Origin of the sequence: Halomonas sp. QHL1, from assembly GCF_001882345.1 — a bacterium.
Taxonomy (GTDB): Bacteria; Pseudomonadota; Gammaproteobacteria; order Pseudomonadales; family Halomonadaceae; genus Vreelandella.
Map to the genome: position 1 here is coordinate 3,233,852 of NZ_MINL01000001.1, position 57,671 is coordinate 3,291,522.

The following is a 57,671-nucleotide window of genomic DNA, read 5'->3' on the forward strand; positions in this document are numbered from 1 at the left end:
GAAGGGCTGCTCCTAGTACGAGAGGACCGGAGTGGACGACCCTCTGGTGTTCCGGTTGTCACGCCAGTGGCATTGCCGGGTAGCTATGGTCGGACGGGATAACCGCTGAAAGCATCTAAGCGGGAAGCCCCCTTCAAGATGAGACATCCCTGAGGCCTAGAGCCTCCTGAAGGGCCCAGCGAGACCAGCTGGTTGATAGGCACGGTGTGGAAGCGCTGCAAGGCGTTGAGCTAACGTGTACTAATGGCCCGTGAGGCTTGACCCTATAACACCCAAGGGGTCTGGTCGTGATGATGACGTCAATGAACACCGGATACGCAGCGTGTGGCCCAGGCAACAGCGAGGGCGGCACGATGAGACGCACACAATTGAGCAAGCAGCGATAGAAAGCTCGCTCGTCAGCATGATATACCACCCGTTACGCCTGACGACCATAGCACGCGTGAACCACCTGATCCCTTGCCGAACTCAGCAGTGAAACCGCTTAGCGCCGATGGTAGTGTGGGGTCTCCCCATGCGAGAGTAGGTCATCGTCAGGCACCTATAGCGCAGAAAACCCAGCCACCCGGCTGGGTTTTTTGTGTGCGTGGAAGAAAAGTCATGTCATGGCGAGGAGCGCAGCGACGCGGCCATCTCGTCCTGCGGTGGCAAGCCACCTCGAGATCGCCACGCTTCGCTCGCGATGACACGTGGAGAGCCAATGGCTATGGCCCGCGCATGGTCATTGCGAGGAGCTTGCGACGGAGCAATCTCAAGCTCGCGGCAGCCCACCTCAGAGATTGCGTCACTACGTTCGCAAGGACAAAGCTGTCGTTATTTGCAATATTAAAGCAGTTGTTTTAAATATATCTATAACAATAAGTTGCGTATTAGATATGGTATTGTTGCCAAGCAGCATCTAGTATTATGTTGCACGTACCCAGAAGTAAAATCTCAGGAGGAGAAACGGTATGACGACGCAATTAGCCAAGAAGCTAGCCATCGCCCTTTTTATGGCTTTAATGGCAGGTGGTCTTGTCGCTTGTGATGATCAAGGCCCTGCAGAAGAAGCGGGTGAAAATATTGATGACGCTACAGAAGATGCCGGGGAGAGCATGGAAGAGCTCGGCGAAGATATGGAAGAGGCGGCCGAAAACTAGGCCGAGCCTTTGTTTGTTGAGTTAGTCGAAGCAGTCGCTGAAAAGCGGCTGCTTTATTGTTTGTATCGCGTCTATTATGGTTAGCCTATATAACGATAAAACTGAGGTGGCAACGTGCTACTACAACGCGATAAAAGTTTGCTGTTAATGGTCGATTTCCAGGCGGGTCTACTGCCTGTGATCGATGGTGGTCAAGACGCCGTAAACGAAGCTGCTTGGCTAGGTGAGATGGCATGCTTACTTGAGGTACCGGTATGGTTAACAGAGCAAAACCCCGAAAAATTAGGCGGTAGCGCGCCATCGCTACTGGCCGCTCTAAACGACTATCGCCTTTGGCAAAAGCAGCATTTCGGCATCATGGCAGAAGCTGAATTTGGAACAGCATTAAAAGCATCAGGAAAAACACAGATTGTTCTGTGTGGAACAGAAGCGCATATCTGCGTGCTGCAAACAGGGTTAGGGCTATTAGAGGCAGGCTACGAGCTGTACTGGCTTAGCGAAGCCTCTGCCAGTCGCCGCCCGCAAGAGGCTGCGCTTGCCCGTGAGCGCGCCTGCGCAAGCGGTGCTGTGGCGGTGACGGCAGACATGGTGGCTTATGAGTGGCTACACCGCTGCGACACAGCGCAGTTTAAAGAGGCGCACCAGCGATTTCTAAAGCCGCGTTCTTCACGCCCCGTACGTTTTTTCTAGATTGTACCAGTCCGGCCATTCGCTTTAGCGATCGGCTTCGTTACGAGTGAAAACGAAGGTATCACTTTGGGATGCCGCTGCATCGAAGCGATAGCCAGCAACATCAAATGCCTTGAGTTCATCTGGATCGTTAACCTGCTGCTGAATCATCCAGGCGCTCATCAGCCCGCGTGCTTTTTTGGCATAGAAGCTGATGATTTTAAAGGTGTCGTTTTTCTCATCTTTAAACACCGGCGTAATGATCCGCGCATTGAGTTGCTTGGTATCTACCGCTTTGAAGTACTCATTCGAGGCGAGATTCACCAGCACGTTGGAGCCGCTTTCTGCAATGGCCTCGTTGAGTGCAGGCGTCAGAATGGGCTTCCAGTAGGCATACAGATCCTTACCGGCGCTGTTAGGCAGCTTGGTGCCCATCTCCAGGCGATAGGCCTGAATCAAATCCAGGGGCCGTAGCAGGCCATATAGGCCAGAAAGTATGCGCAGATGCGTCTGTGCGTAACGGTTCTCCGCTTCGCTGAAGTTTTCTGCTTGCAGGCCGGTATAAACGTCGCCCTGAAAAGCCTGTGCAGCGGGTTTGGCATTGCTCAGTGTGAAAGGAGGGCGCCACTCCTCAAACCGCGCCGCATTCAGGCCCGCCAATTTATCGCTGATCCCCATGAGTTCGCTGATTTGCTGCGGCGAGTAGTCCCGCAAAATAGTGATAAGCGCTTTGCTCTGTTTCAGAAAATCGGGCTGTGACACTTGCTCAGTGGTCGGTGGGGTTTCAAAATCCAGCGTTTTGGCGGGAGAGATAATGCTCAGCATCGCATGCTCCTGGTCGTACTCTGGTAAATGGAAGCTTGATATAAGTGGGCTCATTATACCAAGCCTCGGCGAAGGCCGAGGCTATAGTGGTGATAGCTTGGTGAGAGTCGACTGTTTTTAAGGGCTGTTTAATAGCTGTCTTTACGGACAGGGGTTCGGCATGCGGCGGTGAATATCTTCGATGGCCTCAAGCACTTCGTTGTCCAGCTTGAGGCTCTCGCTGGCAAGATTGCTTTCCAACTGCTCCATGGTGGTCGCACCAATGATATTGCTGGTCAAGAAGCTGCGCGAGTTAACAAACGCCAGCGCCATCTGGGCAGGATCCAGCTCGTGCTTTTCAGCAAGCGCAACGTAAGCCTGGGTGGCCGCTTCGGCTTCGGGCGAAGTGTAACGCTTGAAGCGCTCATACAGCGTCAAACGACCTTTGGGTGGCTGCGCGCCGTTCAGGTATTTACCTGAGAGGACCCCAAACCCTAGCGGTGAATAGGCAAGTAGGCCGACATCTTCACGGTGGGCAATTTCCGCCAAGCCAACTTCAAAGGAACGGTTAAGAAGGTTGTAGGGGTTTTGAATAGACGCCACGCGCGGTAAATCCAGCTTATCGGCAAGCTGCAGTGAGCGCATGGTGCCCCAGGGCGTTTCATTAGAAAGCCCAATGGCTCGTACCTTGCCTGCATCAACCAGCTCTTTAAGAGCCGAGAGCGTTTCTTCTAACGGCGTCGCATCTTCGTCTTCGCTATGTACGTAGCCTAGCTTGCCAAAGAAATTGGTTTGACGATCGGGCCAGTGCAGTTGGTAAAGGTCAACGTAATCGGTGTTCAAGCGCTCCAGGCTTGTGTCGATGGCCTGATGAATATGCTTACGAGTAAGACGCGGCCCACCCCGTATATGGTCAAGCCCTGGGCCAGCTGCTTTGGTGGCTATGATTAGATCATCACGAGCACCACGCTGTTTTAGCCAACTGCCGATATAACGTTCCGTTAAGCCCTGGGTTTCGGCCATGGGCGGAACGGGGTACATTTCTGCGGTATCAATAAAATTGATGCCAAACGCCACGGCTCGATCAAGCTGTTCGTGGGCTTCAGCTTCGCTGTTTTGCTCGCCAAACGTCATCGTGCCTAAACAGAGTCGACTTACCTCCATGCCGGTTCTGCCAAGTGGGCGCGTTTGCATTTTTATCTCCTTACTAAGGCGGAATTGCCACAAGATAAGCCGCCATTACCAGGCTGGTAAACGGCGTATGAATGGCATGTTAGCGAGGCTCATTGCAAGCAGCAAATTAATGGGGTTGAGTCGTCGCAAAGGCAGGCGTATGCTTGCCAGCCCATCGACCGGCTAAAGGCCGGTTTCTCGTGTGGTTGGCAGCTATTTTTGTGACTGCTAGCCCAAGGTTCCAACAGACAGGCAGGGTGGTTTGCCATGCTGCAGGCATCAACGTTGTTTACTCGGCTAGAATTTCGCCTAGCTGAACGGCTGTTTCATAATCACTGGTTGTTGCCGCGTTCACCGCGCACCCAGCGTTTAACGATGCGCTTGTTTAAGCGCTGTGCGGAAGCGGGTCACCCTGACGCGCTCTCCGTTTACGGCCATATGCTGTTTCATCGCAGTCAGACGCCCCAAGACAAGGCTCGCGGAGCGCGTTACGTTCTGGAAGCTGCGCATGCCGGGGATGTAAAGTCACAGTACCAGGTGGCACAAATCCACGAGCACGGCTGTGCTCAGTACCCGCGCCGTGAAGATTACGCGGTGACCTGGTACGCCCGCGCCGCCCAGTCTGGGCATTACCTAGCTGCGGAGCGGCTTGCCCGCGCTTATCGCCTGGGTGAATTAGGCTTGGCGGTAGATGGCGAGCGTGCGGCTTACTGGCAGCGACAGGCGGATCAGCCGACACTAAATAACGTGGCCGCTGCGTGAAGCGTTACCGCGTTTTGATTGAGTGAGGAAGGTTGTGTCCGAGACGCTACCCACAGTATTAGATATTGAAGCGTCCGGATTTGGGCGTGGCAGCTACCCCATCGAAGTAGGCATCGCCCGTGCCGATGGAAGCTGCTGTGCTTTTCTCATTCAACCGCTGGAAGAGTGGACGCACTGGGATCCCAAGGCTGAACTGCTGCATGGCATCTCCCGTGATCGCCTTATTCAGGAGGGCTATCCGGTACGCCAGGTCGCCCACTGGCTGAACGATGAACTGCGCGAGCTGGGTAAGGCGTACAGCGATAGTTGGGGATACGACAACACCTGGCTGTCGCTGCTCTTCCATCACGCGGGCATGCTGCCGCGTTTTCGCCTTGAGGCGCTAAGGATTCTGCTTAGCGAAGAGCAGCAGGCGCTGTGGAGCGATACCAAAGAAGCGTTGATCGCCGAACAGGGTATTCACCGCCACCGGGCAGGTGAAGATGCCCGCTTACTCCAGCTTACCTATCAGCATACCCGCAAGCTCACCGAGCACCCGGGACGCTAGTGACGCTTCCCTCTAAAGCGCTACAACAGCGCTTCTAGCGCATCAAGCAACTCATGAGGTGACGGTGCGTCAAGCAGCATTTCGCGGGTGGGAGACGCCAAAAAGCCATGGTTGACCGTGCTGTCTAAAAAAGTCAGCAGCGGCGAATAGAACTCGTCGATGTTAAGCAATCCCATCGGTTTTTCATGTAGTCCTAGATAGCCCCACGTCCATATTTCAAACAGCTCTTCTAAGGTGCCTATCCCGCCGGGTAAGGCAATAAAAGCGTCGGCGTTGGCCGCCATAGTGGCTTTGCGTTCGTGCATATTGCGCACCCGAATCAGTTCGCTTAAGCCAAAGTGGGCCTGTTCGCGCTCCACCAGGTGGTCGGGCATGACACCAATGACTTCACCACCGGCCTCAAGTGCTGCGTTAGCCAGCTCGCCCATCAGGCCAACGCGTGCCCCGCCATACACCAGCTTGTGGCCGCGTTCAGCGAGCGTGCGTCCCAGTTTATTGGTCGCCTGGCGGAAGGTAGGGCTGTTACCATCACGGGAGCCAAGATAAACGCAAATTCGAGCCATTCGTTTATTCCCTGTCGTTAAAAAATGAACGTAACTAAAACCGTAGCCAAAAAGAAAACGAGATTACTACGAGGCTTAGGGTAAAGGGGGCTTAGGGTAAGCAGCGGTCTACCTGATAGTGCTCATCCATCCACTGCCCAATCACATTGTCACCGCAAAGGTGATGGGCGTACTGGGTATGCAGGCAGCGTATCTGGTGCCAGTTGCTAATGCCGCCAATGCCGCGTTCGGTCATCACATTGGTGTAACCCAGCGTAGCGACTTCTTCACGCTGAGCATCGCTCATAGCGTCCCAGCGGGCGGTTACATAGTCGCGATGACTCTGTTGGTAAGCCTCAAGAAATTCTGGTTCTTCCTGCAAGCGTTGTTCGAGCGCTTTGATAACCCCAACGGCTTCGATGCGGGAAATCTCAACTTTTAGCACATCGGAACAGAGCCAATACAGGGTGGGGAAGGGTTTGCCGTCGACAATCGGCGCCATACGCAGTACTAGCGGTGTGCCTTCACCGTCGGTGGCGGCTACCGCTTCGATACCACGCGGCGCGCGGCCAAGCTGCTGGGCAATAATGGCGAGCTGACGTTCGTCAGGCGCTTGGTTGGTGCGTATCACCATTGGGTTGGTCTCTCACGAACGGTCGTCTTGAACAAATTTAGTAGAGCGGCCAACGGCACGGAAAAAGCAGCGATTGAGCTGTTCAGGCGACGCGACATAGCACCACGTCCGCTCACAGTATTCAGCGGCTCGTGCCATTAGCACGTCGTAAAGGCGATTGAAGGGGGCATCATAATCGTAGGGGTCGGCCCCAAACAAGCGGATATGCGGATAGTCGGCAAAGCGCTCGATGAAGTAGCGCTCAAGGTCTGCCTCCACGGCACGATGCTGGGCGACGTTATCAGGGTCTATCCAGAGATTGTAGCGGATTGCCATTATAAGGCTCCTGTTGCCCCGGCAGCGCGGGGCAGCGTCAATCAGGCGGGCTCAGGCGCGTCTTGAAGGTGCGACGTTAGCGCCTCGCGCAGGTCACCCTCTATGGGCATGGCGCACTTGGCCTGGTGGTCATACTGCACCATAACGGTATGCCCCAGGTTAGTGAGCTTGCCGTGCTGCCGCGCCTCTTGGGTCACTGTAAACGAGCTATTGCCTAACCGCGTTAAGTAAGTGCGTATTTCGATATCGTGACCGTAAAACAGTTCAGCCCGGTAGTCGACTTCCATGCGCGCCATAATCAAGCGCCACTGCTTGGGGTTTAAATCAGGGGTAAAGAGTTTGAACAAGTCATTACGGGCGAGCTCAAACCACGCCGGCAGGCGGGTGTTGTTAATGTGCCCTAAGGCGTCGGTATCGTAAAAGGCGGGCTCAATGGTACGGGTAAACATGGCTTGTCCTTGTTATTAAAAAACAGGTTATTAGTAGGGGTAATCGCAACGGCAACGTTTAGGATTAACCCAAGCAAGCGCTTGGTCAAGAGGTCTTGGTCAAGCGGTGCGGCGTTGATACCACGCAGTGAGTCGCATCCACCCCATCAGCCATAGCGTGGCAGCAGCAAAGCCAGCCAATGTTCCCCATAGCAACCCCAGCGTGCTGTAAGTATAGGAGACACATAGCGTATAACTCAGTAGCGAACCAAGTCCCATCGGGTAGTGCTTGATGACCGTGGCCACCGGCGCTGCCCCATGGTTCAGGTGTAGGATCAGCAAAAAAGGCAGCATCGTGACGGGAAAGGCGGCCAACGTTCCCGCCCAGGCGGGCGGCAGCCAGTGGGCTAGGCTAGTAATGGTAAATATGATGACGGTGGCGAGTGCGGCGCGGGCGGCAAGCGCCGGTAACGAAAACGTTCGGCTGGCGGGTATCCTGACATCAGCAATGTTGCGAAATAAGCTGCTGAACAGAGCAATGGCGCATAGCGTCACCAGCGTGCCGCTCAGGCGCGTGAAGTTAAACTGAGCGAGCAGCGTGCTAACGGCGAGCCAAGCGACTAAGCCGCCCGCCACGCCGCCAATGACACCTTTAACGCCCGGCTGGCGTCCTGCCACCCAATAACCGGCCCCTAGCGCCATTGTGGCCGTAAAGCCCGCCAGGGTATGCACCGCACTTTGGGTCGCAAACTGAGGGGAAATTTCCAAGCCGATAAAAAATAGCGCCAACGCCGTGCCTAAAGGGTAACCCGCCAGCAGGCCCGCCATGCGCGGGCTAGCACGCACCGCAACCGCGCCTAGCCCCAGCACCATGCTGATCGAGAGCCCTAATTTCGCTAGCTGCCAAGTGAGAGGGACTTCAATCATGCGGCGTTTTCCTTGCTGTTATTGTTTGGGTACTGTCAGCGTGCGAGCTCGTTAATTAAACCAAACGCAGGCCTTGTTGGTCGCGCCAGGCGGCTTCAAGGGCATCTTGCAGGGGCGCTTTCAAGTGCGCGGGGAGCGCCTCCTGCGCCGCTTGCAGTGAATCAAACGAGCGGTTGCGCAGCCAGCAGTACGCCCAGGCGCAGGCTTCGGCGTCGCTATCGGGGGTAGGGCGAGCGGGCATTTGATTGAGCAGAAAGACCGCAGTGCGCGGCGCCCATAGCGGCATTTCACCTAGCTCATCTTGGCTCCACTGCTCCAGGGTTTCGCCGCTGGGCGTAGCGTCGGGTGTGCCTAATTTAGCTACCCGTGCTGTTTCGGCCAAAATGAGCGCTAGCTGATCCGTATTCGCTTGCCCAAGCGAGCGCCATTGCCGCAACAGCGCCGATAGCCCCGCCCGCATCTTGGTATAAAAGTCATCTTGCGGCATGCTTGGCACAGCCCCTATTGAATGAGTGAGATTTTTCATGGCCTACGATTTTGCCACGCCTGTGGAGCGACGCCACCCAGAAGGTGGCTGGGCATCGCAAAAATGGCACCGCTACGGCGACGACATATTGCCTCTTTGGGTCGCCGATATGGATTTTCGCTCCCCGCCTGCGGTCATTGATGCGCTGCAGGCGCGCGTGGCCCACGGTGTATATGGCTATGGCGAAGTGCCCACTACGTTAACAGAAACCCTATGCCAGTGGAGCGTCCATCACTACGACTGGCCGATTCAGCCGGAGTGGCAGCAGTGGCTGCCGGGCGTAGTGCCAGCTTTGCATCTAGCTGCGTTAGCGCTGACCGAGCCAGGCGACGGTGTATTGACGGTAGCGCCGATCTACCCGCCATTTTTAGAGGTTGCAAAGCGCACCGGCCGACTACCCCAGCAGGCGATGCTGGCAGCGCCTTCAGCACCCAATGAGCCTTGGCAACTCGATATTGCCGCCTTGGAGGCCGCTATTACGCCACGTACGCGCTTGCTGCTGTGGTGCCAGCCCCACAACCCTACGGGGCGAGTGTGGCGCCATGAAGAGCTCGCGGCGCTGGCTGAGTTAGTGGAGCGTCACGACCTGTGGGTGGTCTCCGATGAGCTGCACTGTGACCTGTTATTAGACGAAGGCGCCCAGCACCGCCCGTTAGCCGCGGCATTTCCTCAATTAGCGAAGCGCACCGTTACGCTGTGGGCACCGTCGAAAACCTTTAACCTGGCGGGCTTAACCAGCGCCTGCGCGGTGATTCCCGACCCCGCACTGCGTGAGCGCTTTGCGGCGGCTACCAAAGGGTTACTGCCCGATGGCAACGTGCTCGGCTTGGTCGCGGCGGAAGCAGCGTATCGACATGGCGAGCCGTGGCGGCAGGAGTTGTTAAGCATATTGCGTGAGCATCGCTCGACGCTGCAAGCGCGCGTGGCGACTTGGCCGGGCGTTCACTTAAGCGCGCCGGAGTCGACCTATCTAGCCTGGCTGGATATGCGCGAGGCAGGGTTAGGTGATGCGCCCTGCAAGACGCTGCTGAAAAAGGCGGGGGTAGCGCTATCGGACGGAGCTGCCTTTGGCTGCCCCGGCTTTGTACGGCTTAACTTTGGTACCACCGCTTCACAACTGGAAGCGGGGCTGTCTCGTATGGATTCCCTGCTGAAGCGGGATTGAAAGCCTTCAGAAGACTCTAGTACAGCATCGCAAAGAGTTTACGGCGGTAAGCAACGGTCAGCGGGTGGTCGGCGCCCAGGGCGTCGAACACCTGCAGCAGCGTTTTACGCGCTGCGTCATCGTTATAGGCGCGATCCTGCTTCATCAGCGCCAGCAGCGCTTCTAGCCCTTCATCGTAATGACCGTCAGCCACTTGGCGCAGGGCGCGCTGGTACTGCGCTTCGCTATCGGTGCGATCGCCCAGTGCCGCAATCTCCTCGGCTGAGAGTGCCTGCTCGCTAAACTCAATGCTGGCGCGTACGCCACGAGCGGGAGCCGCATCGCGCTCTTCGGGGGGCAGGTTATCGAGTACTTCACGGGCTTCGCTGCCGCGCCCTTCAGCCACCAATACCCTAGCGAAGGCTATTTGGTAAGCGTAGTGTTCGGGGTACTGGCCCATCAGGGTTTGATATATCTCGCGGGCAGCGGCGGTGTCACCGGCTTTAAGCGCTTCTTCCGCCTGCTCTTCAGGTGTGGGTGGCGCTTCGCCGGGGGCTGGGAAGTAGCGATTGAGCCACTCGCGCACCTCTTTCTCCGGCAGCGCACCCTGGAATCCATCTACCAAGCCGCCCTGGCTAATCAGCTTCACATCGGGCACTGAACGCACGCCCAGTTGGCCGCCGATTTCGGGGTTTGCTTCAATATCGAGCTTGCCGAGCAGGAAAGCGCCCGCGTACTCAACCACCAGCTTATCCAGCACCGCGAGGAGAGTGCTGCTGCCTGCGTTGGAAGGCGAGTAGCAGCCCAATAGCACCGGCACCTGCATGGACGCTTCCAGCACCTGCTGAATATTGCCAGCATTGAGCTCGATAATGACATCTTCAGGGCGCACCGCCGCCTGTTCAGCGTTAGGCGCGGTAGCGTCAGCACTTCCGGTATCCGCCGTAAGCGGCTTACCTGAGCGGGGATCAATAATCTGCATGGGTAGACTCGGCATCAAAAAATGAACAATAGTTCCCCATGATATGCAGGCATGTGCCGGTGGATTCAAGGAAAAGGAGGGAAATAAAACTCACTGCTAGTGGGTTTCAAGCTACGTGAACCTGGTAAAGCAGCAACAGGGCGCGGTTAGGCGCCCTGTTGGAGCTACTGTTTCTGGCATCGTTTCTGAAATTGCTTAAGGAATGATGCGCTCCGCGCGTAGGCGGGCGAACAGATCGAAAAACGCTGCGCGTGTTTCGCGGAAGTGATCAAAGCCGAAGTCACGGGACTTGGTGACGTCGTTGACGCACTCAAGCTCGCGCCCCAGGTCGGCATCGGTGTGCCACCAGGAGGCTAGCTTGCTGACATCGGCTTCCACTAGCTCGTTCTGTTCGGCAATCTCGGCCCAGGTAGGCGCAATGTTGGCCATTTGCGTTTCTAGCGGCTGCGGCGTTTCCGGGCAGTCCGCTACTTCGAGCTCGAAGAATTCGCCAATTTCATGCCATAGTCGACGCCAGCGGAACACGTCGCCATTGACCGTGTTAAAGGCTTCATTGTGAGCACCTGGCGTTGTGGCTGCCCACTCCATCTGCCGCGCCAACACGAGAGAATCAGTTAGATCGGTCAAGGCGTTCCACTGCACCTGCGAGCCAGGGAACGTGAACGGCTTGCCCGTTGCTTTGCAGATAGAGGCGTAAACCGCCAACGTTACGCCCATGTTCATGGCGTTACCGCGGGCATAGCCGATGACCGTGTGCGGACGATGCACGTTCCAGCTGAAGTCGTCCCGCTCCGCCGTCGCGAACATGATGTCTTCGAGGGTGTAGTAAAAGTTCTCGCCAGGTACGCGGGGCGCTGATTCACGAAACGGCGTCTCGGTCTTGCCGCTACCGTAGTTTTCGAAGGCACCCAGGTACTGCTTGGTGCCGGTCACCAACGAGACATGCGCCAAGCTTGCGCTCTGCAGGGCGTCGAGGAGGTTGTGCATCATCGCGCCGTTGGCCTCGACGTTAGCCTTTTCATTTTCGCGCCGCACCCAAGTGCAATAAAACACGTGGGTGATGGGTAGCCCTGCCAATGCTTCAGCGGTGGCCTCGCGATCTAACAGATCGGCAGCGACGGGAATAACCCCTGCTTGATCAGAGGGGCGACGAGATAATCCATAGACACTCCACCCGCTAGCGGTGAGATAGCTTGCTAAGTTGCCGCCGGTAATACCGGTAGCGCCGACGACTAATGCGGTGCCTTTGCGCATGAATAACTCCTTTTTGCAGACAAGATTTTCGGAACGGGCAGTGGAAATGTGCTTTGTGCCCGATGAAAAGCAGTCTGGTCGCCAAAGATCATTGCTACAATTGGAAAAATCGCAAATCTTTATTGCGCTAGGAGCAACGTGATGGATCTCAATGCGCTACGCATCTTTGAACGCGTCGCCGCGACAGGAAGTTTTACCTCCACCGCACGCCATTTTCATCGCGCCGTGTCCTCTGTCTCGCGTCAGATTGCCTCTTTAGAAGAGTCGTTGGGCCAGCAGCTGTTCTATCGCCACACCCGCGCCGTGACGTTGACCGAAGCGGGCTGGCGCTACTATCAGGAAGTTCGCGAGATACTTGAACGGCTAGACCTGGCGACAGAAGCGCTAACGGCCCCCAATACAGCGCCTAGCGGCGTGCTGCGCCTCAACGCCCCCGTGGCTTTCGGCCAGCGCCAAATCGTGCCGATTCTGCATCACTTCCAGCGCCGCTACCCGGCGATCAAAGCCGAACTGAAGCTGACCGATCAACTGACCGACCCGGTGCGCGAGGGTATTGATATCACCTTTCGTGTTGGCGAGCTGGCCGATTCCACGCTGGTCGCGCGCCGCCTAGCGTCAATGAACTACGTGGTGGCCGCCGCCCCTGCTTATTTGCAGCGTTGCGGTAGGCCCAACACCCCGGATGATTTGGAGCGCCACGATTGCCTGCTCTACCAGGGCGAAATGGGCCGTCAGCGCTGGTACTTCCACCATGCTGAGCAGCCGCAAGCCTTTGCTTACAAAGTCGACGGCAGCCTGTATAGCAACGATGCCGAGAGTCTGGTGCGTGCCGCGCTATTGGGACAGGGACTGGTGATGTTTCCCACCTGGCTGATCGCTGATGAGCTGGCCTCGGGCACACTGCTGCCCCTGCTCGAAGCATGGCGTTGTGAAGTCGTGCCAGGCAGGCGCGATATCCACGTGCTCTACGCCCAGCGCCGTCTGCACACCCGCAAGGTAAGCGCTTTTCTGGATCACCTCTTTGAAATGGTTGGGCCTACACCAGATTGGGATCGCTGGCGGGAGCAGCTGGATTAAAGCCGATGACCTTCTGGGATGGTAAGGCGGTGAACCCGACAGCCGCTGCTGTGGTGCCATCCACTTTCGCCAGGATCACCAGAGCATAGATCGCTCTACCAACGTACCGACGGCAGAGCGGTTGCTGGCACCAAAGATGAAATCACCCTCCCAATTGTCAGGTATAAGGCGGTCTTCGATCTCTGGAGACTGCAGATGGATGCTGACCAAGTCTGGAATCTGTTTGAGAGGTTAGGTGCTGCATTTGGTTATTGAGACTACCAGTGATCGTTATGTTTATAACGGGCCTGCGTGATGTCCTCATCCAGTAACGCCAGTAAAACATTACCGGATTAACTTACCAGACGCTTTTGAAGCGACCTCCAGTGTTGCATTTGCGACGGAGCGCCAAGTTTGCGCAATAGTTTTGTCGCTATCCGCCCTATTCGTGCCAATATACGACCAAAGAGCAATACAACCCCTGCACTAGTGAGTATTCACGCCAGTAAAGGGAAACTAAAAGACGCCAGCGACACCTACATACTAATAAGAAAAAAAGTGATGATTAAAAGGTGACGGAGGGTAAAACCATGACATCAAATCAAGCAAAAGACCCGGCAGCAAATACCAACCGTGCGGGCGAACCGCAAACCCTTGGCTTTCTACTGTTAGATAATTTCACACTGATTTCTCTGGCATCGGCAATAGACCCTTTGCGGATGGCTAATCAGTTGGCCGGCCGCGAGCTGTATCGCTGGTATACCCTGACACAGGATGGCCTTCCCGTTCGCGCCAGTGATGGATTGCAGGTGACACCTGATGCCTCTATGCAGACCCCGCTATCGCTTGAGTGGGTGGTCGTTTGTGGTGGGGTAGGCCCGCAGCACAGCGTTACCCGTGAACACATTCGTTGGCTTCAGTCGCAGTCACGCCAGCTAAAACGATTAGGCTCGGTATGTACGGGCAGTTGGGCACTAGGGCAGGCGGGATTGCTGGATCACTATGAAACCAGTGTGCACTGGGAGTGTCTGGCATCCATGCAGGAAGCTTTCCCCAGCGTTATTCTGACGCCGCACCTTTTCTCTATTGATCGTGATCGATTCACCGCCTCTGGCGGCACTGCGCCGCTCGATATGATGCTTAATCTGATTGCGCATGACCATGGTCGAGAGCTTTCGGCAGGCATCTCTGAGATGTTTATCTACGAACGTGTACGTAACGAGCAGGATCAGCAGCGAGTTCCTCTTAAGCACGTGTTGGGTACTACCCAGCCCAAGCTATTGGAAATTGTCGCCTTGATGGAATCCAACCTTGAAGAACCGATTGAGCTTGATGAACTGGCAAGCTATGTGGATGTTTCACGACGCCAGTTAGAGCGATTGTTCCAGCGCTATCTGCTCTGCTCGCCGTCTCGTTACTACCTCAAGCTACGCTTAGTACGTGCTCGTCAATTGCTCAAACAAACGCCGCTGTCGATCATCGAAATCGCTTCCGTATGCGGCTTTGTCTCTACGCCCCATTTTTCTAAGTGCTACCGTGAATACTTTGGTGTGCCACCGAGAAGTGAGCGCCTGGGTGGCTTGGATCGTCAGGGAGGTAACAGTAAGTCACCACTGTTAACCAAGCGTTGGGGGGGCGAGCCTTACAAAAGCGAGCCTCTTTCAAGCGCCCAACAGGCGCTAGCCTGTGCTCAGGGTGAACCTACTTTTGCCAGCGTACAGCTATTGAACTGAAACCCCGCTGCGTCACCAAGATTTGAAACGTGCTGCCACTCTTCGGCAGCACGTTTTTTTAAGTGGTCGTGACTCTTTACGCTTATGCACATTTCTGTAAAAACTCCGCTATAAAAGTTAGATGGTGCGCGGGTAGTTGTCGTGTTCACGACACAATGACGCTTTTGGAATTTCCACCGTCGTTTCCAAGAGCAGCTAAACCCAACGTCAGCGCTATGCTCGCTACATTAATCAATGTTGGAGCTTAGCTATGACCCCCTCTGAACTGCACAATGACGCTATCGTCATTGATGGCCTGATCATCGCCAAATGGAATCGTGAGCTGCTTGAGGACATGCGTCGCGGCGGTCTTACCGCTGCCAACTGCACAGTCTCAGTGTGGGAAGGGTTCCAGGCCACGGTCGATAATATCGTCAAGTCCAACCGGTTGATGGCGGAGTGTAGTGACCTGGTGCGCCCTGTTCGCACCACCGCTGACATCACTCGCGCGAAAGAAGAGGGCAAAACCGGCATCATCTTCGGCTTCCAGAATGCCCATGCCTTTGAAGACCAAATTGGCTACGTTGAGATATTCAAGCAGCTGGGCGTGGGTATCGTACAGATGTGCTACAACACCCAGAATCTGGTGGGTACCGGCTGCTACGAGCGTGACGGCGGCCTGTCTGGCTTCGGCCGCGAAATCGTTGCCGAGATGAACCGGGTCGGCATCATGTGTGACCTTTCTCACGTCGGTGCCAAGACCTCCGAAGAGGTCATTCTTGAGTCTAAAAAGCCAGTCTGCTACTCACACTGCCTGCCCTCCGGCCTCAAAGAGCACCCGCGCAATAAATCTGATCAAGAGCTGAAGTTCATTGCCGACCACGGCGGTTTTGTTGGTGTCACCATGTTTGCGCCGTTCCTCAAAAAGGGCATCGACTCAACCATCGAAGACTACTGCGAGGCGATCGAATACGTCATGAATATCGTCGGAGAGGACGCTATCGGCATTGGTACCGATTTCACCCAAGGGCATGGTCAAGAGTTTTTCGAGTGGTTGACCCACGACAAAGGCTACGCCCGTCGCCTCACTGACTTTGGCAAGATCATCAATCCCAAAGGAATACGCACCATTGGCGAGTTCCCCAATCTCACCGAGGCACTTCTCAAGCGCGGTTTAAGTGAGGTCCAGGTGCGCAAGATCATGGGAGAGAACTGGGTGCGCGTGCTAAAGGACGTGTGGGGCGCCTAAGCGCCTGTTCCATAAGATTGATAGGGCGGGATACCCCCCGCTCCTTAGCCAAGAATAATGATGTAGAGGATAACAACCGTGACCAAACTGGCCCCCGCACTGCCCATCGACGTGGATAGCGAAACAGGCGTCTGGACGACTGATGCTCTGCCTATGCTCTATGTGCCGCGGCACTTCTTTATCAATAACCACGTAGCCGTAGAAGAGGCGCTAGGTGCGGAGAAGTATGCCGAAATTCTTTATCACGCAGGTTACAAGAGTGCCTGGCACTGGTGTGAGAAAGAGGCCGAACTACACGGCATTAGCGGAGAGGCGGTATTTGAACACTACATGACGCGCCTTTCCCAGCGCGGTTGGGGGCTATTCATTACTGAGCAGATCGATCTCGACTCGGGTACTGCTCAAGTACGTCTTGAACACAGCGCTTTTGTTTACCAGCTTGGCAAGACCGGGAACAAGGAAGAGTACATGTTCAACGGTTGGTTCGCCGGTGCCATGGATCAAATCCTCGCTGCCCGCGGAAGCTCACTGCGTACCGTTGCTGAGCAGACGCAGAGTGCAGCCGAACCTGGCTGTGATGTAGGCATCTTCGTCGTCCAGCCGCTGACCGACGCTGCCCGCTAACTGGGGTACGAGGAGAGATAACCATGGCATTCGACGCAATTTTCGAGCCGATCGACATCGGCAAGCTGACTATCCGCAACCGTGTGGTCAGTACCGCTCACGCTGAGGTGCATGCCACCGACGGCGGTATGACCACAGAGCGTTACGTCAGGTACTACGAGGAGAAGGCCAAAGGTGGTTGTGGTCTATGTATTTGCGGTGGCTCATCGGTGGTGTCCATCGATAGCCCTCAGGGTTGGTGGAGCTCGGTAAACCTTTCCACCGATCGCATTATTCCGTACTTCCAGAATTTGGCCGAGGCCGTGCATAAGCATGGCGGCAAGATCATGATCCAGATTACCCATATGGGGCGTCGCTCCCGCTGGGACGGTTTCGACTGGTCGACCCTGGTATCACCCTCCGGTATCCGTGAGCCGGTGCACCGCTCTACCTGTAAGACCATTGAGGAAGAGGAGATCTGGCGTATTGTCGGCGACTTTGCCCAGGCCGCGCGCCGGGCAAAGGAAGGTGGCCTCGACGGTGTTGAGCTTTCTGCCGTGCACCAGCATTTGATCGATCAGTTCTGGAGCCCACGGGTCAACAAGCGTGAGGACGAGTGGGGCGGTAGCTTCGAGAACCGTATGCGCTTCGGCATGGAAGTGCTGCAAGCGGTACGTGCTGAAGTGGGTGACGACTTCGTTGTGGGTATGCGTATCTGTGGCGACGAGTTCCACCCGGATGGTCTTTCTCACGACGATATGAAGCAGATCGCCGCCTACTACGATGCCACCGGTATGGTGGATTTCTTCGGCGTTATCGGTTCTGGCTGCGACACTCACAACACCCTCGCCAACGTTATCCCTAATATGTCCTATCCGCCGGAGCCTTTCCTACACCTGGCGGCGGGGATCAAGGAAGTGGTGAACGTGCCGGTGATCCACGCCCAGAACATTAAGGATCCCAATCAGGCCCAGCGTATCCTCGAAGGGGGCTACGTAGACCTGGTGGGTATGACACGGGCACATATTGCCGACCCTCACCTGATCGCCAAGATCAAGATGGGCCAGATCGATCAGATCAAACAGTGTGTGGGCGCTAACTACTGCATCGACCGCCAGTACCAGGGCCTGGACGTACTGTGCATTCAAAACGCCGCAACCTCGCGGGAATACATGGGCCTGCCCCACATCATTGAGAAAACTGAGGGCGCCAAACGCAAAGTTGTCGTGGTAGGCGGCGGCCCCGGCGGTATGGAGGCAGCGCGGGTAGCCGCTGAGCGCGGTCACGATGTCACTCTGTTTGAGGCCGCTGACGCCTTGGGCGGGCAGATCACAATTGCCGCCCAGGCACCCCAGCGCGATCAGATCGCCGGTATCACCCGCTGGTTTCAACTGGAGCTGGCGCGGCTAAAAATCGACCTGCGTCTGGGCACCCGCGCCGATGAGGCGACGCTGCTCGATCTGCGCCCGGATATCGTGGTGCTCGCCACCGGTGGCCAGCCCTTCCTTAGCCAGCACCCCGAGTGGGGTTACTCGGAGAATGCCGAGGAGAGCTTGGTAGTCAGCACCTGGGATATTCTCTCAGGCAAAGTGGCGCCAGGTAAAAACGTGCTGATTTATGACGCCATCTGCGAATTCTCCGGCGTCTCGGCGGCGGATTTTCTCGCCGACAAGGGCGCCAAGGTGGAGATCGTCACCGACGATATTAAACCCGGCGCGGCGGTGGGCGGTACCACCTTCCCCACCTACTACCGCAGCCTCTACGAGAAGGAGGTGATCATGTCCTCCGACCTGATGCTGCATAAGGTTTACCGCGAGGGCGACGGCCTGGTGGCGGTGCTCGAAAATGAGTACACCGGTGCTTTGGAAGAGCGCGTGGTGGATCAGGTAGTGGTCGAGAACGGCGTACGCCCTGACGAAGCGCTCTACTACGCCCTGAAGGAGCAGTCCCGCAACAAAGGGCAGGTCGACCTGGAGGCACTCTATGCCATCAAGCCGCAGCCTTGCCTGATTGAAGAGAGAGTGGATGAGAGAGGCGAGGAAGGAGATGGCTTCCTGCTGTTCCGCCTGGGCGACTGCACGGCACCGCGTAACGCCCATGCGGCCATTTACGACGCCCTGCGAATCTGCAAGGACTTCTGACGGCTTAGGAGGTGAGTACCATGCTCAATACGCTCTTGCCGATACTGATTTTTACTGCCCTGGCCCTGGCAGTAATCGGCGCTGTACGCCGTATACGCCTGTGGCGTCAGGGGCGCCCCTCGCGGGTGAACCTGCTCAAGGGATTGGTTGCCCTGCCGCGCCGCTATTTGGTGGATCTGCACCATGTAGTGGGGCGTGACAAAATGATCTCCAACACCCATGTGGCCACCGCCGGTGGCTTCGTGGCCGCTGCCGTGCTGATGATCCTGGTGCACGGTCTGGGTATCGCCAACCTATTGTTAGGCGGATTACTGCTACTGGCGAGCTCCTCCATGTTCGTCGGTAGCCTCTTCGTGGCGCGGCGGCGGCTTAACCCTCCAGCTCGGCTCTCCAAGGGCCCCTGGATGCGTCTGCCCAAGAGTCTGATGGCGTTCTCGATAGGCGTCTTCCTGATCACGCTGCCCACGGTAGGTCTGCTGCCTGAAGGTTTGCTTGAAGGGGGCAGTAGCTGGCTGCTGGCGCTGGTATTAGCGGGCGTCGTGGCCTGGGGCCTGGGGGAAATGTTTTTCGGCATGACCTGGGGCGGGCCCATGAAGCACGCCTTCGCCGGTGCCCTGCATCTGGCCTTCCACCGTCGCGCCGAGCGCTTCTCCACGAAAAAAGGCGGCGCTGGTCGTTCAACGGGTCTCAAGGCACTCAACCTTGAGGATGAAGCGACGCCTCTGGGGGTGGAAAAGCCGACCGACTTTACCTGGAACCAACTGCTGGGCTTCGACGCTTGCGTGCAGTGCGGTCGCTGCGAGGCGGTGTGCCCTGCCTTTGCCGCCGGTCAGCCGCTGAACCCCAAGAAGCTGATCCAGGACATGGTGGTGGGTATGGCGGGGGGCAGTGATGCCGCCTATGCCGGTTCCCCCTACCCTGGCAAGCCGGTAGGTGAACACGCAGGGTCTCCCCATGGGCCCATCGTGGCGCTGGAAGGAAAAGCGTTGGTCGACGCCGATACGCTCTGGTCGTGTACGACCTGCCGCGCCTGCGTGGAAGAGTGTCCGATGATGATCGAGCACGTGGATGCGATTGTCGATATGCGCCGCCACCTGACCCTGGAACGGGGCAAAACGCCCAACAAAGGCGCCGAGGTGCTCGACAATTTGATCGCCACCGACAATCCCGGCGGTTTCGATCCTGGCTCGCGGCTCAACTGGGCGGCGGATCTTAACCTACCGCTCATGGCAGATCTTAAGCAGGTCGATGTGCTGTTGTGGCTAGGGGATGGCGCCTTTGATATGCGCAACCAGCACACCTTGCGTGCACTGGTCAAAGTGCTGCGCGCTGCTGAAGTCGATTTCGCGGTGTTGGGTGCCGAAGAGCGCGATAGCGGCGACGTGGCCCGGCGTCTAGGCGATGAGGCGACGTTCCAATCCCTGGCGAAGCGCAATATTGCCACCCTGGCTCAGTATCGCTTCTTGCAGATTGTTTCCTGCGATCCCCACAGCTTTCATGTGCTGGGCAATGAGTACGGTGAGCTAGGGGGACATTATGAGGTACGTCACCACAGTACCTTCATTGCCGAGCTGTATGAGGCCGGTCGACTGGCGTTCGCACCCTGGAAAGGCGGCAGCGTCACCTATCACGACCCGTGTTACCTGGGGCGCTATAACGGTGAATACGAGGCACCACGTAACGTGCTTAAGGCGCTGGGCATCGAGGTCAAGGAGATGGAACGCTCCGGCTTCCGCTCGCGCTGCTGCGGCGGCGGTGGCGGGGCACCGATTACCGATATTCCCGGTGAACGGCGGATTCCCGATATGCGCATGAACGATGTCAAGGAGAGCGGTGCCGAGCTGGTGGCGGTGGGCTGCCCGCAGTGTACCGCCATGCTGGAAGGCGTGGTGGATGCCAGCGCCGAAGTGCGCGATATCGCCGAACTGGTGGCCGATGCGCTGGTTGAGCGTTCCGCTGACGATGTGTCCGGCGCATCCCGCCGAACCACTGCATCGACGACTGCTGAAGAGGTGATCGTATGAGTGAGATTATTCGCCGCGACCCACGTCGTGAGTGGATCGCACGAAACCGTCTGCACCCCGACAACGCCGCGGTGCTGGCTGCCCTGGGTGTAAACAGGCGCGGCGGAGCGGTCAGCGAATGGATGGGCCCCAACGGTGTGGTGCGCAAGAATCCTCGTGCCATCGGCTTTATCGGCCCTAATGGCGTCAAACGGATTGATCGTAGTGGCCTCCAGCAAGGGGGGCAGGCCTCCGCGACCACCACGGCGGCGCGCGATAGCCGCCGCACGGTGACCATTGATCAGCCCTCCTTCCTAGTGGCCGTGGTGCCCGACCTGACCGGCGGGCGCCTCTCCGGACATGACAAGGATCTGCTGGGCTTGGCCCGGCGTGTGGCGGATGCCGACGCCGAACAGCCCGGCGCCGTGGTGGCGATCCTGTTTGGTGAGCATAAGGGCGAGGGGGGCGGCGAGCTTAAGGAGCAGGCGCTGGGCGAAGCCGGGATCGATCGCGTCGTGCATCTTGATGATGAGCTTTACACAGGGTTTGCGCCTGAAGCGCGTCTGGCTGCTTTAAGCGCCGTCGAGCGGGAGATGACGCCGCGCTTCTGGCTGTTGCCAGACTCGCCCCTGGGCGGAGCCGATTTGGGGCGGCGGCTTGCATTACACCTGGGTGAACGCGCTGCCACTGGGGTGTGGCAGGTGGAAGCTGATAATGAGGCCTCTTTGGGTTGGCGCTGTACTGCCCGTGGCGCCGCTGGGAGCCTGGATATCCAGCGCCCTCTGCCGCGGGTTGCACTGGCGCTGGCCGAGTGCGCCGAACCGGTGGACGAGACCCGGCATGCGGCCGAGCACCTGACCCTGATAGCGTCAATTCCCACCACTCTATCGCGCATTGAAGACCTGGGGCAGGTGGCGGTTGATCCCGCCGGCGTGGCGCTGGCCGAGGCTGAGTTCATCCTCTCCGGTGGCAACGGCGTCAAGCAGTGGGACGCCTTCCACCATGCCGCGAAAGTCCTCGGCGCTACCGAAGGAGCCTCGCGTGTCGCGGTAGACGACGGCTTTATGGCACGCGATCGTCAGGTGGGCGCCACCGGCACCTGGGTAACCGCCCGAGTCTATATGGCGGTGGGTATTTCAGGCGCTATCCAGCACCTGCAGGGCATTCAGCGCTGCGACAAGGTAGTGGCAATCAATCTCGATCCGGGGTGCGACATCATCAAGCGCGCCGACCTGGCGGTGATTGGCGACAGCACACAAATTCTGGCCGCGCTAGTGGCCATGGTGGAAAAGCAGCGGGGAGGGCAGCGCGATGCAGCCTGATTTACACCAGAAGCAGCAACAAGAGGGAATCGACGTGGCGGTGCTGGTCTCCATCGGCCGTCACCCTGCCACCGGCCGCGCGAGGCGCGCAGAGCAGGATTCCCGGGGCCTGGAGCTTGCGCTGGCCATGGAAGCCGAACTGCCGGGCACTCGGATTAGCGTACTGCATGCTGGTTCACAGGATGTTGACAGCGAGGCAGCCCTGCGCGGCTACTTGGGTATGGCCACAGGCGGCGGCATGGGGCTTGAGTCCATGACTCTGCTAGAGCAGCCTGAAGGCAGTGATGCCATTCAGCCCCTGGTGGAACATTTAGCCGCTACCTCGCCCCAGCTAGTGATCACCGGCGCCCGGGCAGAGCGCGGTGAAGGCTCTGGGCTTTTGCCCTATGCGTTGGCAGAACATCTCGGCTGGCCATTGGTTAATAGCTTGGCGTCGGTAGAGAAGGTGGAAAATGGCGTGGTTACGCTGCTTCAGGCGTTGCCCCGGGGTCAGCGTCGTCGTCTCAAGGTGCGCCTACCCGCCATCATCAGCGTGGACGAAGCGGCGCCGGCGGCGCGTCAGAGCGCCTTCGGCCCGGCGCGTCGAGCCACCTTTGCGATTACGACCACTACCCCTGAAGCCGACAGCGAACTAGCCCAGTGGCATCTGGCCCCTGCACGTAAACGGCCTAAGCGTCTGAAAATCGTTAAAGCTGCGTCAGCCAGGGATCGCTTCAAGGCGGCAGCCTCCAAAGCCGAGGGCAAGGGCGGGCAGGTGCTCACCGACGTTACCCCCGAACAGGGCGCCGAGGCGATCTACAAGCTGCTGAAGGAAGAGGATGTGCTGCGCTGACCCAGCCTGTGCATCACGCCGCTAACCATCACTCAAGCCCGCCTTTTTCAGGCGGGCTTTTCTATTGGCCGATAAAACCCGGATAAAGCTGCAGACGCTGCCTTTCCAGACGCAAGCCTATCCAGGCATGCACTACCAGCACCAGGATCACCACACCACCGCCGAGTAGCGTCGAAGTCGTAGGTGTCTCAGCTAATAACCACCACACCCACAGTGTGCCCAATGCGGTTTCGACCAGATAAAACAGCGCCACCTCAGTAGACGACAGATAGCGGGTGGCGCTGTTGATCAGCACCGTGGCCAAGGGCATCTGCACCAGCCCCATCAGCGCCAGTACGCCATAGCGCTGGGCATCCAGCTCCAGCGGCGAGGCCATGGGCAGGGCAACCGCCGCCGAGAGCAACCCACCACCGGCAATCACCGTCATAGGATCAATCGCTGGATAGCGGCGCAGCAGGGTCAGGTTGCCGCCGATAGCTGCCGAGGCCGCCAAGGCATAAAGATTACCTACCAGCATCCCGATAGCCCCCTCGCCTATGAACACCAAACCCATGCCCAGCATGCAGACAGCAATGGCCACCAGCGTTCGCAGCGCGACTTTTTCACCCAGGAAAATCCGTGAAAACAGCGCGGCAAACAGCGGCGCTGTACTTAGGATTACCACCACATTGGCCACGTTGGCGTTCATGACTGCCAGAACAAACAGGCTGGATATCAGACCCAGCAGCAGCGCCGAGGCCAGTGAGGAGAACGGGTTGCTGCTCAGCGTCGCCAGCCGCTTGCCTGCCCAGCATAAAAGCCCCAGCACGCAGAACATCAATAAACCGCGCCAGAACACGATGGTCCAACCGTCGGTGCGCGCAAGGCGTATAAGCAAACCGTCGAAGCTGAGAAACACCACGCCCAAGACCACCATGAGTAGACCGCGCTGGTAAGGGCTTGACTGCATTGTCTTACTCCCGGTTGGCACAAAAGAAAACCACCCGCCGAATAGGCGGGCGGTTTAGAGTTGATTAGCTAGCGATTTTGGGCACCGCGTTGAGCTGTTGCCACTCCTTGTGAAGCCCCATATAAAGACTAAAACACATCAGCAAGAGAACCAACGTAAAGGGGAGTCCCGTGGCCACCGCGCCCGCCTGCAGTGCGCTGAGTGCCGTGCTTCCGCCGCCGTACAGCAACACACCCGCAATAATGCCTTCCAGCGCTGCCCAGAACACTCGCTGGCCCTTGGGTGCATCGGTTTTGCCGCCAGCGGTGATGCTATCTATCACCAGCGAGCCGGAGTCTGAAGAGGTAATGAAAAATACCAGTACCAGAATAATCCCCAGCGTCGACGTTATGCTGGTCATGGGCAGCTGCTCCAGCATATGGAACATAGCTAGCGAGACGTCACCAATGCCGTTGGCCAGCTCACCCACGCCGTTTGAGGCTTGAAAAAGTGCCGTGCCGCCAAAGGCGCTCATCCATACCAGCGTGACCAGCGTTGGCACCAGCAGTACCGCGATCAGAAATTCACGCACCGTGCGCCCCCGGGATACGCGAGCGATAAACATGCCGACAAACGGAGACCAAGAGATCCACCACGCCCAGTAAAAGATCGTCCAGCCGTGATACCAGGTGTCGTCCTCACGGCCAATCCAGTTCGACAGCGGCAAAAGGTGGCTCACGTAGTCCAGCGCCGTGGTGCCGATGCCTGTCAGAATCATCAGGGTCGGCCCGGCGATAAATACAAACAGCAGCAGCGCCGCCGCAATGACCATGTTGATGTTCGAGAATAGCTTGACGCCACCGTCGAGACCCCGCCATACCGAGATCAGCGCGATCACTGTAACCACCACAATAATTGCCAGTTGCGTTCCGATGGTATTGGGAGTGCCGAACACGTAGGCAAGCCCGCTGGCCGCTTGGGTAGCACCAAAACCGAGCGAGGTGGCCAGGCCAAAAATGGTTGAGAGTACGGCAAGAATATCCATGATATGGCCTGCCCAACCGCGGGTTCGCTCGCCAAGAATGGGGTAAAAGGCGGAGCGCAGTGTTAGTGGCAGGCCCTTGTTATAAGCGAAGAAAGCGAGTGAGAGTGCCACCACGCCATAAATGGCCCAGGGGTGCAGTCCCCAGTGGAACATCGTCGCCCCCATGGCGGCGCTGGCGCCTTCCGGCGTCCCCGCCGGCGCATTCAAGGGCGTTCCGTACCAATCGGTATAATAGGCCACCGGCTCAGCAACGCTCCAGAACATCAAACCAATGCCCATGCCTGCCGCAAACAGCATGGCGAACCAGGAGGTGCGCGAGTATTCCGGCTTGGCATCTTTGCCGCCAAGACGAATCCGACCTAGCGGCAAGCAGATCAGTACGAGGCAGAAAACCACAAAAACGTTACCCGCAATCATGAATAGCCAGTCGAAGTGTTCGATCGACCAGTTCTTGGCAAACCCAAGGTGAGTATTAGCGGCATCTGGGTAAACCAGTGCGTAAAGAATGAACAGCAGAATGGCGAGAGCGGAGAGTGGAAAGACGGGGTTATGAAAATCCAACCCCATTATCTGGGTATTGTCCTGTCCAGGCGACAGAACCGGGTCGTCATTGTTTTTCATTGGGTTTCCTTGGTGGCTCTTGTTAGACGTCGGGGTTGCGTCACATTGCCGACGCTATGAATTGTTGGGCCTGTTGCAAAGGAGGAGTGTCGTGAAAGCGACCTCTATCTATTCATCTTGGCTAGGATGTCTTGAATAGATATGTGAGTGCCTTTTTGGGGTAAGTCCCAATGCGCGGAGGGGATAGGGTGGGATAGCGCAATCAACCATCATGAACAGAACAATAAGCCACAGGAGCCAGCCATGAATGCAGCCAACCGCGGAGTGGTCTACAAGGGGCCGGGAGAGGTCGCCGTTGAGTCCATCGCCTATCCTGAACTCGCCCTCGGCAATCGCAAATGCGAGCACGGCGTGATTCTCAAGGTCGTGACCACCAATATTTGTGGCAGCGACCAGCACATGGTGCGCGGCCGCACTACTGCGCCGTCGGGCCTGGTACTTGGCCACGAGATCACCGGCCTGGTTGTGGAGTGCGGCCGCGACGTTGAGTACATACGTCCGGGCGATCTAGTCTCGGTGCCGTTCAACATTGCCTGTGGTCGCTGCCGCAACTGTAAAGAAGGCCGCACCGGTATCTGCCTCAACGTCAATCCATCTCGTCCTGGCGCCGCCTACGGCTATGTGGATATGGGCGGCTGGGTCGGCGGCCAGACCGAATATGTCATGGTTCCCTATGCTGACTTTAACCTGCTGAAGTTCCCAGATGCCGATCAGGCCATGGAGAAGATCAAGGATCTGACCCTGCTCTCCGATATCTTCCCCACTGGGTTCCACGGCTGCGTTACAGCTGGTGTCGGCCCCGGCAGTACTGTCTATATTGCTGGTGCTGGCCCGGTAGGTCTGGCGGCCGCGGTTTCCGCTCAGCTACTGGGTGCGGCCTGCGTGATCGTCGGCGACATGATCGAAGAGCGTCTGGCCCAGGCCCGCAGCTTTGGCTGCGAGACCATCGATCTGACCCAGGACGGCGATATGGCCGACAAGATTGAGGTGATCCTCGGCGAGCGTGAGGTCGATGCCTTTGTCGACTGCGTCGGCTTCGAAGCTCACGCCTGTGGCTGCAATCACGGCAAAGAAGCGCCCGCCACGGTGCTCAACTCGGCGATGTCGTTGACCCGGGCGGGTGGTCAGATCGGTATTCCGGGTCTATATGTGACTGAAGACCCGGGCGCGGCTGACGACGCTGCCAAGCAGGGCGCTCTGAGCATGCGCTTTGGTCTTGGTTGGGCCAAGTCCCACAGCTTCCATACGGGCCAGTGTCCGGTGATGAAGTACCATCGCCCGTTGATGCAGGCGATCTTGTTTGGCAAGGTCAATATCGCCGATGCGGTGAATGTCCAGATGATCACTTTGGATCAGGCACCCCAGGGCTATGCCGACTTCGATGGCGGCGCTGCTAAGAAATTCGTCATTGACCCCCATAGCAGCGTGGCTTAATAACTCATTTAATAAGTACTGAGTAACAAGCCCTGCCCTTGCCTGAGGGCAGGTTAGTGCGACCCTAGACGGCGCCCCGCGGGGTGCCGTCTTCGTTCATCCGGTATAAAACCGATCAAGATAATAATGGGTATTCAATGACCGTCCAGACCGTGTCCCCCAAGCGCCGCTTCCGCGGTAAACCCCGTGGCCGTGAACTTGATCCCCGCCTTCTTGAGGGGTTGTGTGAACTGCTGGGCGACGAACGACAGAACGCCACGCTGCGCCGCCGCGACCTACTTATTGAACACCTGCATACCATTCAGGACACCCAGGGCCATCTATTGCTGGCGGATTTGCGTGCCTTGGCGGCTTACATGAACCTGCCCATGGCGGCCGTCTACGAGACAGCCACTTTCTATGCGCACTTCGACGTCATCCACGACGATCAGCTGCCGCCGCCGGCAGTGACCATTCGCGTTTGCGATTCCCTAACCTGCCAGCTAGCCGGTGCCGAGGCGCTTAAAGCACAGCTTGAAGCGAACGTGGATATCGAACAGGTGCGGATACTGCGGGCCCCCTGCATGGGACGCTGCGACACGGCGCCAGTAGCCGAAGTAGGCCACCATCATGTGCTGTTCGCCACCCAGGCGCGTATTGCGTCGGTGATCGAAAAGGGCCACTTTCACCCCGCTCCCGTTGACTGGCAGCGACTGGGCGACTATCGCCGCGAGGGCGGTATGGCGTTGCTCCAGGCCTGTCATGACGGCAGCGTTACGGTAGAAGCGCTGATGGAGGCGATGCAGCAGGCCAATCTGCGTGGCTTGGGTGGCGCGGGTTTCCCTACCTTCAAAAAATGGACGTTCGTACGTCAGGAGGCTAGCCCCCGCTACTGCGCCATCAACGCCGACGAGGGCGAGCCCGGTACCTTCAAGGACCGCTATTACCTGGAGCGCTCACCTCATCAATTTCTTGAAGGGGCCTTGGTCAGCGCCTGGGCGGTAGACGCCGAGGCGCTGTATATCTACCTACGCGATGAGTACCCAGCGTTACATAGCGTGGTGCGCGAGGCGATTGGCGAGCTTGAGGCTGCAGGGTGGGTGGCGCCGGGTTACATCGTGCTGCGCCGCGGCGCGGGTGCTTACATCTGCGGCGAAGAGTCGGCGATGATTGAGTCCCTGGAAGGCAAACCGGGCAAGCCCCGCCATCGTCCTCCGTTTGTGGCCCAGAAGGGGCTCTTTGACCGCCCAACGCTGGTCAATAACGTCGAGACCGTCTACTGGATCCCGATGATCTGGCAGCGCGGCGCTGAGGCTTTCTCTAGCCAGGGTCGCCATGGCCGCGTGGGGCTGCGCAGTTTCTCGGTTTCGGGCCGGGTCAAACGCCCAGGCGTCTATTTAGCGCCTGCGGGGATCACCCTTAGCGAATTGGTTGACGAGTATTGTGGCGGCATGGCCGACGGCCACCGACTAACGGCGTACCTGCCCGGCGGTGCCTCGGGTGGCATTCTGCCGGCGTCCAAGGCCGATATCCCCCTCGACTTTGACACCCTTCAGGAGCACGGCTGTTTTATCGGTTCCGCTGCGGTGATCGTGCTTTCCGACCAGGACGATCTGCGCGGGGTGGCGACCAATCTATTGGCCTTCTTTGCCGACGAGTCCTGTGGTCAATGCACCCCCTGCCGGGTGGGTACGGAAAAAATGCTCACCCTGCTCGAACGCAACGAATGGGATGCCGGGCTGATGACGCAGCTTTCCCAGGTAATGATCGATGCCTCCATTTGCGGGCTCGGCCAGGCGGCGCCTAACCCGGTGCTGGGGCTGCTCAAGGATTTTCGCGGTGAACTTGCCGCCCAGAACGTAATTGTCAAGGGGTAGGGGGATGAACATGAGGATGAGCGAACAGAGCCTAGGTACAAGCTTCACGCTGACGCTGGACGGCGTTGACGTCATCGCTTACCCCGGTGAAAGCCTCTGGCAGGTGGCCAAGCGCGCCGGCGAGACCATTCCTCACCTGTGTTTCAAGGACGCCAGCGGCTACCGCGCCGACGGCAACTGCCGCGCCTGTATGGTGGAAATCGAAGGCGAGCGGGCACTGGCCGCCAGCTGTCTGCGCGAAGCGGCCCCCGGTATGGTGGTCAAGAGCGCCAACTCCGAACGAGCCTACACGGCCCGCAAGATGGTCATGGAGATGCTGCTGGTCGACCAGCCTGAGCGGGAAGAGAGCCCCGACAGCTCAAGCCATTTTTGGGCCATGGCCGACCAACTGGCTATTGATGCCACGGCGGTGCGCCGCAAGCTGCCCAGGCGCAACGGGCGCGAGGCGCCCACCGTGCACCATGTGGCGTCCCGGGCGGATAGCCTGGCGCAGGACAGCAGTCACTCGGCCATGCGCGTCAATCTTGACGCCTGCATCGAGTGCAACCTGTGTGTGCGTGCCTGTCGCGAAGTACAGGTTAACGACGTGATCGGACTGGCTCACCGGGGGGCGGCGTCCAAGATCGTGTTTGATTTCGACGACCCTATGGGGGATAGCACCTGCGTGGCGTGTGGCGAGTGTGTTCAAGCCTGCCCCACCGGCGCCCTGATGCCCGCTACCCTGGTCAACGAAGAGGGCCGCGGCGATTCTGCCGTCGCCGACCGTAAGGTGGACTCGGTATGCCCCTACTGCGGGGTGGGTTGCCAGCTCACCTACCATATCAAGGACGATGAGATCCTTTATGTGGAGGGCCGCGACGGCCCCTCTAATGAGAACCGGCTATGTGTTAAAGGCCGCTTCGGCTATGACTATCCGCGCCATCCATCCCGGCTTGTCACCCCGCTGATTCGTCGCGAGGGTGTCGCAAAGGGAATCGACCCAGACTTCGATCCCGCCAAGCCCCTGACGAATTTCCGCGAGGCTAGCTGGGACGAAGCCCTTGAGGTTGCTGCCAGCGGGCTTGTGAACCTTAAAGTGAATCATGGCCCTGATGCCCTGGCGGGATTCGGTAGCGCCAAGTGCTCCAACGAAGAGGCGTGGCTGTTCCAGAAGCTGGTGCGTACCGGCTTTGGCTCCAACCATGTGGATCACTGTACCCGTTTGTGCCACGCCAGCTCCGTGGCGGCACTCATGGAGTGTATTGGTTCAGGCTCGGTAACCGCCTCCTTTATGCAGGCAAGCCAGGCCGACGTGGTGATTCTTACCGGCTGTAATCCTGCGGTGAACCATCCGGTGGCGGCCACCTTCTTTAAACAGGCCGCCAAACGCGGTACTAAGATAGTGATAATCGACCCCCGTGGTCAGTCGCTGGATGCCTACGCCCACCTGAGCGTGCGCTTTTCACCGGGCGCCGACGTGGCCCTGTTTAATGCCATTCTCAATGTGATTATCAGCGAAGAACTTTATGATACGGCTTATATCGCCGCGCATACTGAGGGCTTCGAGGCCCTGAAAATTCATACCGTCGACATGACCCCCGAGGCGATGAGCGGTCTGTGCGGCGTTGAGCCCGAGACCATTCGCGAGGTGGCCAGGCTCTATGCCAACGCCGAACGGGCGATGATTTTCTGGGGCATGGGCATTTCCCAGCACACCCACGGCACCGATAACGCCCGCTGTCTGATCTCGCTGGCGTTGGCCTGCGGCCAGACCGGCCGCCCTGGCACCGGCCTGCACCCTTTGCGGGGGCAGAACAACGTTCAGGGCGCGTCTGATGCCGGTCTGATTCCCATGGTGATGCCGGACTACCAGCCCGTTAGCGATGCCCAGGTACGCAGTGCCTTCGAAGAGCTGTGGAATACCAAGCTGGACCCTACACCCGGCCTCACCGTGGTGGAAATCATGGACGCCATCACCGCGGGCACTATTCGCGGCATGTATATCCAGGGTGAAAACCCGGCGATGTCCGACCCGGATCTGGCCCATGCCCGGGCCGCCCTGGCCAAGCTGGAACATCTGGTGGTGCAGGATCTGTTTGTCACTGAGACTGCCCAGTTTGCCGATGTCATTCTGCCTGCCTCCGCCTGGCCTGAGAAAAACGGCACCGTCACCAACACCAATCGGCAGGTTCAAATGGGGCGTGCGGCGTTGCCGCTACCGGGCCAAGCCAAGCCGGACTGGTGGATTATCCAGGAAATCGCCAAGCGCTTTGGCCTGGACTGGAACTATCAACATCCACGGGACGTTTTCGCCGAGATGAAGCAAGGCATGGCCTCTCTCAACCATATTTCCTGGGAGCGTCTCGAGCGCGAGCAGTCGGTGACCTACCCCTGTCCAGCAGAGGACGCACCGGGGCACGACGTGGTCTTTACTGAGGCCTTCCCAACCGCCAGCGGTCGGGCGAAGTTCGCGCCTACGTGCCCGCTGCCCCCGGGTGAGCCGGTAGATAACGACTACCCGACGGTACTGACCACCGGTCGCCAGTTGGAGCACTGGCATACCGGTTCTATGACCCGCCGGGCCAAAGTGCTCGATGACCTGGAACCGGAAGCTGTGGCGAGCCTGGCACCCGCTGAGTTTATCCGGCTGGGGATGGCGCCGGGCGATGAGCTGACCATCGCCACCCGGCGAGGGGCCATTACCCTCAAGGCGAGGACGGATCCGGGCATGCCAGAGGGTATGGTGTTCGTGCCTTTCTGTTACGGGGAAGCGGCGGCGAATCTATTGACCAATCCGGCGCTAGACCCCTTTGGCAAGATTCCGGAGTTCAAGTATGCGGCCTGCCGTTTGAGCCCTACGGGTGCGGCCTGATTGATGGCGAAGACCTACCGTCCATGGAGTAGCTTCCATGGGCGATGCCACTTTTCGACGTTAAAGGAACCCGTTCGTAGTTGACTTTGCTGTGTCTGTGGCATGTTGATATTCAACGCTAATTGTCCCGACGAAAATTGTCATGCGCTACGAGCAACCCTTATGGTCGTTAGCAAGCATTAAGAAAAAATATAAATCAATCAGGTTCTAGGGGATGCGTGTCGGGGTGTGAGTGCGTTTTAGATTGTGCACTCGCCTTGCCGCAACGGGACTTTTATCGGGGAATGTGCATGAACGAGACCCTTGCAGACGCTGGGGAGGCGAGGGAGGCAACGACGGAAATACCGTCGAATTTCGCCCGCTTCGTCAATGTCCAAAAGAGTTATGACGGTGTCGAACTGGTCGTCAAAGATTTCAACCTTGATATCCGCAAGGGCGAATTCGTCACCCTGCTAGGCCCTTCGGGCTCCGGTAAGACCACCTGCCTGATGATGATGGCAGGCTTCGAAACCCCCACCCATGGTGAGATTCTGCTGAAAGACGAGCCGATCAGTGGCTTGCCGCCGCACAAGCGCGGCATCGGCATGGTGTTCCAGAACTATGCGCTGTTCCCGCACATGACGGTGGCCGAGAATCTTGCTTTCCCGCTTGAGGTGCGCCATCTCAGCAAGGCGGAGATCAAGGAGAAAGTGGCCAAGGCACTGGCCATGGTGCGCCTGGAGGAGTTTGGCGATCGCCGCCCGGCGCAGCTCTCCGGTGGCCAGCAGCAGCGCGTGGCGTTGGCCCGCGCACTGGTATTCGAGCCTGAACTGGTGCTGATGGACGAACCGCTGGGCGCGCTGGATAAGAATCTTCGCGAGGAAATGCAGTACGAGATCAAACGCATTCATGCCAGCCTCGGCGTCACCATGATCTACGTCACCCACGACCAGACCGAAGCATTGACCATGTCTGACCGCATTGCGGTCTTTAATGACGGCATTGTGCAGCAGTTAGCCTCACCGGATGAACTTTACGAACGACCGGAAAATGCCTTTGTGGCGTATTTCATCGGCGAGAACAATCGGTTGGTCGGCGAGGTCAGCGAGCACCTCGGCGATGACTGCAAGGTGCGCCTGGATAGCGGCGACACCGTGATTGCCAAACCGGTGGCGGTGGGGGACGTGGGCTCGCGTACGACGCTGTCGCTGAGACCAGAGCGTGTCAGCATCCTGTCGGGCGACGCCAACGCGCAGTTCGACAACCAGTTCACCGCCACGGTGCAGGAGGTTATCTACCTGGGCGACCATCTGCGCACGCGGGTGTCGGTGTGCGGTAATGATGATTTTATTTTGAAAACGCCCAATGCCCAAGGGGGTGGGGTGATGCGCCCTGGCCAGCAAATTCAGGTCGGCTGGTCGAGCGCCGATTGCCGCGCGCTGGATGCATAAGCAGGACGGCAGTCAAGTGCGCCGTTTCTTGGCATCCCATGGTGCCGGCGGCGATTGCAACAATAAACGGAGAATCCCTATGAAAACCAGTATCAGCAATCGCGTTTTTAAAACAGGTATCGCTGCCGTGGGAGTGTCGGCACTGGCAGTGGCGGTTAGTGCCCATGCCCAGCAGACGTTGAACATTGTTTCCTGGGGCGGTGCTTACAGCATGAGCCAACATGAGGCTTACGATAAGCCTTGGATGGAGAAGACTGGAGACGAGATCGTCAATATCGACCGTAGCGGTAACGCCCTGGCGGGGCTGCGCGCCCAATCCCAGGCAGGCAACGTGACCTGGGACCTGGTCGACATGCTCCCCGCCGATGCCATGATCGCCTGTGATGAAGGGCTAATCGAGCCGCTCGATCACGATGAGCTGCTGGCCGACGCTCCGGATGGCACGCCGCCCAGCGAGGACTTCGTCGACGGTGCCTTGGGTGACTGCTTTGTGGCCTCCATCGTCTATTCTAATATCGTCGCCTACAACAGCGAGATGTTCCCCGAGGACGTCCAGCCCAGCACCATCGAGGATGTCTTCGACCTGGAAAACTATCCCGGCAAGCGGGCCCTGCTACGCAAGCCGATCAACAACATGGAATGGGCTTTGATCGCCGATGGCGTCGATCGTGATGAGGTCTACGCCATGCTCGAGACAGAAGAAGGCGTACAGCGTGCCTTCGACAAGCTGGATACCATCAAGGACGAGGTCATCTGGTGGGAGGAGGGCGCCCAACCGCCTCAGCTGCTGGCCGATCAGGAAGTCGCCTTTGCCTCCGCCTACAATGGCCGGATCTTCAATGCCATGGTCACTGAAGACCAGCCCTTCGAGATCATCTGGGATGCGCAGGTGTTCGAGCTGGACGGCTGGGTTGTGCCCACCGGCAAGCTCGACAAGGTGAAGGACTATCTCTACTTCGCCACCGACACCCAGCGACTCGCCGATCAGGCCCAGTACATTTCCTATGGCCCGGCTCGTCTCTCCTCGTCTGAATTAGTGTCCACCCATGCCGAAACCGGCATCGATATGACGCCGCACATGCCGACCCACGAGCCGAATTTCGAAACGGCGCTACAAAAGGACGACCTGTTCTGGGCCGACTACAACGATGAGCTGACCCAGCGCTTCAACGCCTGGCTGTCCCAGTAAGGCGCTGCTGCCGCCCGGTGACCATCGGGCGGCAGCATGCCGATAGCCGATCGTTGCTGATCGTTTCTTTCGCCTGACGGAGAGAACTACGTGTCCGAACCGCCTGCAGCTCCTCTGACAACGGCCGATGGTGTGCCGCTTAAGGTCAGCCTGCGTCGTACCGTGCGACGCTCGAAAATCAAGGCGCTGTTGCTGGTTGCGCCGCTACTGGCATTCCTGTTTATTGCCTTTTTGATGCCCTTGTTCGAAATGCTGTGGCGCAGTGTCGATAACCCGGAAGTGTCTACCCATTTATCCCGCACTGTTTCAGCGCTGGAAGGCTGGAACGGTGAGTCTTTACCCAATGAGGCCGCCTTTGCCGCCTTGGCCGAGGACCTCCGCGAAGGTCAGCAGGAACGCAATCTGGGGCTTTTATCCAGCCGGCTGAACTATGAGAAGTCGGGCATGCGTTCAACTATCAGCCGCACGGCGCGCCGCGTCGGCACTTTGGAGCCGCCCTATCGCGAGTCGCTTATCGAGGTTAACAATACCTGGGGAGAGCTCGATACCTGGAAGCTGATCCAGCGCGAGGCGTCTCCTTATACGGTGTCGTATTATCTGGCGGCGGTGGATCGCCAGTTGAGCCCCGATGGCGAAATCGTCAAGGTGCCGGAACATATGCAGATCCATGGAACCCTGTTTTGGCGAACGCTGTGGATGAGCGCCGTCATCACCGGTCTGACGCTGGTGCTCGGGTTTCCGGTGGCCTTTTTGCTGGCGAATCTGCCAATGCGCCATTCCAACCTGCTGATGATTCTGGTGCTGCTGCCTTTCTGGACCTCGCTGCTGGTGCGCACCACCACCTGGATCGCCATCCTGCAGTCACAGGGCGTGCTCAACGACGTCATGGTGGCCCTCGGCGTGATCGCCGATGAGGCGCGCTGGCAGATGATCCACAACAAGATGGGCACGATCATCGCCATGACGCATATCCTGCTGCCTTTCATGATCCTGCCGCTCTACTCGGTGATGAAGACCATTCCACCCAGCTACATGCGAGCCGCGCGCTCGTTGGGGGGCAAACCGTTTCTCAGTTTCCGTCGGGTCTACTTCCCTCTAACGATTCCAGGCATTGCCGCTGGCGGCATCCTGGTGTTCATACTGTCGATCGGTTACTACATCACGCCGGCGCTGGTGGGCGGGCAGTCGGGGCGCTTCATCACGAATTACATCGCCTACCATATGCAGACATCGCTCAACTGGGGGCTGGCGGCCGCGATTGCCTCCATCCTGCTGTTCGTGGTGATTATCTGTTATCTGGTGTTCAATCGTCTGATCGGCGTCGACAAGGTCAAACTGGGGTAAACCATGGCCATTCCTTCCTACGCCACCCGTGGCGAGCGTATCTGGCATTATGTCTTTCTGATCATCTGCGGCCTGGTCTTCCTATTCCTCATCGGACCGCTATTGGTGATCATACCGTTGTCATTCAATGCCGAGCCCTACTTCACCTTCAGCAAGGAAATGCTGACCTTCGACCCAGCCGGTTATTCGTTGCGCTGGTATGAGGATTTCTTTACCTCGAGCGCGTGGCTCAATGCCATCAAGAACAGCTTCATCATCGGTATAGCGTCCACGCTGCTGGCCACAGTATTGGGGACGGTAGCGGCACTGGGGTTGTCGAGTCGGCACATGCCAGCTCGCGGCGCGATCATGGCGCTTTTGATTTCGCCGATGATCGTGCCGTTGATCATTTCAGCGGCGGCGATGTTCTTCTTCTTTTCCAAGGTCAATCTCGCCCAAACCTACGTGGGTGTGATTCTGGCACATACGGCGCTCGGCATTCCCTTCGTGGTCATTACCGTGACGGCCACGCTATCCAGCTTCGACACCACGCTGATCCGTGCGGCGCATAGTCTTGGGGCCAATCCCACGCGCACCTTCTTCAAGGTGGTGCTGCCACTGGTCACGCCGGGGGTGGTGTCAGGGGCGCTGTTCGCCTTCATCACGTCCTTCGACGAGGTGGTGGTGGTGCTGTTCATTGCAGGTCCTGAACAGCGCACCATGCCGATCCAGATGTGGTCGGGCATTCGCGAGCAGATCAGCCCGACGATCCTCGCTGTAGCGACCATGCTGGTATTGCTATCGATGATGATGCTCACCACCCTTGAACTGCTACGCCGGCGTAGTGAGCGGCTACGGGGCCTCTCTCCCGATTGAGCCCAAACAGCGTTAATGCTGCACTGGTTTGCTGTGGAAACTAAATGTCCTTAACCAACCTGAGCGCATCGTAGATAGCCGCGTGAGTGTTCCGAGACTCGACGGCATCGCCGATCCGGAACAGCTGGAAGCGGCCATCCGGGTTGCTAGTCATGGTCTGGGGGGCGCCCACGATCAGGTTATCGTAATTCACCTCGCCGCGGTTGCTGGAGTGGGGTTTTAGCTCGAAATAGATATCGGCCATCGGTGTGATGCCGTAGTTGACCACCACTTGGTCGATACGCCGCTCTTGCCCCGTATCTTGCTGGCCGTGAATCACATAATCGCTGGTGATTTCGGCGAGCAGTTGGTTGCCGTCGCGCTGCACGGACTTCAGCCGGTAAGTCGGCGTGAAGGTGACGTTGGCACGCTGTAGGGAACGCATGTAGGGCACAAGGTTCATGGCCATGATCTCGGCGGAGAAGGTGCGGTCCGGCGTCATAATCTCAAGCTCGGCCCCCGCGGCGGCAATGATCTCCGCAGCCTGAAGGGCGGCATGGTCGCCTGCATCGTCAAACAGCAATACCCGTTTGCCCGGTGGCACGTGCCCGGAGAGTATGTCCCAGGTATTGACGACTAAGTCGCTGCCGACTGCGGGCTGGTCTTCCATCGGGTAGCCACCGGTAGCCACGATCACCACATCGGGTTTTTCGGCGAGCACCTCCTCGGCTTCGGCCCAGACGTTGTAGCGGATCTCGACGCCGAGTGCTTCACAGCGCGACAGGCGCCAATCGATGATGCCCAGCATCTCGCGACGTCGCTCACTCTGCGCCGTGAGACGTACCTGCCCCCCCGCATCGCTGGCGGCTTCTAATACCACCACCGAATGGCCACGCTCACCGGCGACACGAGCGGCTTCCAACCCTGCTGGCCCTGCGCCGATAATTACGACTCGCCGTTGTTGTGCCGCCTTGGGAATAGTGTGGGGCATGGTGGTTTCGCGCCCGGTGGCGGCGTTATGGATGCAGTAGGCGGCACCGCCTTGATAGATGCGATCAAGGCAGTAGTTGGCGCCGACGCAGGGGCGGATCTCTTCCTCTCGCCCTTCGGCGATCTTGCGCACGATGTGCGGGTCGGCCATGTGGGCACGGGTCATGCCGATCATGTCGACCTTTCCAGAGGCGATGGCATAACGGGCAGTGGCGACATCCTGGATTTTGGCGCCATGGAAGGTGGGGAAGTCGATCTCACGACGTATTTCGCCGGCAAAATCCAGGTGCGGGGCGCTGGGCATGCCCTGGATGGGAATCACGTCGGTGAGCCCTGCATCGGTGTCGATGTGGCCGCGAACCACGTTGAGGAAGTCGACCAGGCCGCTACTCTTCAAGCGTAGTGATATCTCCAGCCCATCGCCGGAGGTCAGCCCACCCGGCAGCATCTCGTCGCCGGTGTAGCGCACACCGACGATAAACGCCTCACCCACCCGCTGGCGAATGGCGCGCAGCACATCGAAGGTGAAACGCAGTCGGTTATCGAGATCGCCGCCATAAGGTTCCTCAAGAGTATTGGTCAGCGGTGACCAGAACTGATCCATCAGGTGGCCATAGGCCTGTAGCTCGATGCCATCGAGACCGGCGGCATGCATGCGCTCGGCGGCATCGGCGTAGTCGCGGATTAGGCGCTCGATATCCCAATCCTCGACCTGCTTGGGAAAGGCGCGGTGGGACGCCTCGCGACGGTGAGAAGGCGACAGCGCTGGCAGCCAGTCGCCCTTGTCCCAACGAGTGCGTCGGCCCAGGTGGGTGAGTTGGATCATCACTGCGGTGCCATGCTCGTGACAGGCGTCGGTCAGCTCACGCATCCAGGGCACCACTTCATCCTTATAGGCGAGTATGTTGTTGAACACGGGCGGGCTGTCCTTGGCTACTGCGGCGGATCCGGCAGTCATAGTCAGGCCAAGGCCTGCCTTGGCGCGCTCGACGTGGTAGGCCCGGTAGAGCGCCTTGGGCATCCCATCCTCAGGATAAGCGGGCTCATGAGCTGTCATCATAAGCCTGTTTTTCAGGGTTAGATGTTTGAGCTGGAAGGGCTGCAGCAGCGGATCGTTAAGCATGGGCAGGACGCCATTTTATTGTGTATTTAATAAATCTAGGTGCTAATGTTCATTGTTGTCAATTAAATGTTCAATGATGTACATTTCGAGGCGAGCATGTTTAACCGCTAGTACGGTTGGGAGGTAGGTGGTGTTAGCCGATCAGGCTTGCTGTGGGCTAGTAAGTGCCAGTTGGAGAATAATATCCATGGCGGGCATGGAAGCGTTGTAACTCCCTTGCGCCAGGGGGCTGGCCGGTGAAGATCTCGACATAGGCGGGGATGCGCTGCATGCGCACCTCAAGCGGTTCCTGGGTCTTCATCGAGATATAGCCGATCTGGGTTAGGTAGATGGTGCGACCACGAACGTTGGCCGCCAGCGGATCATAGCCGTAGCGCTGGAACATTCGCGCCAGTGCTTCGATACGGGTGGCATCAGCTGCATCGATTTCACTCACTACGGATGCTGACTGTAGCGCCCAGCTGCGCATGGCGAACTCTAGCGGGGAGTCGAACAGTTTAGGGTCCAGCCAGCAGTCGAAGACATTGAGCATCGCTTCGACGATATTCTCGGCATAGGCTTCGGTCTGATGCACTAGCCCTTGGGTATTCTTTTCACGCCAGCGTGCAATCAGTGCCTCCAGCAGTGCCTCGCGATCCTTGAAGAACCAGTAAAAACTGGTTCGAGAAAGCTTTAGTCGCTTGGCCAGGGAAAGAATACGTACGCTATCGACGCCCGATTCCAATAGCAGCTCAAACGCCGCCTCAAGCCAGACGTCTTGGGAGCCTTTAGCGGTGGGCGTATCGGTGGATGGCATTGAGCAGTTCTCTAAGAATAGTCTAGGAATAGTGTGGCAAAGTGTACACAGGTGTCTCTTATGTGTACACGTTGTCAACTACCCTGGCTAAGTCCTAGACGTCACTGCCTTGATCCTTCAAGTTTTACCCTTGGGCTAAGTGTAACGTCGGCGCCTCATATCCTAGGTTCTCGAGCATGCGGGCGGCGTACCAGTCGATAAAGTCGATAACACCGAACTCATAGGTTTCAGAGTAAGGGCCCGGTTGGTAAGCCTTGGAGTTAATGCCACGCTGGTTCTCTTCGGCGAGTTGGCGATCCTGGTCGTTGGTCGCATCCCATACTCGGCGGAGCTGCTCGGGATCGTAGTCAACGCCTTCCACGGCATCCTTGTGAACCAGCCACTTGGTGGTCACCACGGTTTGCTGCGGGCCAAGCGGTAGCACACGAAAGACCACCGCGTGATCACCCATAAAGTGATTCCACGAGTTGGGCAGATGCAGGATGCGTAGAGAGCCCATGTCGGGGCTTTTCAGGCGCCCCATCAGCTTTTTGCAGCCGGGCTGGCCGTCCATGGTCATCGACACGATACCATCTAGCAGCGGCGTACGGGTCAGGCGGTTACGCTGGCCAAGCCGCGTAAGCTGATAGGGAACCTGCTCCTGGTCCCAGTCTGCCTGTTTGCGGGCCACCAGCGCTTTGTAGGCGGGTGTGGCGCGCGGGTCGTCGGTGTCATCGAACTCCTGCAGCGAGTTCAGCAGCTCGGGGTGAGCGCCGTTGCAGTGATAGCACTCGCGGTTGTTTTCGATGACCAGCTTCCAGTTGGCTTGCTCGACGATGCTGGACTCGGTGGCGACCTTGACGTTGTCCATTTGGTACGGCTCAAGATAATGCTCAAGCGTTGTCAGAAATTCGTCAATCGCGGGCGGTTCATCGCTAAGATTGATAAAGATGAAGCCGCCGGCGGTGTGCACGCTGACCGGCTTGAGGCCAAACTGGTCGAGGTCGAAGTCAGTGCCCATGTCGCTGCCGGCAAACAGCAATCGACCATCAAGTTCGTAGGTCCACTGGTGGTAGGGGCAGACGAGTTTTGCCACCTTGCCTTTATCTTTTACGCAAAGGCGCGACCCGCGGTGCCGGCAGACATTGTGAAACGCATGAACAGCGCCTTCACTGCCGCGAACGATGACAATGGGATTATCACCGATATCCAATGTCATGAAGTTACCCTTGGCCGGGATTTCGCACGTCATGCCCGCAAACAGCCACTCTTTCTCGAAGACCTCCTGCATATCAAGCGCGAACAGGCGGGCATCGTTGTAAAACGGCTGCGCAAGCGAAAAGGTACGCTCTCTTTCCTGCAGCATATGGACCGTTGACTCACGAGCCGCAGCGAGTGGGTCATCCATCCGATTAGAAACACTTTTTTCCATTACCAGTATCCTCGTAAACCTCCGCTCCCCCCTCAAGGGCTGCGAATCGGCCGATAGTCAAGATTGCGTATCTTGTTGCTCTGTTGCGTAACCTGGCGTTTGATTCAAATGTGGCCTGACGTCAGGTATCGATTGTGTTGCAGGCGCTGGCCTACCAATTGTCTGCCCGCGACATTAGATGGCGTAGTGGCGACTAAAAAAGAGGTTTCTAAACGATAAAGAGTGGCACGAGGTAAGTGCGAGTCGCTGTCAGGTAAGTCGGTCGGCAGGCGCGTCCCCAAAATGCAGCTCAAAGGTGCTGACCGTATCGCAAATACGGTTCGGCGATGCATGGTGATGAAGGCTGGTCAGGCAGAGGCGACAATGACAACTAATTTCTTCAATCCGGTCACGACCCAAACCTGGACCAACGGCCGCCACCAGGTGCGTTGCGTCAAGGTGATCCAGGAAACCCAGGATGTGCGCACGTTCTGTTTCATGGCCGAGCAGCCTGTGCTGTTCTTCTTCAAGCCAGGTCAGTTCGTCACGCTGGAGCTTGAGATTGATCACCAGCCGATCATGCGCTCCTATACGATTTCCAGTTCTCCCTCTATTCCTTACAGCTTTTCCATCACCGTTAAGCAGGTGCCGGGAGGAAAGGTATCCAATTGGCTACATGCCAACTTGAAGGTGGGCGATGAGCTGGCCGTGCACGGGCCAGTTGGCAATTTTAATTCTATTGATTACCCCGCCGAGAAAGTGCTGTTTCTCTCTGGCGGTGTGGGCATTACGCCCTTGATGTCCATGACGCGCTGGTTTTTTGATACCAACGCCGCTGTCGACGTTGAGTTCATACACAGTGCCCGTGCCCCGCGTGATGTGATTTATCACCGTGAGCTGGTGCATATGTTTTCGCGCATCCCTGAATTCAAGCTGCATATTATTTGCGAGAACAAAGAGGATATCGGCGAGGCCTGGGCCGGCTACCGTGGTTACCTAACGCAGCCACTATTTGAGTTGATAGTGCCGGACTTTATGGAGAGAGAGATATTTTGTTGCGGCCCTACCCCCTATATGAATGCCGTCAAGAGTATTCTGCGACATCATAACTTTGACATGAATCACTACCACGAAGAGTCGTTTGGCGCCACGCCGGTTGAAGTGCGTGAAGATGTACTTGAGCTGGCCGAACAGGCAGAGGTCGAAGCCGAAAATGTCGACACCAGCGACTTGCACAGCATCGAATTCGCCTCTTCAGGGAAAAGTGTGCGTATCCAGGCTGGTGAGACGGTTCATGCGGCGGCGGCAAAGCTTGGTTTGCATATCCCCAAGGCTTGTGGAATGGGGATTTGCGGTACTTGCCGAGTAGAACTCAAATCAGGTGAGGTGGAAATGGAACATAACGGTGGTATTACCGATGAGGATGTCGAAGAAGGCTATATTCTGTCGTGCTGCAGCCGGCCGAAGGGGGATCTAGTCGTCGATTTTTAGCCCCGGCAAGCACCTTGCTACCTAGTTTTAAGCGCCCTAAACGGCTACTTCCCGTCTAGGGCGCTTTGCTTTTTTTGGCGGGGTCAGTCGTGTTATTGGCTAAATCTTGCCGATGTCGCAAATACATCGCGTGGTGACGTCGGCAAGCATCTTGGGCCCGCACACCAACGATAGTATCGCGGTAACAACGCGTTGATAGTGACTTTGGTTGAAAGCGACCTGGGTTTATCAGCATTAAAGAGTATGTTCAGCACTTAATAAAAAAGTGACTCATCAGGAGGCGGTAATGCTTCAGAATAATTTTTCCCCCAATGCACGTTTGGCCAGTTACGACACGTTGCTTGCTGAAGCAATTGCTGAAGAAACGGTTCGCCAAGAAGCGCATATTGAATTAATCGCCTCCGAAAATTACACCAGTAAACTTGTTATGGAAGCGCAAGGCACACAGCTGACCAACAAGTACGCAGAAGGTTATCCAGGTCGCCGTTACTACGGCGGGTGTGAGTTCGTTGACAAGGTTGAAGCTCTAGCAATTGAGCGAGCTTGTAACCTATTTAGTGCCAACTATGCCAATGTGCAACCACATTCCGGGGCCCAGGCTAATGCTGCCGTCTTCATGGCGCTAGTATCTCCAGGCGATACCGTGTTGGGCATGAGTCTGGCCCACGGCGGCCACTTAACCCATGGCGCTGCACCCAACTTTTCGGGTAAGCACTACAACGCCATACAGTATGGCCTCAAACCAGAAACTGGCGAGATCGACTATGAAGAAGTTGAACGCTTGGCTCGCGAGCACCAGCCGAAGATGATTATCGCTGGGTTTTCCGCCTACTCTCGCGTTGTGGACTGGCGGCGCTTTCGCACCATCGCCGACGAGGTAGGCGCTTGGCTGATGGTTGACATGGCTCATGTCGCAGGCCTGGTTGCCGCTGGCCTTTATCCAAGCCCGCTTCCCTTCGCCCATGTGGTGACCACCACAACTCATAAAACGCTGCGCGGCCCACGGGGTGGTTTAATTCTCTCCGCCCATGGCGATGATGCGCTCTACAAGAAGCTCAATGGGGCAGTGTTCCCGGGCCAGCAGGGTGGCCCGCTGATGCATGTGATCGCCGCTAAGGCGGTGGCTTTTAAAGAGGCCATGAACCAGGAGTTTGTGCGCTACCAACAGCAGGTGATTGATAACGCCCGAGCGATGGCCAATGTATTCGTTGAGCGCGGCTATGACGTGGTGTCTGGTGGTACCGACGATCACCTCTTTCTTGTCTCCCTTATCCGCCAGGGCATTACCGGTAAAGATGCGGATGCAGCACTTGGCCGCGCGCATATCACGGTCAATAAGAATACGGTTCCCAACGACCCTCAGAGTCCCTTCGTAACTTCCGGCCTGCGTATTGGTACCCCAGCGATCACCACTCGCGGTTTCGATGCCCAAGAGTGTAGTGAACTGGCTGGATGGATTTGCGACATCCTGGACGCGTTAGCCACTGGTGGCGACACCGCTTCCATTGAAGCCGAGCTGCTGGCCAAAGTGACCGACGTGTGTGCCCAGCACCCTGTCTACGTTGAATCCGCCGCTGAAGCCGTCGAAGCCATTGCTTGAGAGGAGACCACTATGCAACGCTATTCCGGCTTCGGCCTGGTCAAGCACGCGCTGAGCCACCATGAGAACTGGGAGCGCCAGTGGCGCAACCCTACGCCTAAGAAGCAGTACGATGTGATCATCGTCGGTGGTGGCGGCCACGGCTTGGCTACGGCTTATTACTTGGCTAAAGAGTTCGGCGTCAAGAACGTGGCGGTAATAGAAAAAGGTTGGCTGGGCGGTGGTAATACTGCCCGTAATACCACCATCGTGCGCTCCAACTACTTATGGGACGAAGCTGCAGCCCTTTACGAACATGCCATGAAGCTGTGGAAAGGCCTCTCCCAGGATCTTAATTACAATGTGATGTTCTCCCAACGTGGTGTGCTCAACCTGGGGCATACCCTCCAAGACATGCGCGATATACAGCGTCGGGTTAACGCCAACCGCTTGAACGGTATCTACGGCGAGGTGCTGGATGCCCGTGGTGTACAGGACCTGGTGCCGATTATGGACTGCTCAACCAGCGCCCGTTACCCAGTATTGGGCGCTTCTTGGCAGCCTCAGGCAGGTGTGGCGCGTCACGATGCCGTGGCCTGGGGCTATGCTCGGGGAGCTGACGCCCATGGCGTAGATATACTCCAGCAGACCGAAGTCACCGGCTTCAAGATTCGTGACGGCCAGATCTACGGCGTACACACCAACCGTGGCGACATCGAGGCCAAAACCGTGGGCTGCGTGACCGCCGGTAATTCCAGCGTGCTCGCCAAGATGGGCGGCTTTAACCTGCCGCTGGAATCCCACCCGCTGCAGGCGCTGGTTTCCGAACCTATCAAACCGGTTCTCGATACCGTGGTGATGTCTAATCATGTGCATGGCTATGTCAGCCAATCCGACAAGGGCGACCTGGTCATCGGTGCAGGCATCGACGGCTATAACGGCTATGGCCAGCGTGGTAGCTATCCCACCGTGGAGCACACGCTCCAGGCGATCGTCGAGATGTTCCCTATCTTCTCGCGGGTGCGCATGAACCGCCAATGGGGCGGCATCGTCGATACCTGCCCGGATGCCTGTCCGATTATCTCCAAGACACCGGTGAAAGGCCTGTACTTCAACTGCGGTTGGGGCACCGGCGGCTTCAAGGCGACGCCGGGATCGGGGCATGTGTTTGCCGCCAGCCTGGCTAGGGGGGAGATGCACCCCATCGCCGAGCCGTTCTCCATGTTCCGCTTCCATAGCGGTGCGCTGATCGACGAGCACGGCGCTGCTGGCGTGGCTCATTAGGGTTCATACGAGAGGAGTATCCGCATGTTCTATATCTACTGCCCCTACTGCGGCGAACACCGTGAGGAAGAGGAGTTTCACCCCAAGGGCCAGGCGCATATCGAGCGACCCAAGGAGCCCGAGGCGTGTAGTGATGAAGAATGGGGTGACTACCTGTTTTTCCGCGATAACCCCCGTGGCGTTCACCATGAGATGTGGGTGCACGCGGTGGGTTGCCGCAAGTTTTTCAACGTGACGCGCCATACCGTGAGCTACGAGATTCTCGAGACCTACAAAATGGGCGAGCAGCCGTCGATTACCGCCGGTAGCCAGAACCAGCCTCGCTTGGCCCACGCGGTAAGCCAAAAAGAAGGAGTGCGGGCATGAGCCAGTCAAAGCAACAAATGTACCGCCTTAACACGGGCGGCCGTATCGACCGCTCCCACACGTTGAGCTTCACCTTCAATGGCGAGCGTTACCAAGGGCATCCCGGGGATACCCTGGCCTCGGCGCTGCTGGCCAACGGCGTGGATATCGTCAACCGCAGCTTTAAATACTCGCGCCCCCGCGGCATCGTCGCCGCAGGCGCCGAAGAGCCCAATGCCATCGTGCAGCTGGGCAGCACCGAAGCGGCCCAGGTACCCAACGTACGCGCCACCCAGCAGGCGCTGTATGACGGCCTGACCGCCAGCAGCACCAACGGCTGGCCGAACGTACAACGCGACCTGATGGGCCTGATCGGCAAACTGAGCGGGCAGTTCATGCCGCCGGGGTTCTACTACAAGACCTTTATGGCGCCGGCCTCAATGTGGCTGACCTACGAGAAGTACATCCGTATGGCGGCTGGTCTGGGCTGCAGCCCCATGGAAGTTGATCCGGACAGCTATGATCACCTTCATCAACACTGCGATGTGCTGGTCGTTGGCGCTGGCGCCGCGGGTCTGGCGGCAGCGCTGGCCGCCGCGCGCAGCGGTGCACGGGTGATCGTTGCCGATGAGCAGGAGGAGATGGGGGGCTCACTACTGGATAGCCGCGAAACTCTGGATGGCAAGCCGGCAGACCAGTGGGTTGCTCGGGTGCTGGCAGAGTTAGCTGGCTGTGAGAACGTCACATTGCTGTCGCGCACTACGGCCAACGGCTATCACGATCACAATTTTGTGACGTTGCATGAGCGGCGTACCGAGCACTTGGGCGAAACAGCCCCAGTCGTCCATGGCCACCGCCAGGTGCGTTCCCGTATGCATCGAGTTCGCGTCGGTCAGGTAATCCTAACCACAGGCGCCCACGAGCGGCCGCTGGTTTACGCGGGGAACGACGTTCCGGGCAATCTGTTGGCGGGCGCTGTCTCGACCTACATCCGCCGCTATGGCGTGGCGCCGGGCCGCAAGCTGGTGCTCTCGACCAGCAACGACTACGGCTACCGCGCTGCCCTGGACTGGAACGAGGCCGGCTGCGAGGTCGTCGCTGTCGTGGACGCCCGAGAGGCGCCGGCGGGCGACTGGGTGGATGCCACCCGTGCCCAGGGCATCAAGATTATTACTGGCAGCGCCGTTATAGAGGCGAAGGGCAGCAACCGGGTCACCGCGGCACGGGTCGCCAAGATCGATATTGAGGCTTTCAAAGTCAGCGGCCCGGTTCAGGAGTTGGCCTGCGATACTATCGCCAGCTCCGGCGGTTACAGCCCGGTGATTCACTTGGCGTCCCACACTGGCGCGCGGCCTACCTGGCGCGACGATATTCTCGGCTTCGTACCGGGGCTGGTGAAGGGAGTTCAGGCCTGTGGCGGTGCCAATGGCTGCTACGCGCTGTGTGACGTGCTGGCGGAAGGTGTCGAGGCTGGTATCAAGGCGGCCGCCGCCATGGGTCATGCCGCCCAGACGGTCAGCCTGCCGAGCGCCGAGCAGCTTCAGCAAGGGCCTGCGGTGGCTCTCTTCCAGGTGCCTCACGAGAAGCCCACGCTGCGTGGTCCCAAACAGCTCGTCGACCTGCAGAACGACGTCACCGCGGCGGGCATTGAGCTGGCGACCCGGGAAGGCTTCGAGTCCATCGAGCACATCAAGCGCTATACCGCGATGGGCTTCGGTACGGACCAGGGCAAGCTTGGCAACATCAACGGCATGGCGATTGCGGCTCGTTGCCTGGGCCGCTCTATTCCAGAGGTGGGCACCACGGTATTCCGTCCCAACTACACCCCGGTCACCTTCGGCGCCATTGTTGGTCGCCACTGCCGTGACCTGTTCGATCCCGAACGCTACACCGCGCTTCACCAGTGGCACGTGGAGCGTGGCGCCGAGTTCGAGGACGTCGGTCAGTGGAAGCGCCCTTGGTACTACCCACAGAAGGTGAATGGCAAGGCCGAGACGATGCACGAGGCGGTGGCTCGCGAGTGTCTGGCCGTGCGCGAAAAGGTCGGTATCCTCGATGCCTCGACGCTTGGCAAAATCGATATTCAAGGGCCAGATGCGCGTGAATTCCTGGCGCGGATTTACACCAACAAGTGGGAGAAATTGGCAGTCGGCAAGTGCCGCTACGGCCTGATGTGCAAAGATGACGGTATGGTCACCGACGACGGCGTGACCAGCTGTCTTGCTGAAAACCACTTTTTGATGACTACCACTACCGGTGGCGCTGCCGCGATCCTGGAATGGTTGGAATTATGGCATCAGACCGAGTGGCCGGAACTGGATGTCTACTTCTCTTCAGTGACTGACCACTGGGCCACCATGACCATCACTGGCCCGGAAGCGCGCAAGCTGCTCGCCGAGATCAGTGACATTGATCTTGATCGAGATAGCTTTAAGTTTATGGATTGGCGGTCCGGGAAAGTGGGGGGGGTGCCTGCCCGAGTTTTTCGCATCTCCTTTACGGGCGAGCTGACCTTTGAGATCAACGTGCAAGCCAACTACGCCATGCACGTGTGGCAGACCCTGTTCAAGCATGGCGAGAAGTATGGTTTAACGCCCTATGGCACCGAAACCATGCACGTTCTGCGCGCTGAAAAAGGCTTTATTATCGTGGGCCAGGAAACCGACGGCTCCGTCACGCCGGAAGACCTGGGTATGCAGTGGGCGATCGGCTACGACAAGCCCTACTCATGGATTGGTAAGCGGGCCCTGATACGCAGTGACACCAAGCGTGAGAACCGCAAGCAGCTGGTGGGACTCAGGCCGAAAGACCCGAAGGTGGTTCTCGAAGAGGGAGCCCAGATCGTGCTTGATCCCAAGCATGCGATCCCTATGCCGATGGTGGGTCATGTCACCTCCAGCTACTACAGCCCGGTTCTGGATTCAGGCTTTGCGCTGGCGGTGGTGAAGGGCGGCCACCAGAAGCTGGGTGAGACGGTCTACCTGCCCATGGCGGATGGACAAACCCATGAGGCTGAAATCGTCAGCACCATTTTCTACGACCCCAAGGGAGAGCGCCAAAATGTCTAACGCAGCCACCTTCGACTCCCGTACTGATACCGCTATTCCGGTAGAGTCCCCGTTAGCCTATAGCTATCGTCGCAGCGGTGCGCCCCAGGCCGGCAGCCCAAGCTGGCTTCAGCTACGCGAGCGGGCAATGCTTGGGCATTTGATCCTACGGGGCGGCGCCATCGTGCTCGATGAGGCGGTGCGCGACGTACTGGGAATCAGCTTGCCTGGACAACCCCAGGCCTTGGTACAAGATGCCAGCGGCGAGCGTTCTATTCAGTGGCTTTCCCCGGACGAGTGGCTGGTGATCGTGCCCGGCGGCGAGGAATTCCCGCTGGAGACGAAGCTGCGTGAGCATCTGGGGGATGCCCATTTCGCTATTAGTGATGTCAGCGGTGGTCAGACGTTGCTAGAGCTTTCCGGCGAAGCAGCCCGAGAGCTGTTGATGAAAACGGTGATCTACGATGTTCATCCCAGCAATTTCCCGGTGGGAAAGGGTGTCACTACCGTCTTCGCCAAGGCGACCACTATCCTGCGTCGTCCCAGTGAAGAGCGCTGGGAGTTAGTGGTGCGACGCAGCTTTGCCGACTACTGCTACCGCTGGTTGCTGGATGCAGCGGCAGAGTATGGCGTCAATGTACAACAATAAGCGGGCAGGCCGGAACGCTGTTCCGGCCGCTATGATCTTCTGCAACGGTCTGCCGCTAACTGAGAAGCATGCACTATGAGCCGAATGAGCGATACCTGGATCCTGGCCGCCCAATGCCCTAGTCGCCTGGGGACGGTGGACGTCGTCACACGCTTTCTAAAAGAGCAGCAGTGCTACATCACTGAACTCAACTCTTTCGATGATCGGCTAGGCGGGCGCTTTTTCATTCGCGCCGAGTTTCGCCCAGAGCAAGATGAGTTTCATGAAGAGCGCTTTCACACCGATTTTTCAGCGCGGGCAAACGAATTCGATATGCAGTTCGAATTGACGGCCCCTGGCAAACGCACCGGCACCGTGATTATGGTCTCCAAGGCCGATCACTGCTTGAATGATCTGCTCTACCGTTATCGGACAGGACAGCTTCCTCTGGATATCAAAGCGGTGATTTCCAATCATCCTGATCTGGAGCCATTGGCAGCATGGCACGATTTGCCCTACCACTACCTGCCGATCACGCCCGAGACGAAACTGCAGCAGGAGGCCCAGGTACGCGAAATCATCGCGGAAACCAACGCTGAACTGGTGGTGCTAGCAAGGTATATGCAGGTGCTTTCACCTTCCATGTGCGAGCTATTAGCCGGACGGGCGATCAATATTCACCACTCGCTGCTGCCCGGTTTTAAAGGCGCTAAGCCTTATCATCAGGCGTATGAGAAAGGGGTTAAGTTGGTCGGGGCCACGGCCCACTACATTAATAATGACCTTGATGAAGGGCCAATTATTGCCCAAGGGGTCGAGCCCGTTGATCACACCCACTACCCAGAGGATCTGGTTGCCAAGGGGCGGGATATCGAGTGCCTGACTCTGGCTAGAGCGATTAGCTATCACTTGGAACGCCGCGTGTTCTTTTATTCAGGGCGCACAGTCGTTTTTGGCAACTAGTTTTTTGGTAACTAGACTTTTTGTAATTAATGCTTGTTACCTGGTGCTTTTGTTAATAAACGCAAACAGTTTGAGCGCGCTTTTATAACTGGGTTGCTGTCGTTGCTAAGCTTTTCCCAAAGCGATATGTAACCCCTTATTATATGTAAGAAGTTATGTGTGATAAGTCGTGCCTAAAAGTACTGTTTTATAAATATAAAAATATCATCGATAAAAGATAGATTAGTTTTATTTACCATCACATTAATAACTTATATGAAATTGTCAGGCATCGCCTGATTTTCCCCTGTTTATACGTCAAGAGGTGCTCCAATGCCTATCAGTGTTTTCGACCTTTTTAAGATTGGAGTAGGCCCCTCCAGTTCCCATACCGTCGGGCCCATGCAGGCGGCTTTTAAGTATGTCACAACCCTGCGCGAAAACAGCCTGCTCGATGAGGTAGGGCATCTTGAAGTCCATCTTTATGGCTCGTTATCCGCCACAGGTATCGGACATGCCACCGATCACGCGATTATTATGGGATTGATGGGTGAACGCCCTAGCACAATAGATCCCTCGATTATTGAGCCAGCCATTCAGGCGCTTAAAGAGAGCCAGTCATTACAGCTTGGCCGACAAAAAGAAGTGACGTTTGTTTGGGAGAGTGACCTTTATTTTCATGAAGAGAGCTTGCCGCATCACCCTAATGCCATGAAGCTGGCGGCTTTTACGCATCAGGGCGACTTGGTGTATGAAAATACCTATTACTCGGTGGGCGGCGGCTTCGTGGTTGAACAGGCCCAGGTGGATATGCCGCTGGACGATTTGGGTGGCGTTACCATTCCTTACAACTTCGATACGGCAGACGAGCTCTTGGCGCTATGTAAAAAAGAGCAGCTAAGTGTCAGCCGGCTGATGCTGGAAAATGAGAAAGTATGGCGGACGGAGGAGGAGGTCAGAAACGAACTGTGGCGTATCTGGCAAGTGATGTGTGAATGCATCGACAATGGATTAACCCACGAAGGGATACTGCCGGGGGGGTTAAAAGTTAAGCGTAGGGCTAAGTTACTTCACCAGCGTCTTCAAGCAGCAGAGCAGAACGATTGTCTGATAGCCTCAACCTTTTCAGCGATGGAGTGGGTGAACATTTTTGCCCTCGCCGTTAACGAAGAGAATGCCGCAGGGGGACGCATGGTAACGGCGCCCACCAACGGCGCTGCAGGCATTATCCCAGCCGTTTTACACTACTATATGAAGTTTCAGCCCAACGCCTGTGAGAAAAACGTGGTGGATTTTTTGCTGGCGGCAGGCGCCATTGGCATCCTCTGTAAGAAAAATGCCTCGATCTCCGGCGCCGAAGTAGGCTGTCAAGGGGAGGTCGGATCGGCTTGTGCCATGGCAGCAGCTGGCTTGGCCGATGTAATGGGGGGAACACCCGAACAAGTCGAGCATGCGGCTGAAATCGGCTTGGAGCACAATTTAGGATTAACCTGTGATCCCGTTGGAGGGTTGGTTCAAGTCCCTTGTATTGAGCGCAACGCTATCGCCACGGTAAAAGCGATCAATGCCGCTCAGATGGCATTACGCGGCGATGGGACTCACTTTATATCGTTAGATAAAGTGATTCGTACCATGCGCGATACAGGGAGAGACATGTTGGATAAGTATAAAGAAACATCCAAAGGCGGATTAGCCGTTAATGCTATTGAGTGTTAATTGTAAGTAACTAGGTTTCCTGGTGATCAAGTGAAAAAAACCGGCAAGCTAGTAGACAAACAAACACAAAAAAGGCAGATCAGTAAGTAACTGATCTGCCTTTCAAAATATTGGTAACGGGGACCGGATTTGAACCGATGACGGTTATGAGACTGATGATTTAAGGACATTTATTTTGTCCTAAAATGGTTAAAAATGGCTTTAAACCTTATGATAGAGCGGTTTTCGGCAAATGCCGCTTCTGGACGTAAGGGTTATTAATGACACGGGAAGACATTGGAGATTGTCACAGCCAGCAACTGGAAGCAGTGACCTTAAGTCTCGGGAAGCGGTATCGTAAGCTAGTCGCCTGGGCGCATGATGACGGTTTGCTCGATGTGCTACAGGTCATTTATCACGCCCTAGGACTAAGTCCCCGCAATGACGCGATTGCCAATCTTGTAAGGGAATGCTCTCACCCTGAGTCGGTCGAGATTCTCTCGCTTTGGGCGGACGACCCGATAGTCAATGAACTGCAGCGGTTTACTAATCATTTCAATGCATCGCCAGACATCTCTCGTGACTACTCACAAGTACCTCATGTCGGCACCGTAGAACAAAACAAGCGTCAGTTTCAGGAAGGGGGTGTAAAAAATAAAACGTTTTTGATTACGTTGCTCACTAATCCGCTGGCTGATGGTAAGGCAAAGTCGACCGAAGGCTACCTGCTGTTTTGGCGTCGTCTTTTGCGTTTATGGTTTGTGGTGCACGCAGCACAGCGCATTGCTCATCAAAGATGTATCGCGGACCGCAATATCAGTGAAGTAAGCCGCTTTATGACCTTAGGGCCCTACGATGAAAAATGGCGTGTGATAGACGCGCTTTTAAGGCGGTGTCGCAGTTTTGTAGGGCAGCATGAGCCGACACTTGAGCGGGTTAACGATGCGTTCATTTTTGCCGCTGATGAGGTGCGTCTTGATTATCCTGATGACAAGAGCTACAGCCGCTTTTTCAACGCCATTACTGCTATTGCGCGTCAAGATGTTAATCCCATTAATCATGAGGCAATAGCATCACTCTTACGTATTGATCGGTTCTTGCCGTCTGCCGTCCCGTTGGTGCATCAAACTGATGAGCATAGTGAAGATACCGAGTACGAATTTTACGCGTATCCAAAAGAAGAAGATGCCGATCAAGACCCAGAGGATGAGGGGGTCTATGTTGCAAGGGTAGATCCCTCTGATAGCGATGCGGAACAACAATTAGCTAGCCGAAGCTATTTTGTACAAACGGCAGAAGCATCGCATTTTTTGCCATGGAGCTGGGAAAAGCTACTACCGCCAGAGCGAGAAAAGCTGCTTAGCTGGGTGGATCAATGTTTATTTTCAACAGATGAGGTAGAGCAACTCGGCGCCGTGATGGTATGGCTATCAGTTCGCTTCTCACGCTCCCTCTATTTTGCTGCACAGTTTCAGATAGATGATGACTCGGGTGATGAATGGACAGTGACACGTGATTTTTCATCGATAGCGCGGAAATCACCTCGACGTGGGAATGCCTGGCAACCCAATAGCGAATCACTCGACTATGTCCACTCAATAAGAGAAGTGCTCTCCGTTGAACTGCCGGAACAGGTCACTGCGATCCTCCAGCGAGCCGCTAACGCGAAGCAAGCTTCGCTCGCCACGTTAGGGGATATGTGGGAGAACACTCTGCCTTTGGAACGTTGGTTTTATCAGCAGACCCAATTACATTTTCCCCGAGTAACAAGCGCTAAATTGGCGCAGGTCTGGGGACAAGCCGTCTTTGATAACACCCACGATCCCCATTTGGCGCGGCTTTTAACCGCTTACCCCAACGCAGGGTTGCCAGGCGCATGCAGCTATGCGACATGGGATATAACTGCGATTGAAAAAGGGCTGTCTCTATCGCTCTCCACCTCAACATCATTTCCCCCTTCCGTGAATCTGATTGGTAGCCGTCTCTCGCCAATCACGACGGTGTTGCGTCAAGAGATTGCTAACGCCAGGGCAATGGTTGAAGACAGCGCCGATGGTGACCTCATTCACTATCACAACGTCCTGGCTCAATACTGTGTCATGGGACTTTATGCAGCCTCGGGCGGCCGATATCTTAAAGACCCATTTGAGTCGCTGGGACACTTCAACCAAGCAGCACGTTGTTTATATCTTAACGATAAAATCGACCAAGGGCGCCGAAGTAGCCGGATGGTGCCGTTACCAGAAAGAGCGATTGAGCTGTTGCAGTGTTACGTGACGCATTTGCAATGGCTGGCTCAAACACTCAAAAGCGAAAACGCTGCGCTGGCAGGTGCGATACATCAAACGTTGGATAATAACGATGTACCAGCACTTCCGCTGTTCTTCTTGTTGGATGATTCGCTGGTATGGCACTCCATGACAAGCACCGACGTGCCCGGGGTGCCTCTCTTTCAGTGGCCCTTGCCCGGCAACGTGTTTCGACATCGCTATGCCCAACAGCTGCGTTATTTGAAGGTGCCGGCAGAAGTGGTCGATGGGTGGATGGGGCATGCGGAGCGTAGTGTGGCGACCTACGGCGATTTTTCGCCGCGTTGCTGGACAGACGATGCGCACAGTTATGCCGATGCTGTGAACACCGCCTTTGATGAGTTAGGTTTTTGTCCTCCCACGCTGCCTTCGGTGTTGCCTGCATTAACGCCTCCGCCGAGCAGTGCTACGGATGAGCACTATCAAAAGGCACTGGCGAACCGTCGGTTTGGTCAGTGCCAGCGAGAATACGAAAGACGCCAAACGATGGTGCGAGAACGTAAAGCGGCTGAAGCGGATATCGCAATATATATGAGTCGCAGAGCATGGGAGGAGCTGACACAGGACGATATGGATGTGTTAGTTCAGCGTATGCTGCATCGAAGTGGTTCGGTGATACATACCTATGCATCGCTACGGTTGTCAGTGCTGTTGCGGTGCTTGAAAGAGGAAGGTAACCGGCACCAGCACGGTATCAGTAAGCGCGTGGCAGAGGCGTCGGCTGAAAAATCGTTACTGTCCAGCAAGGCTTCAGAGGCCCTTTTATTGTGGCCAGAGCTAAAGCGGTGGGCGGATAACATTCGAGCGAAAGTACTGAAAGCGCATTTTTCTAAATTGAGCGCTTTGAGCGTTGGGGCGCTTTTGTTGTGCTTAGAAAAACGCATTAGTTATCAACGTATGCTGCTTGATGTAGCCCGAGGGCGTAATTATCGACTCATTCAGCACAAGCAAGAGTATTTGCTTGAGTATAGCGAAAGCCTGGAACTGGACAATTACTTCGCACCCGTTCAGCGCCACCGTATCAGCTATAAGACGGCATCTTTGCTAGCCGCCGGGCAGCAAATTCAAAAAGAAATCGATCTAAACAAAGTGCTGATGCCAGCCACTATCACTCCACCCCCTGATGCATTGAAAGGGCATTTGCCGAACATAGCGGAGACAAGCGTTCAAGCCTTGTTTGCAAGCTTGGGTGACCTGATGGATCAAGTAAATCTCTTATCACTGCCTGGCATGGTGGCAGGCATGCTAGGTGGACGTGTTCTTTCGACGAGCTTACCGCTTCACGATGAGCTACGGATTCGAGAGGGCGTTAGGTTAGCATTTCCTACCCAAGGCGATAGTGCAGACAGTGAACTCAATGTGTCGGCCACAAAAACGTCTCGTTGGCGCCATCTCAACAAAGTGGAGCAGCAGGCCAATGCGCAACGGCTTTATGAAGAAGTCCAAGAGGTTCTGAAAGGGTATACAAAGCGGCAATTTCGCCAGGGGGCTTCGCAAATTGATAAGCTAAGCAGCGCATACGACGGGCACGTCAGTACCTGCGTCCTGCTATTAGTGAGGTGGATGAGTTTTATTATGCGGCGAGGCAAAGTCGGCAAACGCAACGACTATGCGCAAAGCTCATTAACGCGGTATTTCTCAGCACTGAAATCAGCATTCGCTGAGATTGGCTACCAGGTGGATCTCCTCGATTTTGACGAAGAGGAGATCACGCACCTTTACGCTAAAATGCTGACGTTCGTCGAGCTGACGTCGCAAGATGCGCAGTACTTCAGTCATCGGTTGCGCGATTTTCATGCGTGGGTGGAAACGTTGGGGGTGGCAAGCCCTGATTGGCAAGAATTAGCTATCGAGAATGATCGCCGCAGCGTTCGCGCAGGGATGTTGATACAAAGTGAATACCTCCTGTGTCAGTCCGCTTTGCAATCAAAATGGCAAAGCCAACACGATGAGAAATTTCTGCTGTTAGGGTTTGTGCTGTTACTGACATTTCGATTTGGGCTGCGCGCGCAAGAAGCGATAGGGCTAGAGCGCAATGACTGGTGTGAGCATTACGATATCCGTTGGGTGCTGGTGCGTGATAACGCGCAGCGAAAACTCAAAAGCGACGCCAGTCGCCGCGCAGTGCCACTGCTTTTTGCACTAGATCCAGCCGAAGAGGATCTCATCAATCATGTGTTAAGTCGCTTTCACTCGCTGGCGGGTAACGATTCAAAACGCCCTTTATTGGGTGAACTTTACGAGAGCCAAGTCAAGCTTGTTCACTGGGCAGCGCAGGTGAGCCCGGTGTTGATTCAGTTACTGCGCAATGGGACGGCGAGTAGGGGAATGACGCTGCACCATTGCCGGCACGCGTTCTATAACACCTTAGCGCCATCGTTATTTGGGATACAGACACCGCTCACAGAATCGATAAGCGGTCACCTTGATCCACAGTTCATACGTCAGCAGGTGTTGGGCCACTACAGTCATGTATCGCGACGCAGCGGTATGGCCATGGCGAGATTGATGGGGCATCGTCATCCGCGTACTGGATCGTTAAATTACAGTCACGTGCTAACTGATTGGGCGGATCAACTAACCCCCGTACTTCATGTGCGTGCAAGAAATATTGATGGTGTTTTAAATACCAAGACATTGTCGCGTATTGAAATGCCGGCGCTTGAAACAACCGATATTTCCGTTCGTTACACTCGTTTAAATTTTATGGTTTTATGGAAAGTACTACGGTTTGTAGGGCTGGGCATGAGCTACGAGCGTGCAGGGTCGCACGTTAATCTTAATCCAGAGGATACAGAAGTCATTGCAAAAATCGTTCGCGAAGCCGAATCACATATGCGATTTAAATTAAAAGGGGAAAGCGATGCTTGGGTAAGTGGGGCGAACCATCCCAATATTTTATTACGTCAAGTAGGCGAAAAGGCGTGGCGCCGACTTATTGAGCATGTAACAGGGCTAGAAGAGAGCCGGTTGGTGAGCTTGGATGATAGCGTCATTTTGGGTGAGTTACCTTTTTTAATCAGTAAGAATCGGCAGCTACTAATGAGTCATCAGCATCACTGCTCCTTTCTTATACAGGTATTTTCTCTGTTTAATGTGCCAAAGCGATATATACAGATTGCCTTAAAAAATGCGCCTGAAGGGCTCGTCAAGATGCTAAAATCAAATGGCCTTTATCAGCAAAAAGACACTAACACATTCCAACTGGATCCGTTTCCGATTTTTGTTGATAATGTGCTTGATCGACGCCAAGAATATGTCGGTATTGGCCTTAAAAGATCCCCAGAGGGAACAATACGCAACAGTCATGAACTGTCTGTAGCGGTGCTGGCTTGCGGACTCTTTGCCACGCTAAAGAAAGCTTAGTTTTACGTATCTAACATTTCTTCAGTCTCGCTGATAAGTGTAAAATCATCTATTTCTATTAATGTGTTGTCCACTTTCAGTTCTGTTAATGTATAAGAGGGTTTTTGCTTCATTTTTTTCGTGATCTTTTTTGCTTTGAAGCGGACATAAGATTCTTGATAACTGGCTTCTAAAAATACCTTGAAGTCATCGGGGTGGGTGACGGTAAAATGCCTTACGTCACCTGCTTGTTGCAGACTACCTTCAATGACGCGAAGTTCTATCCAATTTTGAGTTCTTGAAAAACCATCAGGAAAGCCAATACCCTCGATATCAATGCTTGTTTTTTCCTCATCGTCGAGCGTAATAAAGTCAGAGTTAACGCAAAGAATCGACTCTTTTTCAATAGCG

45 protein-coding genes, 1 rRNA gene and 1 pseudogene (1 of these 47 cut by a window edge) are annotated in these 57,671 nt (G+C 56.7%); 30 read left to right on the forward strand and 17 right to left on the reverse strand.

All coding sequences use genetic code 11. The annotated features are described in order from the left end of the window. The first annotated feature begins 423 nt into the window (after positions 1–423). The 3 genes from rrf to QHL1GM_RS14895 all read left to right on the forward strand — a co-directional run bounded on the left by rrf (position 424) and on the right by QHL1GM_RS14895 (position 1,829). Positions 424–539, forward strand: a 5S ribosomal RNA gene (gene rrf, locus QHL1GM_RS14885). Positions 540–950: 411 nt separating this feature from the next. After that, on the forward strand, positions 951–1,139 hold the full coding sequence (locus QHL1GM_RS14890; protein WP_071695156.1) for a hypothetical protein: 189 nt from the start codon (positions 951–953) through the stop codon (positions 1,137–1,139). Between the two features lie 114 nt (positions 1,140–1,253). Then, positions 1,254–1,829 carry an isochorismatase family protein gene (locus QHL1GM_RS14895; RefSeq protein WP_071695157.1) on the forward strand — a complete coding sequence of 192 codons (576 nt, stop codon included), beginning with the start codon at positions 1,254–1,256 and terminating at the stop codon, positions 1,827–1,829. 24 nt (positions 1,830–1,853) lie between these two features. On the opposite strand, the gene yaaA is transcribed toward QHL1GM_RS14895, so the two are convergent. Both yaaA and QHL1GM_RS14905 read right to left on the reverse strand, forming a co-directional pair. Beyond that, positions 1,854–2,633, reverse strand: coding sequence for a peroxide stress protein YaaA (yaaA, locus tag QHL1GM_RS14900; protein WP_071695158.1), 780 nt, complete (start codon positions 2,631–2,633; stop codon positions 1,854–1,856). A gap of 141 nt (positions 2,634–2,774) precedes the next feature. After that, on the reverse strand, positions 2,775–3,806 hold the full coding sequence (locus tag QHL1GM_RS14905) for an NADP(H)-dependent aldo-keto reductase (protein WP_071695159.1): 1,032 nt from the start codon (positions 3,804–3,806) through the stop codon (positions 2,775–2,777). 246 nt (positions 3,807–4,052) lie between these two features. Here QHL1GM_RS14905 and QHL1GM_RS14910 point away from each other — a divergent pair, with 246 nt between their 5' ends. Together QHL1GM_RS14910 and QHL1GM_RS14915 are read left to right on the forward strand one after the other, a co-directional pair. After that, positions 4,053–4,547 (forward strand): tetratricopeptide repeat protein, encoded by a 495-nt coding sequence (locus QHL1GM_RS14910; RefSeq protein ID WP_071695160.1) that lies wholly within the window; start codon positions 4,053–4,055, stop codon positions 4,545–4,547. 34 nt (positions 4,548–4,581) lie between these two features. Then, a complete protein-coding gene (locus tag QHL1GM_RS14915; protein WP_071695161.1) occupies positions 4,582–5,094 on the forward strand; it encodes a hypothetical protein in 513 nt (170 codons plus the stop codon). Positions 5,095–5,114: 20 nt separating this feature from the next. On the opposite strand, the gene QHL1GM_RS14920 is transcribed toward QHL1GM_RS14915, so the two are convergent. The 6 genes from QHL1GM_RS14920 to QHL1GM_RS14945 form a co-directional block, all read right to left on the reverse strand. Beyond that, entirely contained in the window at positions 5,115–5,657 is a 543-nt protein-coding gene (locus QHL1GM_RS14920) for a TIGR00730 family Rossman fold protein (RefSeq protein WP_071695162.1), read from the reverse strand. A gap of 91 nt (positions 5,658–5,748) precedes the next feature. Beyond that, positions 5,749–6,270, reverse strand: a complete 522-nt coding sequence (locus QHL1GM_RS14925) for a DUF501 domain-containing protein (protein ID WP_071695163.1) — start codon at positions 6,268–6,270, stop codon at positions 5,749–5,751. 12 nt (positions 6,271–6,282) lie between these two features. Next, a complete protein-coding gene (locus QHL1GM_RS14930) occupies positions 6,283–6,585 on the reverse strand; it encodes a hypothetical protein (RefSeq protein ID WP_007111787.1) in 303 nt (100 codons plus the stop codon). Positions 6,586–6,626: 41 nt separating this feature from the next. Beyond that, on the reverse strand, positions 6,627–7,034 hold the full coding sequence (locus QHL1GM_RS14935) for a thioesterase family protein (protein ID WP_035576454.1): 408 nt from the start codon (positions 7,032–7,034) through the stop codon (positions 6,627–6,629). A gap of 99 nt (positions 7,035–7,133) precedes the next feature. Then, entirely contained in the window at positions 7,134–7,940 is an 807-nt protein-coding gene (locus QHL1GM_RS14940) for a hypothetical protein (protein ID WP_071695164.1), read from the reverse strand. A 55-nt stretch (positions 7,941–7,995) separates the two neighbouring features. Further along, positions 7,996–8,427, reverse strand: coding sequence for a hypothetical protein (locus QHL1GM_RS14945; RefSeq protein WP_071695165.1), 432 nt, complete (start codon positions 8,425–8,427; stop codon positions 7,996–7,998). Positions 8,428–8,464: 37 nt separating this feature from the next. On the opposite strand from QHL1GM_RS14945, the gene QHL1GM_RS14950 reads away from it, so the two are divergent. Beyond that, a complete protein-coding gene (locus QHL1GM_RS14950; RefSeq protein ID WP_071695166.1) occupies positions 8,465–9,631 on the forward strand; it encodes a MalY/PatB family protein in 1,167 nt (388 codons plus the stop codon). A gap of 16 nt (positions 9,632–9,647) precedes the next feature. Here QHL1GM_RS14950 and QHL1GM_RS14955 read toward each other — a convergent pair whose 3' ends face one another. Further along, on the reverse strand, positions 9,648–10,592 hold the full coding sequence (locus tag QHL1GM_RS14955; protein ID WP_071695167.1) for a tetratricopeptide repeat protein: 945 nt from the start codon (positions 10,590–10,592) through the stop codon (positions 9,648–9,650). A 195-nt stretch (positions 10,593–10,787) separates the two neighbouring features. Then, on the reverse strand, positions 10,788–11,846 hold the full coding sequence (locus QHL1GM_RS14960) for an SDR family oxidoreductase (RefSeq protein ID WP_071695168.1): 1,059 nt from the start codon (positions 11,844–11,846) through the stop codon (positions 10,788–10,790). Between the two features lie 141 nt (positions 11,847–11,987). Here QHL1GM_RS14960 and QHL1GM_RS14965 point away from each other — a divergent pair, with 141 nt between their 5' ends. Beyond that, positions 11,988–12,923: a LysR family transcriptional regulator gene (locus QHL1GM_RS14965; protein WP_071695169.1), complete on the forward strand. Its 936-nt coding sequence runs from the start codon at positions 11,988–11,990 to the stop codon at positions 12,921–12,923. A 25-nt stretch (positions 12,924–12,948) separates the two neighbouring features. Here the strand turns inward: QHL1GM_RS14965 and QHL1GM_RS19760 are convergent. Beyond that, a pseudogene (locus tag QHL1GM_RS19760) lies at positions 12,949–13,145 on the reverse strand (IS30 family transposase); the annotation flags it as partial. Positions 13,146–13,492: 347 nt separating this feature from the next. On the opposite strand from QHL1GM_RS19760, the gene QHL1GM_RS14970 reads away from it, so the two are divergent. The 7 genes from QHL1GM_RS14970 to QHL1GM_RS15000 all read left to right on the forward strand — a co-directional run bounded on the left by QHL1GM_RS14970 (position 13,493) and on the right by QHL1GM_RS15000 (position 22,764). Then, positions 13,493–14,635, forward strand: a complete 1,143-nt coding sequence (locus QHL1GM_RS14970) for a GlxA family transcriptional regulator (protein ID WP_071695170.1) — start codon at positions 13,493–13,495, stop codon at positions 14,633–14,635. 250 nt (positions 14,636–14,885) lie between these two features. Beyond that, positions 14,886–15,863, forward strand: a complete 978-nt coding sequence (locus QHL1GM_RS14975) for a dipeptidase (protein WP_071695171.1) — start codon at positions 14,886–14,888, stop codon at positions 15,861–15,863. 78 nt (positions 15,864–15,941) lie between these two features. Further along, a complete protein-coding gene (locus QHL1GM_RS14980; RefSeq protein ID WP_071695172.1) occupies positions 15,942–16,487 on the forward strand; it encodes a DUF5943 domain-containing protein in 546 nt (181 codons plus the stop codon). Positions 16,488–16,510: 23 nt separating this feature from the next. Next, a complete protein-coding gene (dgcA, locus tag QHL1GM_RS14985; protein ID WP_071695173.1) occupies positions 16,511–18,607 on the forward strand; it encodes a dimethylglycine demethylation protein DgcA in 2,097 nt (698 codons plus the stop codon). A 20-nt stretch (positions 18,608–18,627) separates the two neighbouring features. Next, on the forward strand, positions 18,628–20,631 hold the full coding sequence (locus QHL1GM_RS14990) for a (Fe-S)-binding protein (protein WP_071695174.1): 2,004 nt from the start codon (positions 18,628–18,630) through the stop codon (positions 20,629–20,631). Then, on the forward strand, positions 20,628–21,932 hold the full coding sequence (locus QHL1GM_RS14995; RefSeq protein ID WP_071695175.1) for an electron transfer flavoprotein subunit alpha/FixB family protein: 1,305 nt from the start codon (positions 20,628–20,630) through the stop codon (positions 21,930–21,932). Before QHL1GM_RS14990 ends, QHL1GM_RS14995 begins: the two co-directional genes overlap by 4 nt. Further along, complete coding sequence (locus QHL1GM_RS15000) at positions 21,922–22,764, forward strand: electron transfer flavoprotein subunit beta (RefSeq protein ID WP_071695176.1); 843 nt, start codon at positions 21,922–21,924, stop codon at positions 22,762–22,764. The genes QHL1GM_RS14995 and QHL1GM_RS15000 overlap by 11 nt, the downstream gene beginning before the upstream one ends. Positions 22,765–22,825: 61 nt before the next feature. Here the strand turns inward: QHL1GM_RS15000 and QHL1GM_RS15005 are convergent, their stop codons facing one another. Together QHL1GM_RS15005 and QHL1GM_RS15010 are read right to left on the reverse strand one after the other, a co-directional pair. Beyond that, positions 22,826–23,713: a DMT family transporter gene (locus QHL1GM_RS15005; protein WP_071695177.1), complete on the reverse strand. Its 888-nt coding sequence runs from the start codon at positions 23,711–23,713 to the stop codon at positions 22,826–22,828. A 64-nt stretch (positions 23,714–23,777) separates the two neighbouring features. Next, positions 23,778–25,358, reverse strand: a complete 1,581-nt coding sequence (locus QHL1GM_RS15010; protein ID WP_071695178.1) for a BCCT family transporter — start codon at positions 25,356–25,358, stop codon at positions 23,778–23,780. A 243-nt stretch (positions 25,359–25,601) separates the two neighbouring features. Between QHL1GM_RS15010 and fdhA the strand changes: the two genes are divergently transcribed. The 7 genes from fdhA to QHL1GM_RS15045 all read left to right on the forward strand — a co-directional run bounded on the left by fdhA (position 25,602) and on the right by QHL1GM_RS15045 (position 36,317). Beyond that, on the forward strand, positions 25,602–26,792 hold the full coding sequence (gene fdhA, locus QHL1GM_RS15015) for a formaldehyde dehydrogenase, glutathione-independent (RefSeq protein ID WP_071695179.1): 1,191 nt from the start codon (positions 25,602–25,604) through the stop codon (positions 26,790–26,792). 137 nt (positions 26,793–26,929) lie between these two features. Beyond that, on the forward strand, positions 26,930–28,648 hold the full coding sequence (locus QHL1GM_RS15020) for an NADH-ubiquinone oxidoreductase-F iron-sulfur binding region domain-containing protein (RefSeq protein WP_071695180.1): 1,719 nt from the start codon (positions 26,930–26,932) through the stop codon (positions 28,646–28,648). 16 nt (positions 28,649–28,664) lie between these two features. Further along, on the forward strand, positions 28,665–31,499 hold the full coding sequence (fdhF, locus tag QHL1GM_RS15025; RefSeq protein WP_071695181.1) for a formate dehydrogenase subunit alpha: 2,835 nt from the start codon (positions 28,665–28,667) through the stop codon (positions 31,497–31,499). Positions 31,500–31,789: 290 nt separating this feature from the next. Further along, positions 31,790–32,929 carry an ABC transporter ATP-binding protein gene (locus QHL1GM_RS15030; protein ID WP_071695182.1) on the forward strand — a complete coding sequence of 380 codons (1,140 nt, stop codon included), beginning with the start codon at positions 31,790–31,792 and terminating at the stop codon, positions 32,927–32,929. A 79-nt stretch (positions 32,930–33,008) separates the two neighbouring features. Further along, complete coding sequence (locus QHL1GM_RS15035; protein WP_083571040.1) at positions 33,009–34,118, forward strand: extracellular solute-binding protein; 1,110 nt, start codon at positions 33,009–33,011, stop codon at positions 34,116–34,118. Positions 34,119–34,208: 90 nt separating this feature from the next. Continuing rightward, positions 34,209–35,462, forward strand: coding sequence for an ABC transporter permease (locus QHL1GM_RS15040; RefSeq protein WP_071695183.1), 1,254 nt, complete (start codon positions 34,209–34,211; stop codon positions 35,460–35,462). A gap of 3 nt (positions 35,463–35,465) precedes the next feature. Then, on the forward strand, positions 35,466–36,317 hold the full coding sequence (locus QHL1GM_RS15045; RefSeq protein WP_071695184.1) for an ABC transporter permease: 852 nt from the start codon (positions 35,466–35,468) through the stop codon (positions 36,315–36,317). 40 nt (positions 36,318–36,357) lie between these two features. Here QHL1GM_RS15045 and QHL1GM_RS15050 read toward each other — a convergent pair whose 3' ends face one another. The 3 genes from QHL1GM_RS15050 to QHL1GM_RS15060 form a co-directional block, all read right to left on the reverse strand. After that, positions 36,358–38,409 carry an NADH:flavin oxidoreductase gene (locus QHL1GM_RS15050; protein WP_071695185.1) on the reverse strand — a complete coding sequence of 684 codons (2,052 nt, stop codon included), beginning with the start codon at positions 38,407–38,409 and terminating at the stop codon, positions 36,358–36,360. A gap of 157 nt (positions 38,410–38,566) precedes the next feature. Continuing rightward, positions 38,567–39,205 (reverse strand): TetR/AcrR family transcriptional regulator, encoded by a 639-nt coding sequence (locus tag QHL1GM_RS15055; protein ID WP_071695186.1) that lies wholly within the window; start codon positions 39,203–39,205, stop codon positions 38,567–38,569. A gap of 124 nt (positions 39,206–39,329) precedes the next feature. Beyond that, positions 39,330–40,616: an SRPBCC family protein gene (locus QHL1GM_RS15060; RefSeq protein ID WP_071695187.1), complete on the reverse strand. Its 1,287-nt coding sequence runs from the start codon at positions 40,614–40,616 to the stop codon at positions 39,330–39,332. A gap of 363 nt (positions 40,617–40,979) precedes the next feature. Between QHL1GM_RS15060 and QHL1GM_RS15065 the strand changes: the two genes are divergently transcribed. The 9 genes from QHL1GM_RS15065 to QHL1GM_RS15105 all read left to right on the forward strand — a co-directional run bounded on the left by QHL1GM_RS15065 (position 40,980) and on the right by QHL1GM_RS15105 (position 57,281). Then, positions 40,980–42,086, forward strand: coding sequence for a hybrid-cluster NAD(P)-dependent oxidoreductase (locus QHL1GM_RS15065; protein ID WP_071696017.1), 1,107 nt, complete (start codon positions 40,980–40,982; stop codon positions 42,084–42,086). 286 nt (positions 42,087–42,372) lie between these two features. Continuing rightward, complete coding sequence (glyA, locus tag QHL1GM_RS15070; protein ID WP_071695188.1) at positions 42,373–43,686, forward strand: serine hydroxymethyltransferase; 1,314 nt, start codon at positions 42,373–42,375, stop codon at positions 43,684–43,686. 12 nt (positions 43,687–43,698) lie between these two features. After that, positions 43,699–44,949: a sarcosine oxidase subunit beta family protein gene (locus QHL1GM_RS15075; protein ID WP_071695189.1), complete on the forward strand. Its 1,251-nt coding sequence runs from the start codon at positions 43,699–43,701 to the stop codon at positions 44,947–44,949. Between the two features lie 24 nt (positions 44,950–44,973). Further along, positions 44,974–45,315, forward strand: a complete 342-nt coding sequence (locus QHL1GM_RS15080) for a sarcosine oxidase subunit delta (RefSeq protein ID WP_071695190.1) — start codon at positions 44,974–44,976, stop codon at positions 45,313–45,315. Further along, positions 45,312–48,362 carry a sarcosine oxidase subunit alpha family protein gene (locus QHL1GM_RS15085; protein ID WP_071695191.1) on the forward strand — a complete coding sequence of 1,017 codons (3,051 nt, stop codon included), beginning with the start codon at positions 45,312–45,314 and terminating at the stop codon, positions 48,360–48,362. The genes QHL1GM_RS15080 and QHL1GM_RS15085 overlap by 4 nt, the downstream gene beginning before the upstream one ends. After that, positions 48,355–48,990: a sarcosine oxidase subunit gamma gene (gene soxG, locus QHL1GM_RS15090; protein ID WP_071695192.1), complete on the forward strand. Its 636-nt coding sequence runs from the start codon at positions 48,355–48,357 to the stop codon at positions 48,988–48,990. Before QHL1GM_RS15085 ends, soxG begins: the two co-directional genes overlap by 8 nt. A 75-nt stretch (positions 48,991–49,065) precedes the next feature. Continuing rightward, a complete protein-coding gene (gene purU, locus QHL1GM_RS15095; RefSeq protein WP_071695193.1) occupies positions 49,066–49,932 on the forward strand; it encodes a formyltetrahydrofolate deformylase in 867 nt (288 codons plus the stop codon). 312 nt (positions 49,933–50,244) lie between these two features. Next, positions 50,245–51,627 (forward strand): L-serine ammonia-lyase, encoded by a 1,383-nt coding sequence (locus QHL1GM_RS15100; protein WP_071695194.1) that lies wholly within the window; start codon positions 50,245–50,247, stop codon positions 51,625–51,627. A 260-nt stretch (positions 51,628–51,887) separates the two neighbouring features. Continuing rightward, entirely contained in the window at positions 51,888–57,281 is a 5,394-nt protein-coding gene (locus QHL1GM_RS15105) for a hypothetical protein (RefSeq protein WP_071695195.1), read from the forward strand. Positions 57,282–57,283: 2 nt separating this feature from the next. On the opposite strand, the gene QHL1GM_RS15110 is transcribed toward QHL1GM_RS15105, so the two are convergent. After that, positions 57,284–57,671 carry the 3' end of a hypothetical protein gene (locus tag QHL1GM_RS15110; protein ID WP_071695196.1) on the reverse strand. The gene runs 479 nt beyond the window's last position, so only the last 388 of its 867 coding nucleotides appear in the window; its start codon lies beyond the right edge, outside the window; its stop codon occupies positions 57,284–57,286.

Excerpts from the sequence above, each read along its gene's own strand:
- QHL1GM_RS14890 (WP_071695156.1), top strand. The coding sequence starts at position 951 with ATGACGACGCAATTAGCCAAGAAGCTAGCCATCGCCCTTTTTATGGCT.
- yaaA (WP_071695158.1), bottom strand. The coding sequence starts at position 2,633 with ATGCTGAGCATTATCTCTCCCGCCAAAACGCTGGATTTTGAAACCCCA.
- QHL1GM_RS14905 (WP_071695159.1), bottom strand. The coding sequence starts at position 3,806 with ATGCAAACGCGCCCACTTGGCAGAACCGGCATGGAGGTAAGTCGACTC.
- QHL1GM_RS14910 (WP_071695160.1), top strand. The coding sequence starts at position 4,053 with ATGCTGCAGGCATCAACGTTGTTTACTCGGCTAGAATTTCGCCTAGCT.
- QHL1GM_RS14920 (WP_071695162.1), bottom strand. The coding sequence starts at position 5,657 with ATGGCTCGAATTTGCGTTTATCTTGGCTCCCGTGATGGTAACAGCCCT.
- QHL1GM_RS14925 (WP_071695163.1), bottom strand. The coding sequence starts at position 6,270 with ATGGTGATACGCACCAACCAAGCGCCTGACGAACGTCAGCTCGCCATT.
- QHL1GM_RS14930 (WP_007111787.1), bottom strand. The coding sequence starts at position 6,585 with ATGGCAATCCGCTACAATCTCTGGATAGACCCTGATAACGTCGCCCAG.
- QHL1GM_RS14935 (WP_035576454.1), bottom strand. The coding sequence starts at position 7,034 with ATGTTTACCCGTACCATTGAGCCCGCCTTTTACGATACCGACGCCTTA.
- QHL1GM_RS14940 (WP_071695164.1), bottom strand. The coding sequence starts at position 7,940 with ATGATTGAAGTCCCTCTCACTTGGCAGCTAGCGAAATTAGGGCTCTCG.
- QHL1GM_RS14945 (WP_071695165.1), bottom strand. The coding sequence starts at position 8,427 with ATGCCGCAAGATGACTTTTATACCAAGATGCGGGCGGGGCTATCGGCG.
- QHL1GM_RS14950 (WP_071695166.1), top strand. The coding sequence starts at position 8,465 with ATGGCCTACGATTTTGCCACGCCTGTGGAGCGACGCCACCCAGAAGGT.
- QHL1GM_RS14955 (WP_071695167.1), bottom strand. The coding sequence starts at position 10,592 with ATGCAGATTATTGATCCCCGCTCAGGTAAGCCGCTTACGGCGGATACC.
- QHL1GM_RS14960 (WP_071695168.1), bottom strand. The coding sequence starts at position 11,846 with ATGCGCAAAGGCACCGCATTAGTCGTCGGCGCTACCGGTATTACCGGC.
- QHL1GM_RS14965 (WP_071695169.1), top strand. The coding sequence starts at position 11,988 with ATGGATCTCAATGCGCTACGCATCTTTGAACGCGTCGCCGCGACAGGA.
- QHL1GM_RS14970 (WP_071695170.1), top strand. The coding sequence starts at position 13,493 with ATGACATCAAATCAAGCAAAAGACCCGGCAGCAAATACCAACCGTGCG.
- QHL1GM_RS14975 (WP_071695171.1), top strand. The coding sequence starts at position 14,886 with ATGACCCCCTCTGAACTGCACAATGACGCTATCGTCATTGATGGCCTG.
- dgcA (WP_071695173.1), top strand. The coding sequence starts at position 16,511 with ATGGCATTCGACGCAATTTTCGAGCCGATCGACATCGGCAAGCTGACT.
- QHL1GM_RS14990 (WP_071695174.1), top strand. The coding sequence starts at position 18,628 with ATGCTCAATACGCTCTTGCCGATACTGATTTTTACTGCCCTGGCCCTG.
- QHL1GM_RS14995 (WP_071695175.1), top strand. The coding sequence starts at position 20,628 with ATGAGTGAGATTATTCGCCGCGACCCACGTCGTGAGTGGATCGCACGA.
- QHL1GM_RS15000 (WP_071695176.1), top strand. The coding sequence starts at position 21,922 with ATGCAGCCTGATTTACACCAGAAGCAGCAACAAGAGGGAATCGACGTG.
- QHL1GM_RS15005 (WP_071695177.1), bottom strand. The coding sequence starts at position 23,713 with ATGCAGTCAAGCCCTTACCAGCGCGGTCTACTCATGGTGGTCTTGGGC.
- QHL1GM_RS15010 (WP_071695178.1), bottom strand. The coding sequence starts at position 25,358 with ATGAAAAACAATGACGACCCGGTTCTGTCGCCTGGACAGGACAATACC.
- fdhA (WP_071695179.1), top strand. The coding sequence starts at position 25,602 with ATGAATGCAGCCAACCGCGGAGTGGTCTACAAGGGGCCGGGAGAGGTC.
- QHL1GM_RS15020 (WP_071695180.1), top strand. The coding sequence starts at position 26,930 with ATGACCGTCCAGACCGTGTCCCCCAAGCGCCGCTTCCGCGGTAAACCC.
- fdhF (WP_071695181.1), top strand. The coding sequence starts at position 28,665 with ATGAGCGAACAGAGCCTAGGTACAAGCTTCACGCTGACGCTGGACGGC.
- QHL1GM_RS15030 (WP_071695182.1), top strand. The coding sequence starts at position 31,790 with ATGAACGAGACCCTTGCAGACGCTGGGGAGGCGAGGGAGGCAACGACG.
- QHL1GM_RS15035 (WP_083571040.1), top strand. The coding sequence starts at position 33,009 with ATGAAAACCAGTATCAGCAATCGCGTTTTTAAAACAGGTATCGCTGCC.
- QHL1GM_RS15045 (WP_071695184.1), top strand. The coding sequence starts at position 35,466 with ATGGCCATTCCTTCCTACGCCACCCGTGGCGAGCGTATCTGGCATTAT.
- QHL1GM_RS15050 (WP_071695185.1), bottom strand. The coding sequence starts at position 38,409 with ATGCTTAACGATCCGCTGCTGCAGCCCTTCCAGCTCAAACATCTAACC.
- QHL1GM_RS15055 (WP_071695186.1), bottom strand. The coding sequence starts at position 39,205 with ATGCCATCCACCGATACGCCCACCGCTAAAGGCTCCCAAGACGTCTGG.
- QHL1GM_RS15060 (WP_071695187.1), bottom strand. The coding sequence starts at position 40,616 with ATGGAAAAAAGTGTTTCTAATCGGATGGATGACCCACTCGCTGCGGCT.
- QHL1GM_RS15065 (WP_071696017.1), top strand. The coding sequence starts at position 40,980 with ATGACAACTAATTTCTTCAATCCGGTCACGACCCAAACCTGGACCAAC.
- glyA (WP_071695188.1), top strand. The coding sequence starts at position 42,373 with ATGCTTCAGAATAATTTTTCCCCCAATGCACGTTTGGCCAGTTACGAC.
- QHL1GM_RS15075 (WP_071695189.1), top strand. The coding sequence starts at position 43,699 with ATGCAACGCTATTCCGGCTTCGGCCTGGTCAAGCACGCGCTGAGCCAC.
- QHL1GM_RS15080 (WP_071695190.1), top strand. The coding sequence starts at position 44,974 with ATGTTCTATATCTACTGCCCCTACTGCGGCGAACACCGTGAGGAAGAG.
- QHL1GM_RS15085 (WP_071695191.1), top strand. The coding sequence starts at position 45,312 with ATGAGCCAGTCAAAGCAACAAATGTACCGCCTTAACACGGGCGGCCGT.
- soxG (WP_071695192.1), top strand. The coding sequence starts at position 48,355 with ATGTCTAACGCAGCCACCTTCGACTCCCGTACTGATACCGCTATTCCG.
- purU (WP_071695193.1), top strand. The coding sequence starts at position 49,066 with ATGAGCCGAATGAGCGATACCTGGATCCTGGCCGCCCAATGCCCTAGT.
- QHL1GM_RS15100 (WP_071695194.1), top strand. The coding sequence starts at position 50,245 with ATGCCTATCAGTGTTTTCGACCTTTTTAAGATTGGAGTAGGCCCCTCC.
- QHL1GM_RS15105 (WP_071695195.1), top strand. The coding sequence starts at position 51,888 with ATGACACGGGAAGACATTGGAGATTGTCACAGCCAGCAACTGGAAGCA.